Here is a 56,840-nt window from a genome sequence, read left to right as displayed (position 1 = left end):
GGTCCGGTCCGTCGCGCGGCCGGCCGGGTCGCTCACAGCCCCTCCGCCCGGTCCTCGCCGAGCGCGGTGAGCCGGTCGCGCAGCCGGGACGCCTCCGCGGGGCGCAGCCCCGGCACGCGGGCGTCGCTGGCCGCCGCGGCCGTGTGCAACTGGACGGTGGCCAGGTTGAACGCCCGCTCCAGCGGTCCGGCGCTGACGTCCACGAACTGCATCCGCGAGTACGGCACGATGGAGAGCCGCCGCACCAGCAGGCCGTGCCGGACCAGCAGGTCGTCCTCCCGCTCGGCGTACCCCCAGGCCCGTACGGCGCGGACGATGGTCACGACCCGCAGGGCGCCCAGCAGCAGCACCGCGCCGCCCGCCGCGCCGAACGGCCAGGCCCCGCTGAGCGCCCAGCCGACGCCCAGCCCGAGCAGGACGACGACCAGCACCGTCGCGAGCCGGAGCAGCTCCACCCAGATCAGGTCGGGTGAGATCGGCTGCCAGCGGACGGTGTCCGGCCACGGCTCCAGGGGGCCCGCCGGAGGGCGGGGCGGTGCCGGCGGCGGGCCGGCGAATCCGTCACCGCTCACCGGGGGAATCCGTTGTGCGCGCTCACCCTTCGAGCGTAGGCGATCCGACCACCGGTACGACCTCCCGCAGGAACCCGCGGGCGTCCAGAAAGTCGCCGAGGGAGGAGCGGTGCTCGGCGCAGGCCAGCCAGGTCTTGCGCCGGTCGGTGTCGTGCAGCCGGGGGTTGTTCCACCGCAGCGCCCACCGGGCGGGGGCACGACAGCCGCGGGACGAGCAGATCAGCGGCTCGTCGGCGGGAAGGGGCTCGCTCATCCCGCCCAGTCTAGGGCGGCGGGAGGGCCGAAGATTGAGCGCCGGGCGGCCACGGGGGGAGCCGCCCGGCGACGGGGTGAATCGTACACACGCCGGGGCCGTCCGTGTCCACCCGTGAACGGCGATTCCGCGACGTGGGACGGCGTGGGCAGGCCGGCGATCCGGCGACTCGGGACGGCGCGGCGATAATCGGGTTCTCCCCACCTCGGCACTCAGCCGGGCATGCGAGTCTTGATACGCACCACGCCGCACGACAACCGATCATGCTGTGGAGGACCGGTGGCCCAGCCGACCACGCCCGACGCCCCGACGCCCAACGGGACGGGCCCGCAGACACCCGCGCCGGTGACCACGCCGGCCGAGGACGCGACCCTGCTGGAGCGGGCGCTGTTCGAGATCAAGCGGGTGATCGTCGGGCAGGACCGGATGGTGGAGCGGATGTTCGTCGCGCTGCTCGCCCGGGGCCACTGCCTGCTGGAGGGTGTCCCGGGGGTGGCCAAGACGCTCGCCGTGGAGACGCTCGCCAGGGTCGTCGGCGGCTCCTTCGCCCGGGTGCAGTTCACCCCGGACCTGGTGCCGGCCGACATCATGGGCACCCGCATCTACCGGCAGTCGAGCGAGAAGTTCGACGTCGAGCTGGGCCCGGTCTTCGTCAACTTCCTGCTCGCCGACGAGATCAACCGGGCGCCGGCCAAGGTGCAGTCGGCGCTGCTGGAGGTGATGAGCGAGCGGCAGGTCTCGATCGGCGGCGAGACGCACCGGGTGCCCAACCCGTTCCTGGTGATGGCGACGCAGAACCCGATCGAGCAGGAGGGGGTCTATCCGCTGCCCGAGGCGCAGCGGGACCGCTTCCTGATGAAGATCCTCGTCGGCTACCCGACCGACGCCGAGGAGCGGGAGATCGTCTACCGGATGGGGGTCGCCCCGCCGGAGCCGGCGCCGGTGTTCACCACCGCCGACCTGGTCGCCCTCCAGCACAAGGCGGACCAGGTCTTCGTGCACAACGCCCTGGTCGACTACGCGGTCCGGCTGGTGCTGGCCACGCGCGCCCCGGCGGAGCACGGGATGCCGGACGTCGCCCAGCTCATCCAGTACGGCGCCAGCCCGCGCGCCTCGCTCGGCCTGGTCCGGGCGACCCGCGCGCTGGCGCTGCTGCGGGGCCGGGACTACGCCCTGCCGCAGGACGTGCAGGACATCGCGCCGGACATCCTGCGTCACCGGCTGGTGCTCAGCTACGACGCGCTCGCCGACGACGTGCCCGCCGACCACGTCGTGCACCGGGTGATGTCCACCATCCCGCTGCCCTCGGTCGCGCCCCGTCAGCAGGCCACACCGACGCCGACCGCCGCGCCGCCGGGCGCCGGTTGGCCCGGGCAGCGGCCGTGACCTCACCCGTCCGGCGGCCCGCCGACACCCCCTCGGACCGCACCGAAGCCGTCCTGTCGCGGCTGCAACTGCTGGTCACCCGCAAACTCGACGGCCTGCTCCAGGGCGACTACGCCGGTCTGCTGCCGGGCCCGGGCAGTGAGGCGGGGGAGTCCCGCGAGTACCGCCCCGGCGACGACGTACGCCGGATGGACTGGCCGGTCACCGCCCGCACGACGATGCCGCACGTGCGGCGTACGGTGGCCGACCGCGAACTGGAGACGTGGCTGGCGGTGGACCTCTCGGCCAGCCTGGACTTCGGCACCGGCCGGTGGCTCAAGCGCGACGTCGTGGTGGCGGCCGCGGCGGCGCTGACCCACCTGACCGTGCGCGGCGGCAACCGGATCGGCGCCGTGATCGGCAGCGGTGGCGGCACGAGCGCCCCGGCGCGCCGGTGGCGGAGCGCGCCGCCGGTACCCGGTCCGGACGTGTTCACCCGGGTGCCCGCCCGCTCCGGCCGCAAGGAGGCCCAGGCGTTGCTGCGGGCGATCGCCGGCACCGAGATCCGTCCGGGGCGCAGCGACCTGGGCACGCTGGTCGACATGCTCAACCGGCCGCCCCGGCGGCGCGGGGTGGCGGTGGTCATCTCCGACTTCCTCGCCCCGACCGACCGCTGGGCCCGGCCGCTGCGCAAGCTGCGCGTACGGCACGACCTGCTGGCGATCGAGGTGGTCGACCCCCGGGAGCTGGAGCTGCCCGACGTCGGGGTGCTGCCGGTGGTCGACCCGGAGACCGGCGGGCTGCACGAGGTGCAGACCGCCGACCCGCTGCTGCGGCACCGCTACGCCGAGGCGGCGACCGCCCAGCGGGCGGAGATCTCCGCCGCGCTGCGCGGCGCGGGCGCGGCCCACCTGCGGCTGCGTACGGACCGAGACTGGCTGCTCGACATGGTGCGCTTCGTGGCCGCGCAGCGGCACGCCCGCACCAGGGGGACGACACGATGATTCGTTTTCTGCAACCGTGGTGGCTGCTCGCCGTGCTGCCGGTGCTGGCCCTGGCCGCGCTCTACGTCTGGCGGCAGCGCAACCGCCGGGCGTACGCGATGCGGTTCACCAACGTGGACCTGCTGCGCACCCTGGCGCCGAAGGGGCTGGGCTGGCGTCGGCACGTGCCGGCGACCGCGTTCCTGCTCTGCCTGCTGGTGCTGGCGACCGCGTTGGCCCGGCCGGCGGTCGACACCCGGGAGCCGCTGGAGCGGGCCACCGTGATGCTGGCCATCGACGTGTCGCTGTCCATGCAGGCCGACGACGTGGCGCCGAACCGGCTGGAGGCGGCGCAGGAGGCGGCCAAGCAGTTCGTCGGCGAGCTGCCGGAGAGCTACAACCTGGGGCTGGTCTCGTTCGCCAAGGCGGCGAACGTGCTGGTGCCGCCGACCAAGGACCGGGAGGCGGTGACCAGCGCGATCGACGGGCTGGTGCTGGCCGAGGCGACGGCGACCGGGGAGGCGGTCTTCACCTGCCTGGAGGCGATCCGGTCGGTGCCGGCCGACGGCGCGGCGGAGATCCCGCCGGCCCGCATCGTGCTGCTCTCCGACGGCTACCGCACCTCGGGGCGGTCGGTGGAGGAGGCGGCCTCGGCGGCGCAGGCGGCCAACGTGCCGGTCTCCACGATCGCCTTCGGCACCGACTCGGGGCAGGTGGACATCGGCGGGCAGTTGCAGCGGGTGCCGGTGGACCGGCTGGCCCTGGCCGACCTGGCCGAGGCCACGGAGGGCTACTTCTACGAGGCGGCCTCGGTCAGCGAGTTGAAGCAGGTCTACCAGGACATGGGCAGCTCGATCGGGTTCCGGACGGAGCCCCGCGAGGTCACCCAGTGGTACGCGGGCGTGGCCCTGCTGCTGGCGCTGTGCGCCGGCGCGCTCAGCCTGCTGTGGTCCTCCCGCATGCTCTGACACCCGGGACGCCGGCGGCGGGCGGTCGACGCCCGCCGCCGGCGCGAACGACGACTCTGCCGGTGGCCACGCCGCACGCCGAGGACGACGGGCGGCACCGGGTGGTCGCGCCGGCACCGACGAGGACGACGGGCGGCGGGTGGCCGGTGCCGACCGCCGGGGCGGACGACCCCGGCCGGCGGCGGGTGTCAGTGGCCGGCGAGGACGAAGATGACGGCCACCCAGACGGCGGCGAGGGTGAAGCCCAGCGGGGCGACGTAGCGGCTCATGGACGGCTCCGGGTGGCGACTGGACGGTCCGCGAGCGGGGAGCGGACCACAGGGGTGGATCAGGACGCGCACACAGAAGTCGTGACCGGGGGCGGCTCCCGGCGGGCGGCACGGCGCGGTCACCCGGCGTGGGGCCGGAGACCGGGCGGGCGCGGGGAGCGAAGCTGGGTCAGCTCACCTGCTGAGTCGTGGCTCAGCGGGGCTGACGGACGGCCCGGCCACGACTCGGAGGATCGCTATCTCGCACAGCGATCACCTCCTGCGGTCGGCGGGGCCCGGAACGCGGGCCGCGATCGGCCCGCAAACGCGGATGATCGTACACCCGCCGGCGTCCGCTGCCGCACTCGGCCCATCGGCTCCGGTCGACCGCCCGTCCGGCTCGGGCCGCCGCCGTCGCCGCCCTCACGCGGGGGCGGCGACTGTCTGCCGGCGGTCCGCCCACAGGGCTCCACCGCGCGGACCCGCTCCCGGCGGCACCCGGCTGGCGCACGAGCGCGACCCGCTCGACGACGGCGAGCGGCGCGACGCGGCCGGGGACGGGCGATCCGTGCGTCGTGACCCGGCCTGACGTGCCCGCCGTTAGCGCTTACCTGCCGGTAACGCCTAGGCTCCGACCGACCGGGAGATCACTGAACAGAGGGGGGACCCGTGGCCCGTACCGTCCTGGTGACCGGCGGCAACCGGGGGATCGGCCTGGCGATCGCGCAGGCCTTCGCCAAGCAGGGCGACCGGGTGGCGGTGACCCACCGCAGCGGCGACGCCCCCGAGGGGCTGTTCGGGGTGCGCTGCGACGTCACCGACTCCGACTCGGTCGACGCGGCCTTCACCGCCATCGAGGCCGAGCTGGGGCCGGTCGAGGTGCTGGTCGCCAACGCCGGCATCACCGACGACACGCTGCTGATGCGCATGTCGGAGGAGCAGTTCACCCGCGTGCTGGACACCAACCTGACCGGCGCGTTCCGGTGCGCCAAGCGCGCCTCGACCAAGATGCTCCGCGCGAAGTGGGGCCGGATGATCTTCATCTCCTCGGTGGTCGGCCTCTACGGCGGCCCCGGCCAGGTCAACTACGCGGCGAGCAAGGCCGGACTGGTCGGCGTGGCCCGCTCCATCACCCGCGAGCTGGGCAGCCGCAACATCACCGCCAACGTGGTCGCGCCCGGCTACGTCGAGACCGACATGACCGCCGCGCTGCCCGAGGACCGCAAGACCGAGTACCGCAAGGTCATCCCCGCCGGCCGCTTCGCGCAGCCGGACGAGGTCGCGGGCGCGGTCACCTGGCTGGCCGGGGACGCCGCGGGCTACATCTCCGGCGCCGTCATCCCCGTCGACGGCGGCCTCGGCATGGGTCACTGACAGCGGTCACTGAAGAACTACGGAGGAATCCCTGTATGTCCGGACTGCTCGCCGGTAAGCGGCTGCTCGTCACCGGCGTCATCACCGACGCCTCGATCGCCTTCTCGGTGGCGAAGCTCGCCCAGGAGAACGGGGCGCAGGTCGTGCTCACCGGCTACGGCCGGCTGTCCCTGGTCGAGCGGATCGCCAAGCGGCTGCCCGAGCCGGCGCCGGTGATCGAGTTGGACGTGGCCAACGCCGAGCACCTCGCGGGGCTCGCCGACCGGGTGCGCGAGCACGTCGACGGGCTGGACGGGGTGGTGCACTCGATCGGCTTCGCCCCGCAGAGCTGCCTCGGCGGCGGCTTCCTCGACGCGCCCTGGGAGGACGTGGCGACCGCGCTGCAGGTCTCCACGTACTCGTACAAGTCGCTGGCCATGGCGGCGCTGCCGCTGATGTCCGCCGGCGGCGCGGTGGTCGGCCTGACCTTCGACGCGACCAAGGCGTGGCCCGTCTACGACTGGATGGGCGTGGCCAAGGCCGGGCTGGAGTCGGCCTCCCGCTACCTGGCGCTGCACCTGGGCAAGCAGGGCATCCGCAGCAACCTGGTCGCCGCCGGGCCGCTGCGCACCATCGCCGCCAAGTCGATCCCGGGCTTCGAGCAGTTCGAGGACGCCTGGACCGAGCGTGCGCCGCTGGGCTGGAGCCTCACCGACCAGGAGCCGGCCGCCCGGGCCTGCCTGGCGCTGCTGTCCGACTGGTTCCCGGCCACCACCGGCGAGATCGTCCACGTCGACGGCGGCTACCACGCCATCGGCGCCTGAGGCGTCAGGAGGCCCCTGCCGTCACCTCCGGTGAGGCAGAGGCCTCCTGACCGGGCAGGCGAGGGGCCCTTGCCCGGCGGGGACCGCCGACCGGGAAGAATGGCCCCCATGGCGTACGACGCGGTGGTCCTGGTGTCCTTCGGCGGGCCGGAGCGGCCCGAGGACGTGATGCCGTTCCTGCAGAACGTGACCCGGGGGCGGGGCGTGCCGCCGGAACGGCTGGCGGAGGTCGCCGAGCACTACCAGCACTTCGGCGGCGTCTCCCCGATCAACCAGCAGTGCCGCGAGCTGCTCGCGGCGATCCGGGAGGACTTCGCCGCCCACGGCCTCGACCTGCCCGTCTACTGGGGCAACCGGAACTGGGATCCGATGCTCGCCGACACCGTGGCGCGGATGCGCGACGACGGCGTCCGGCACGCCCTGGCGTTCGTCACCAGCGCCCTCGGCGGCTACTCCTCCTGCCGCCAGTACCAGGACGACATCGCCGCCGCCCGGGCGGCGGTCGGCCCGGACGCCCCGCTGATCGACAAGATCCGTCAGTTCTGGGACCATCCCGGGTTCGTCGAGCCGCACGTCGACGCGGTACGGGCGGCGCTGGCGCAGCTCGACCCGGCGAAGCGGGACAGCACCCGGCTGGTGTTCACCGCCCACTCGATCCCGAACTCGATGGCCGCCACCGCCGGCCCCCACGGCGGCCGGTACGAGGCGCAGCTCGCCGAGGTGGCCCGGCTGGTGCACGTGGCGGCCGCCCCGGACCTGCCCTGGGACCTGGTCTGGCAGAGCCGTTCCGGCCCGCCGCACGTGCCGTGGCTGGAGCCGGACGTGAACGACCACCTCGGCACGCTGGCCGAGGCCGGCACCACCGGCGTGGTGGTCAGTCCGATCGGGTTCGTCTCCGACCACCTGGAGGTGGTGTGGGACCTCGACACCGAGGCGCGCCAGACGGCCAGGCAGCTCGGCCTGGACTTCGTCCGGGCCGCCACCCCGGGCACGGACCCGCGGTTCGTGGCGATGGTCCGCGAGCTGGTCCGGGAGCGGACCGAGCCGGACGGGGTGACCCTGCGCCGCCGACTCGGTGACCTGCCGATGTGGGACACCTGCCCGACGGTGTGCTGCGTCCCCGCCCGCCGTCCCGTCGCCCCGATCCCGGGGCGGCCCGGCTCCTGACCGCCGCCCCCGGCCTCGGCGGCCCGACTCGTGACGGCCGCCGACCACCCTGGAATCCCGACTCCTGACCGCCGCGCCGGCTCCGCCGGCGGCCCCGACACCCCTGGAACGAGTCAAGATGCAGGACCGCAAGCCGGTGGAGAGCTGGCTGACCGACATGGACGGCGTGCTGGTGCACGAGGGCCAGCCCGTGCCCGGCGCGCCGGAGTTCGTCTCCCGGCTGCGCGCCTCGGGCAAGCCGTTCCTGGTGCTCACGAACAACTCGATCTACACGCCGCGGGACCTGCAGGCCCGGCTGAGCCGGATGGGCCTCGACGTGCCGGAGCACGCCATCTGGTCGTCCGCGCTGGCCACCGCCCAGTTCCTGGCCGACCAGCGACCGGACGGCACCGCGTACGTGATCGGGGAGGCCGGGCTGACCACGGCGCTGCACGCGGTGGGCTACGTGCTGACCGACTACGCGCCGGACTACGTGGTGCTGGGGGAGACCCGCACCTACAGCTTCGAGGCGATCACCAAGGCCGTCCGGCTGATCAACGACGGGGCCCGGTTCATCTGCACGAACCCCGACGTGACCGGGCCGTCGGTGGAGGGCGCGCTGCCGGCCGCCGGTTCGGTCGCCGCGATGATCTCGAAGGCGACGGGGGTGGAGCCGTACTTCGTCGGCAAGCCCAACCCGATGATGATGCGCTCGGCGCTGAACACGATCAACGCGCACTCCGAGACGACCGCCATGATCGGCGACCGGATGGACACCGACATCCTCTGCGGGCTGGAGGCCGGCCTGGAGACGATCCTGGTGCTGACCGGGATCAGCAGCCGCGCCGAGGCGGAGCGCTACCCGTACCGCCCGTCGCGGATCGTCAACTCGGTGGCCGACCTGGTCGACGAGGTCTGACGCGCGGCCGCCGCGCGCCCGAGGCCGGCCACCCGCCCGCAGCGGTACGCCCGCCCGCAGCGGTACGCCCGCCCGGCGTCAGGGGCGCAGCGGGGCGTTGCAGGCGGCCACCAGGGCCTGCCGGCAGGCGGTGGTCAGCGGGCGCAGCGCGGCGTCGCGCTGCTGGGCCTCGTAGTTGTTGATCGCGCCGCCCGGCGCGGCGTGCCCGGCCAGGGCGAGCACCCGGTCGAGCACGGCGGCCCGGGCGAAGAGCCGCCGGGCCCGCGGGTCGAACCCGGGCGGCAGGTCGGTGGCGCCGTTGGGCCGGCGCAGTTCCTCCAGTGCCCCGGCCAGCTCGGGTCGCCACTGGGCGACGTCCAGCCGGGTCAGCGCGGCGGTGGTGTGGTGCAGGGCCGCCGCCAGCTCCGCCTCGGCCTCGGCCGCGCCGGGCAGCGCGAGCGACGCGGCCGGGGCGTCGGCCGGCAGCGGGTAGACCCGCCAGAGCACCGTCTCGAAGGTGTCGCCGGAGCCGGACGTGTGCGTGCGCACGCGCGGGATCAGGCCGAGGCTGCCCGCGACGACCGCCTCGCCGGCCAGCAGCGCCGCGCCGGCGAAGTCGCCCGGGCCGGGCAGCCCGCGCGGATCGCCCGGTGCGGGCAGCACCAGGCGGATCTCGTCCGGCGAGAGCTTCGCCAGGGTGGGCAGCGCCTGCGGCAGCGGGACGTCGGTCCAGGTGCCGGGCGCGTCCGCGACCAGGTGCTCCTCGTCGCCGGCGATGGCCTCGGCGACCTCGTCGAAGGGCACCAGCCCGGCGCGCCACGCGCGCACCCAGGCAACGAACCGGCTGGACCGGCGCGGCGCGAGAGTGGCCGCGCCCGCTGCGGGGGTGGACATGCCGAAAGGGTACGTGGTCATCGCCGCCCCTGTCTCGACTGCCGCTCCGCCCGTCCATTGCCTGTCGATCAAGCGGTGGTGTGGGCGGAACGCCGAACCGCGCGGCGTGTGCGGGCGCCGCGACGGCACGATCGGCGTGCCGGGGGCGTCGCGGCGTGTCGGGTGCGGACGCGGGGGCGGGCGATTAGCGTGATCTCCATGGGGCGGCGGTATGCGGACGACGTGCTGGCGGGGGACTGGCGGCGACGGAAAGTCACCCCCGAGGTGGACGCCGAACCGGACCTCGTGGTCGAGGACGCCGACTCCGGCTTCTGCGGCGCGGTGGTCGGCTTCGAGGCCGGCGCGGTGGTGCTGGAGGACCGGCACGGCCGGCGGCGCAACTTCCCGCTGCTGCCGGCGGCGTTCCTGCTCGACGGGGAGCCGGTGACGCTGCGCTGGCCGACCCGCGCCCCCGTCCCGGCGGCCCGCCGGCGCACCGCCTCCGGCTCGATCGCCGTGGACGGGGTCCGCGCCCAGGTCGCCAAGGCCAGCCGGATCTGGGTGGAGGGCGTCCACGACGCGGCCCTGGTCGAGCGGATCTGGGGCGACGACCTGCGGATCGAGGGTGTGGTGGTGGAGCCGCTGGACGGCATCGACGCCCTCGACGCCGAGGTGCGCGCGTTCGCCCCCGGCCCGGGTCGCCGCCTCGGTGTGCTGGTCGACCACCTGGTCCCCGGCTCCAAGGAGAGCCGGATCGTGGCGAAGGTGACCTCCCCGCACGTGCTGGTCACCGGCCACCCGTACGTCGACGTGTGGCAGGCGGTCAAGCCGGCGGCGCTGGGCATCCGGGCGTGGCCCGTGGTGCCGCCGGGGCAGCCGTGGAAGGAGGGGGTCTGCGCCGCGCTCGGGGTCGCCGAGCCGGCCGACATGTGGCGGCACATCCTGTCCCGGGTGGACAGCTTCGCCGACGTGGAGACCCCGCTGATCAACGCGATGGAACGCCTGATCGACTTCGTCACCGAGCCCGCCTGAGCGTGGTTGCGGCCGGGGCTGTGGTCAGGGCTCCTGGTCGGGGGTGCGGGTGAAGACGAAGGTGGCGATGTCCAGCGCCACCGCCCGCCCCGCCTCGTCGCGCAGCACGGCGAGGATTTCGCCGTTCTCCGGGCCGGAGCGGCCCCGCCAGCGGTCCGGTCCCTCCGGGGCGAAACAGCTGATCCGCTCCCCGCGCACGTGCGCCACCAGGCCGCCCGTGGCGGCGTCCCAGGTCAGGTCGACGGGCACCCCCATCCACCACCAGCGGCCGGCGAGCTCGGCGGTCCCGGCGGGCGGGGCGGCGGCATTCGGCCGCCAGGGCCGCGGCAGCGCCGGCTCGGCGTCCAGCACGGCGGTGAGGATCCGCTGCGCGAGCCCGCCGATCCCGCCGGTGCGGAAGCCGTACGAGTTGGCGAAGCCGATCACGGCCGTGCGGGACGGGCGGTGCACGGTCAGGGCGGCCACGTAGCCGGGCATCGAGCCGCCGTGCCCCACGTACACCCGCTCGCCCTCCCGGTAGAGCTCCAGCCCCAGGCCGTGCCCGCCGGTCCACGAGTCGAGGTCGCTGATCACCACGGGGGCGCACATCTCGGTCAGCGTCTCCGCCGCCAGCACCTCGGGCGCCGGGTCGGCCAGGAAGGCCGCCCACCGGGCCAGGTCCTCGGCGGTCGACCAGAGCTGCCCGGCCGGGGCCATCGCCCCCGTGTCGGTACGCGGCTCCTCCCGCAGCGTGTCGTGCCACGGGTGCACCACGTAGCCGCGGGCGAACGGCTCCGTCGCCGCGTACGTCGTCCGGCGCATGCCGAGCGGCGCCAGGACACGCTGGCGGAGCAGTTCGGCCCACGGCGTGCCGGTGATCCGCTCCAGCACCCCGCCGAGCAGCCCGTACGCCAGGTTGGAGTAGTGGTAGAACCGGTGCGCGGGGTAGGCGATCTTCGCGGCGGTGACCCCGGCCACCAGGGTCTCCAGGTCGACGCCCTCGGCGCGTTCCCACCACGGCCCCTCCGGCTCGCGCTGCAGGCCGCTGGCGTGGCCGAGCAACTGCCGCAGCGTGAGCGTGCCGACGGCGGTGCCGGGCAGGTGCTTCTCCAGCGGGTCGTCCAGGGCCAGCCGGCCGGCGTCGCGCTCCTGCATGACCAGGGTCGCGGTCATGGTCTTGCTGATCGACCCGATCCGGTACTGCAGGTCGCCGTCCGGGCGCGGGTGCTCGCCGGCGGTGGCGAGGTGCGCCAGCGCGCCGTCGCGTACCACGCCGATCACCAGGGACGGCGTCCGGCCGGCGGACTGCGCCTCGGCGACGAGAGTGTCGACGTGGCGGGCGGTGTCGGGCAGCAGGGACACGGACGCTCCTCCCTCCGGGCCCGGTGGGGCGGGCCGCTGGCGTGCCGCCGAGCTTACTGATCTTCGGGGGTGGGCCGCGCGTGCATTGTCGTGTCACGATCGTGTGGTGGACGCCGTGCTGTGGATCGTGCTGGGTGTGGTGCTGGCGGTCGCCGAGATCTTCACGACGACGCTCTTCCTGATCATGTTCGCGGCCGGGGCCTTCGCCGCCGCCGGGGCCGCGGCGCTCGGCGCGCCGGTGGGCGTGCAGGCGATCGTCTTCGCCGGGGTGTCGGCGCTGACGGTGCTGGGCGTACGCCCGACGCTGCGCAGGCACCGGCGCTCCGCCCTGGAGAGCGGCGAGCAGCCCTTCGGCGTGGAGGCGATCGAGGGCAGCACGGCGCTGGTGCTGGAGCGGATCGACGCCGGGCAGGGCATGGTCAAGATCGACGGCGAGCTGTGGCAGGCCCGGTCCTACGACGCCAGCCAGGTCTTCGCCCCCGGTGAGCGGGTGCAGGTGATCCAGGTCCGGGGCGCCACCGCCCTGGTCTGGCGGGACGACGTTTCCCCCTCCGACGAGCTACCCGAAGCGAAAAGGTGAGTACATGGAACTCGTGATCCCGGTCCTGTTGATGGCCGTGGCGCTGATCGGGGTGGTCACCCTGGCCAAGGCGGTGCGGATCGTGCCGCAGCAGCGCCAGGACGTGGTCGAGCGGCTGGGTCGGTACAAGCGCACCCTGAACCCGGGTCTGAACCTCCTGGTCCCGTTCATCGACGCGGTCCGCACCAAGGTCGACATGCGCGAGCAGGTGGTCAGCTTCCCGCCGCAGCCGGTGATCACCTCCGACAACCTGGTGGTCTCGATCGACACGGTGCTCTACTTCAAGGTCGTCGACTCGGTCCGCGCCACGTACGAGATCTCGAACTTCCTCCAGGCCATCGAGCAGCTCACCGTCACGACGCTGCGCAACGTCATCGGCTCGCTGGACCTGGAGCGGGCGCTGACCAGCCGCGAGGAGATCAACCGGCACCTCTCCGGCGTGCTGGACGAGACCACCGGCCGGTGGGGCATCAAGGTCACCCGGGTGGAGATCAAGGCCATCGAGCCGCCGCCGAGCATCCGGGACTCGATGGAGAAGCAGATGCGCGCCGAGCGGGACCGCCGGGCGGCGATCCTGAACGCCGAGGGGCACAAGCAGTCGCAGATCCTCACGGCCGAGGGCGAGAAGCAGGCCGCGGTGCTGCGCGCCGACGGTGACCGGCAGGCGCGGATCCTCCAGGCCGAGGGCCAGGCCAAGGCCATCCGGACGGTGTTCGACGCGATCCACCAGGCCAACCCGAGCCAGAAGGTGCTCGCCTACCAGTACCTCCAGGCCCTGCCGCAGATCGCCAACGGCACCGCGAACAAGGTCTGGATCGTGCCGGCCGAGCTGACCAAGGCCCTCGAGGGGATGGGCGGCGCGCTCGGCGGGCTGAGCCGGATGGTCGGCGACGAGCCGGCGCCGGAGGCGGCCGGCAGCGCGAGCGAGGTGGAGCGCGAGGCGGCCGAGGCGGCGCAGGCCGCGGCGGCCGCCGCCCAGCAGATCCACGACGAGGTACGCGTCGCCGAGGCACAGGCCACCGGCGGCAAGCCGCAGGGGCTGCCGGCGCCGGAGCCGGTCTCGCCGGCGAGCCTGCTGAACGACCCGGCCGACCAGCGCGAACGGGGCTGAGCGGCGCGGGCCGACGAGCCCGGAGAAATGTGAGAAGTGCTCATGGGGCGCTCCGGCGCCTGCCACCATCGGTTCTAGGACGGGTGGTGACCAGGCATCGGGGCGCCCCGGCGCGTCCCGCACCGCTCGCGGACGAGCGAGGTGACGCATGAAGGATCCGGCGAAGCGGGTGTGGTCCTCGGCCCCGGTCCCGGGCGCGCACGACCCCACCGGGCCGCTCGGCAGCCGGCGTACCGGCGGGGGGTTCGGGGTGCTGCCGTTCGTCGGGGAGCCGACGCCGGCCGGGCCGGCCACCAACGCCAGCTGGGCCTGGTCGCTGCGCCGGTTCGCCCGGGCCGCGGTGTGGCTGCTCCCCGCGTACGCCGTGCTCTACGGCGTCGTGGCGATGGCCAGCGACGGCGGGGTGGGCAACGACCCGTACCCGGCCGACGGCCGGCCGCTCTACCTGGTGGGCTGGGTGGCGTCGGTCTGGCTCGGGCTGCTCGCCCTGCTGGCGTTGACCGGGCTGCTGGCCGCGACGCGCAGCCGCCGGGTCGCCGTCGCCGGCCTGCTGGTGTCCATCGCCGGCACGGTGCTCATGCTGCCCTTCGCGGGCCTGGCGGAGCAGACCCCGGTCTTCGGCACCACCGCCCGCGGGCTCGTGCTCGTCGGCGCCACCTGCTACACCCTGGGCTGGCTGCTGACCGGCTGGTCGGTGGCCCGGTCCGGGGCGTTCAGCATCGGCGACGGCACGATGCTGATGATCGCCGCCCCGCTGCTGGGCCTCGGCGGCGCGTTGATCGGCTCGTTGCAGACCTTCGGTGCGATCTTCGTGCTGATCGCCGGCATCGGCATCGGCTACCGATCCGGGCGCCTGGTGCCCCGGGACATCGCGCGCGACGCCGCCAGCGCCAGCCTCGCCACCGCCGCGCCGACCGGCCCGGGCCCGAACGGCCCGCTGGCCACCGGCTGAGCCCCTCGCCGGCCGCCCAGGCCGTCCCGGCGCGGCTCCGGCCGGCGGGACGCATGGGGCGGCGGGGGACGCCGGGGCCGCTGGGATGGGAACTCCCTGGCAGCGGGCGGTGAAGTTGCTGACAGGAGGCCCGCGGGGCTGGTCGGTTGGCGGCTTTCACGGCAATCCTGGGGACCATGGCCCCACCCCGCTCGCCGCTGTCGCGGCTGTTCACCGTGCTGCTCGCCGGCGTGCTCGCCGGCCTCGTCCTGGCGGTCGCCGCGCTGCCGGGCAACCTGCTGCTCGGGTTGGGCGCCAAGGCGGCCCTGGGTTCGTACGCCGCGCTGCCCGAGGCGCTGCGCACCCCGGCCACACCACAACGCTCCTACCTCTACGCCAACGACGGCAAGACACTCATCACCACGTTCTACGACGTCAACCGCACCGACGTCGCGCTGGACGAGATCGCCCCGGTGATGCGGCAGGCGATCGTCGCGGCCGAGGACCGGCGGTTCTACGACCACAGCGGCGCCGACCTGCGCGGCCTGCTCCGGGCGCTGGTGGCGAACGTGTCCGGCGGCGGCACCGCCCAGGGCGGCTCGACGCTGACCATGCAGTACGTCCGCAACGTGCTCAAGACCGACCCGGGCCGCACGGCCGAGGAGCGCGCCGCGGCCACCGAGCAGACCATCGGACGCAAGATCCAGGAGATCCGGTACGCCACGGCGCTGGAGCAGCGCCTGAGCAAGGACGAGATCCTCAACCGCTACCTGAACATCGCGTACTTCGGCTCCGGGGCGTACGGCATCGCGGCGGCCAGCCAGCGCTACTTCGCCAAGGCCCCGGCGGACCTGACCCTCGGCGAGGCGGCCCTGCTCGCCGGACTGGTGCAGTCGCCGGAGGCGTACAGCCCGATCGACGGCGACGCGGACGCCGCGCTGGAGCGCCGCGGCTACGTGCTGGACGCGATGGTCGAGACCGGCGCGATCACCGCCGACCAGGCGGCACGGACCAAGGCCGAGAAGCTGACGCTCAAGCCCACCGCGCAGCCCAACGGCTGCACCGCCGTCGCCGAGGGCCACGACGACTGGGGCTTCTTCTGCGACTACCTGCGGCAGTGGTGGCTCGCCCAGCCGGCGTTCGGCGAGAGCGTCGAGGAGCGCGAGCAGGCGCTGCGCCGGGGCGGCTACACCGTGGTGACCTCGCTGGACCCGCAGATCCAGGCCACCGCGCAGAAGCAGGCCACCAGTGTCTACGGGTACGGCAACAAGCGCGCCCTGCCCATCGCCGCCGTCGAGCCGGGCACCGGCCGGGTCCTCGCCATGGCGGTCAACCGGCACTACAGCCTCGACGCGAACCCGGACGGGCAGCCCAACCACCCGAACACCGTCAACCCCCTGATCTCCGGCGGCGACAGCGTCGACGGATACCAGGCCGGCTCGACGTTCAAGCTGTTCACCATGCTCGCCGCGCTGGAGGCCGGCAAGCCCCTCGCGACCGGCTTCGACGCGCCCAGCCGGCTGCCCACCCGGTACGCGGCCGAGGGCGAGGGGAGCTGCGAGGGCCGGTGGTGCCCGGCCAACGCCAACCCCGAGTGGATGGACGGGTACCGCATGATGTGGGACGGCTTCGGCCGCTCGGTGAACACGTACTTCGTCTGGCTGGCCGAGCAGGTCGGGCAGGAGAAGGTGGTGGAGATGGCGCAGCGCCTCGGCATCACCTTCCGGGCCGACGCCGACGCCGCCTTCGCCGAGGAGGACGCCGCCAACTGGGGCTCGTTCACCCTCGGCGTGGCCGCCACCACGCCGCTCGACCTGGCCAACGCGTACGCCACCGTGGCCGCCGAGGGGACGTACTGCACGCCGCTGCCGGTGGTCTCGGTGACCGCCCCCGACGGCGAGCGGGTGCCGGTCGGCAACCCGTCCTGCCGCCGGGTGCTCGACGCCGACGTGGCCCGGGCCGCCACCGACGCGGCGCGCTGCCCGGTGGGCCAGCAGTCCGCGTTCGGGCAGTGCAACGGCGGCACGGCCACCTCGGTGAACCGGATCCTCGACGGCCGCCCGGTCGCCGGCAAGACCGGAAGCTCGGAGCGGAACGCGACGGAGACCTTCGTCGGCTTCACCCCGCAGGTGGCGGTCGCCGGCATCGCCGCCAACCCGGACGACCCGACCGACTCGGTGGGCGCCGCGGTGCAGGCCAAGGTGATCGACGCGGTCGCCCGGGTCATCGTCACCGCCGTCGACGGGCAGCCGGAGAAGGCCTTCGCGGCCCCCAGCCGCGAGCTGGTCGGCGACCCGCGCCGCCCGGTGGAGCGCCGCCCGGCCGAGGAACGGCGGCCCACCGACGAGCGGCGGCCCTCCGACGAGCAGCGCCTCTCCGACCTGCGGCGCTGGCTCCAGGGTCGCGGCTGACCGTTCCTAGAGACTGAGCATGGGTTGCACAGGCTCAGTCGCGTGCCCCGGACGGTGTTGGGCGCGCTGGTCTCCCGCGTTCGCTCCGCGTCCGGCGCCATCGGATCGTGTCCGTGGTCCGGGAATGTGGGGGCGGGTTCCCTCACGTCCTCGGGTGCCTGGTCCGGTCTGGGCGGTCCGATGCCCGCGATGATCGCTCTGGTCGTTGCGGGGCGGTGTCGTCCGTCGCCGGATCGGGTGTCCGAGGGCGCGTCGTCCTATCGCGACGCTGGCGGCGTCGTGACGGGTGGGTTTGCGGTTGGTGCTGGTCAGGGGGCGCTGCCAGTGCTGGGCGCCCCATTTGGAGGTGTAGGCGGGATCGACAGCGACGATGGTGATGCCGAACTCGGCTGCCATGCTGACGAGTCGGGACCGTAGCTTGGCCACGGGCATGCCGGAGATGAGGTTGCGGAACCGTTTGCGGCGGCCGTGTTTCTCCCGCGTTTTCTGCGCTGTGAAGTCGAGGTCTTCGATCGCGATGTTCAGCCCGTGCCGCTTGGCCCAGTGCAGAAGCCGGATCAGGGCGTGTCGCACCTGTGCGTCACGATGGTCCGCGTTACCTGACAGGTCGTAGGTGAAGCGGCGCGGCTCACCCACGGGATTGCCGTGCTCGTCGAGTCGCCAGGCGGCGAGGTGGTCGGCGTTGGTGTCCACGCCGATGATCCCGTTCACCCTGGCGGCGGTCAGTGGCATGGTCCGGGCCGTAGGGATCGTCCACGAGGCGGTCAGGTACCAGCGGCGCCGGTCCACGTCTTCGTGGATGCGGTACGCCACCGCCCGGTTGGCGGTGATGCGGTCGCGCCAGGTATCGCCACGGTGTGGGAATGACACCTTCGCGGCGAGCACGTACCGGCCGTGCTTCGCGTTGGCCAGGTGTGCCAGCGGGGCGGGGAGTTTGATGGAGACCTCGCCGCCGGGGGTGACGCGGATCGTCTCGTTGCCGTACCGCTTGCCTGACTCGCCGTCGGCCTGGAGGAACCGCCGTTCGGCCTGCCATCGCTGCCGCCATTCGGTGTCGGTGAGCTGCGCGGCGTCGAGGTGGTGACGGTTGCGTAGCAGCCGCTTCCCGCCCCGGACGACCCGGACCCGGCCCGTGGCGCGGTCGTCGCGCTCACGCTCGAGCCGGTCCTGGAGCACATGCAGGCGCCGGGACTTGGTGAACCATTCCTGTGCGCTGCGGTAACCGCCCGGTGCCCGTTTGCTGCCCTTCTCGCCGAGCGGCAGCGACAGTCGGTGCGCGATCGTCTTGATACCGGCTTCGAGACCTTGGATGTGGGCGAGCTGGGCGCGGCGCGACAGCGCCCACTGGTCGTGCGTGGCTTTCGTGATCGCCCCGGCCCAGCGGGAGGACGACTCAGCCGTCAGGGCACGTTTCCGCTCGGCCCAGGCGTCGGTGTCGTGGTCGAGGCCGGTCCCGCATCGGGCCTTGAGATCCTTCCCGGCAAGCGTGCCGAGATGGCCGCCGACCAGCCGCAGAACCTTCTCATCCTCGCCGGTGAGGCCCTTGAGCCGGTCGCGAATCGCGACACCGGACGGACCGGACGCGACGAACGGCGCATCGATCGGGCGCAGATCAGCCATGCTGCGCGGCCTCCAACGCCTTGCGCGCCCGATCACGAGCCGACCGGCGGCCGTACAGGCGAGCGCAGAACGAGGTCAACACCTCCACCATGTCCCGCACCAGATCGTCGGCAACCTCGCCGTCATCCAGGACGACCAGCCGGCGACCATGCGCGGACAAAGCAGCCTCCACCAGCTCCACATTCATCCGCCCAAGGCGGTCCTTGTGCTCCACCACCACCGTGGTCACGTCCGGATCGGCGAGGAGGCGACGGGCCTTACTGCGGCTGCCGTTCATCCCGGAGCCGACCTCCGCCTCCACACGCACGATGCGGTGACCGGCCTTCACAGCCCACGTCGACAACCGGGCGACCTGGCGCTCCAGGTCAGACCTCTGATCAGGGGAGGACACACGGGCATACAAGCCCAACCCACCGACAGCTTCCGCAGTGGAGTTGGCCTCGACGTTCACCAGAATCGTGCGCGGCCCGACACGCTGAGCAGGCACGGGAAGCGTCCCGTTACGAAACCAGCGATACGCCGTGTGAGGACTAATCCCCTGCGCACGCGCCCACTCAGTCAGATTCACGCGAAGACCATAACATCACTGGTGTAACCTCATGCACGCTTATGCACACTCACCCGAAAGTAGTTCCGACCCCTGTCGAACTGCCCCACCCATAGGACCACCCCGGCGGGCGCACGGCTTCGGCGCGTCGGCCGGCTCCGATGACGCTTCGCCGTTGCCTTCTGCCCCATGTGTGGGGGCAGATCGACAGGGCCACGACCGGGACGTCGGCCGGCCATGATGTCGATGACCGAGCCGGTCCTGGTGCCGCCCACGAGTCGCCCACCAGTCGACCGGGGACGGGGCGGTCAGTCTGCCTCGACGGGGTCAGTCGGAGCGGGCGACGGTCGTCCGCACCGCCGGGTCGAGGACCGTGCGCACCACCCGGTCGACGGCGGCGCGGACCTCGGCCGGCCCGCCGTCCGCGTCGACGACGGTGAAGGTGCCGAACTCCGGCAGCTCCCGGTAGCCGGCGTCCAGGGCGCGCAGATAGGGCAGCTCCTCGGTGTCGATGCCCCGGGCCAGCACCCGCTGCTGCGCCCGCTCGGGCGAGACCGCCAGGAAGCAGACCAGGCTCGGCGGCGGAAAGATCCCGTACGCCAGGCGGACCAGCCGCCCGCCCCGGTCGCGGCGGACCCGCATCACCACGTACTGGCACCAGGACCACCGGTCCATCACCGCCGTCCGGCCCGTCAGCCGGGACACCAGCACCGCCCGGGCGATCGCGAGCCAGCGTACGGTCGCCTCCAGCGCCGCATAGCCGGTGCGGCCGAACAGGTGCGGGCCGTCCCGGCGGCCCAGGGCGCGAGCGAGCCGGTTCCACAGCGGCCGGCCGCCGGCGTTCTCGAAGTAGGTGGCCGGCACTCCCGCCGCGCGGAGCCGGCCGGCCAGCGCCTTCGCCTGAGTGGTCTTCCCGGCCCCGTCGATGCCGACCAGGGCGATGATCATCGGGCGCACGAGCGGCACGTTAGCGGCGGCGGGCAACCCGACGAAAGAATCCTGGAAAAATTCGGCCGGAGCTGTCGGATCCGGCGACGCCGCTCCGACCACCTGGCGAGAACGCCCACGACGGGCGCCCGACGCCAGGAGGAACAGCCATGCGGAAGATCGTCTACGGGGTGCACCAGTCGCTCGACGGGTTCATCGAAGGGCCGAACGGCGAGTTCGACTGGCCGGAGATGGGTCCGGAGCTGTCCGCGTACTCGCTGGAGCAGTGCGACCGGTCCGGCGCCTTCCTCTACGGCCGCAAGGTCTGGGAGTTCATGGCCGCCTATTGGCCGCAGGCGGAATCGATCTCCGACCACCCGCACGACCTCGCCTTCGTGCCCATCTGGCAGCGGACGCCGAAGGTGGTGGTCTCGCGCACGCTCACCGAGGCCGACCACGGCGTCCAGGTGGTCGGCGGCGGCGACCTCGGCAAGGAGGTCACCGCGCTCAAGGAGCAGCCGGGCGGCGACCTGCTGCTCAACGGCGGTGCCGACGCCGCCGCCGCGCTGACCGAACTCGGCCTGATCGACGAGTACCAGATCTTCGTGCACCCGGTGGTGCTCGGCGGCGGCAAGCCGGTCTTCTCGGTCACCGAGCGGCTGAACCTCCGTCTCGTGGAGTCGCGGACCTTCGACGGCCGGTCCGTGCTGCTGCGGTACCACCGGGCCGGCTGACGCCGGCCTGCTGCTCCTTCCGTCGGTCGTCGTCGGCGCGTCCGGCAGAATCGTGCGGTGCCCATCCACCAGATCACCGACCCCGACGACGAGCGGATCGCCGACTACCGCGCGCTGACCGACGTCGAGCTGCGCACCCGCTGGGAGCCACCTCACGGCCTGTTCATCGCCGAGGGTGAGCTGGTGCTGCGCCGGGCGCTGCGGGCCGGCTACCCGGCGCGGTCGTACCTGGTGGACGCCAAGCGGGTCGACCAGATCGCCGACCTGGACATCGGCGACGCCCCCGTCTACGCGGCCACCCCGGACGTGCTGCAACGGGCCACCGGCTTCCACGTGCACCGGGGGGTGCTGGCGTCGTTCCGGCGCAAGCCCCTGCCGGCCGCCGCCGAGGTGCTCGCCGCCGCCCGCCGGGTGGTGATCCTCGAGGACGTGAACAACCACACCAACCTGGGGGCCATTTTCCGGGCGGTCGCCGCGCTCGGTGTGGATGCCGTGCTGCTCTCCCCGACCTGCGCCGATCCGCTCTACCGGCGCAGCGTCCGGGTCAGCATGGGGGAGGTCTTCGCGATCCCGTACGCGAAGCTGGAACCCTGGCCCGACGCGCTCGCCGACGTCCGCGCGGCCGGCTTCACGGTGCTGGCGATGACCCCCGCGCCGGACGCGGTGCCGATCCAGCGGCTCGACGCGGCGCAGCGGGCCCGCTCGGCCCTGCTGCTCGGTGCCGAGGGGGCGGGGCTGACCCGGGCGGCGATGGACGCCAGCGACGCGCGGGTGGTGATCCCGATGCGCCGCGGCGTGGACTCGCTCAACGTCGCCGCCGCCACCGCCGTGGCCTGCTGGGAGCTGGGCCGCGACGACCCGTGGTGAGGGCGGCGAGCCGCCCCGTCACCTGCCCCGGGCGGACTGTCGAGAATCGGGGTCACGGACGGTAGCGTGTCGCCCGTGTTCCCTACCGTCCGTGAGGTCCTCGCGCTGGACCCCGTCCGCCACGGCGCTCCGCGCCTGGTCGCCGGGGACGCCGGCCTGGACCGCCCGGTGCGCTGGGTGCACGTGGCGGAGGTGCCCGACATCGCCACCCTGCTCGGCGGCGGCGAGCTGGTGCTCACCACCGGCATCGGGCTGCCCGCCGACGACGCCGGGCTGCGCGCCTTCGTCGGCGACCTGGCCGACGTGGGGGTCTCCGGCCTGGTCGTCGAGCTGGGCCGCCGGTACGTCAGCGGGGTGCCCCGGGTGATGGCGGCCGTCGCGGAGCGGCGCGGGCTGCCGCTGGTGGAGCTGCGGCGGGCCACCCCGTTCGTGCGGATCACGGAGGCGGTGCACGCGCTGATCGTCGACGCCCAGCTCACCGAGCTGCGGGCGACCGAGGAGATCCACCAGCGCTTCACCGAGCTGTCGGTGGAGGGCGCCGGCCCCGGTGAGGTGGTCCGGCAGGCCGCCGAACTGTCCGGCTGTCCTGTGGTGCTGGAGAACCTCTCCCGGCAGGTGCTCGCGTACGACTCGGCGGGGGAGAGCGCCGAGCTGCTGCTGGACGGCTGGGAGCAGCACTCCCGCCGGATCCGGCCGGCGGGGCGGACCGCGTACGACGCGGACAGTGGCTGGCTGGTGACCACCGTCGGCGCTCGGGGGCACGACTGGGGGCGGCTGCTGCTGCGGTGGCCGGGCGGGGGCGACCTGGCCGCCGGCCGGCGGGTGCTCGACCCGGCGGCCGAGGTCGGGGTGGGCGTCGCCGGTGCCCCGCCGGCCGGACCGCCCACCCGGCTGACCATCCTGGTCGAACGCGCCGCCTCGACGCTGGCGTTGGGCCGGCTGATCCGGCGCGACGCCGAGGGACTGGAACGGCAGATCCACCGGACGCTGCTCACCGCCCTGCTCGACCACTCCCGCCCGGTCGACGAGGTGGCCCTGCGGGCCCGGGCGCTCGGCGTGGTGCTGGAGCGGCGGCACCTCGTCGGCGTGGTGGTCCGGCACCGGGCCGACGACCCGGCGGGGGAGGGCGGCCCGGCCGGCGAGGCCGGACACCCGGGCGACCCGGGCGCGGGCGACCCGGAGTCGGGTCCGGCGCGGCTGCGCGACCTCGCCGAGGCCGTCGGCCAGGCGCTGCACGAGGCGAGGCTGACCGGGCTGACCAGCGCCGTCGACGACCATGCCGTCGGCGTGCTGCTCGCCCTGCCCGACCCGGCCGCCGAGGAGCGGGCGCTGGCCGCGTTCGCCGCCGCGCTGCGCCGGGGCCGCTTCGACGCCGCTGCGCCGGCCGACCGGGTCGGTGTCGCCGCCTCCGGACGCCTCGACGGCCCGCCCCGGGAGGTCCCGGGCAACGGCGCGGCCCGGCCGTCGTCGGGCGGCGCGGTGCTGATCGCGGCCGGCTCCGGGGTGGGTAGCCTGCGGGAGGCGCGCCGGTCGCTGATCGAGGCCCGGCAGGTCGCCGACGCCGCCCGGCGGGACCGGCGGGACCTGCCGATCTTCCGGTTGCCGCACGTCGGGTTGGCCGGGCTGCTGCACCTGCTGCGCGACGAGCCCCGGGTGCAGACCTTCGTCGAGCGGGAACTGGGCGCGCTGCTGACGTACGACGCGCAGCACCCCCGGGAGCACCTGCTCGGCACCCTGCGGGCGTATCTGGAGCAGGGCCGGAACAAGTCGGCGGCGGCCGCCGCGGCGCATCTGTCCCGGCCGGCGTTCTACGAGCGGCTGGCCCGGATCGGCCGCGTGCTCGACGTCGACCTCGACTCGGTCGAGGCCTGCCTCTCCCTCCACGTCGCCCTGCTGGCCCTGGACGCCATCCGCACCCCCTGACGGTCGTCGCCGACCACGCCGTTGATCATGAGGTTGTTGCACCCCGCTCGGTTGTCGCGGCAACAACTTCATGATCAACGGGGCGTGGCCCGGGGGAGGGCGGGGGCTGGGGAGGGCGGGGTCAGGTGAGGGCGGTGAGGGCCTTGGCGTACGGCGGGGGGACGTGGTTCGGGCCGCCCGGGGTGAAGACGTCGGAGTTGGCGGCGGCCGACCAGGCCGTGGCCGGGACCGCGTCGACGAGGGCGCGGACGACCGGGGCGTCGCGCCACTCGTCCTGCTCGGCGAGCAGGCTCAACGCCACCACCGACTCCTCCACCTCGCCGACGCACTCGAACGGCTTGTGCCCGTCCACGCCCAGCAGCTCCCGGTAGCCGGGCACCTGCGCGGGGTCGGCGAGCAGGTCGCCGCCGAAGATGTGGGTGATCCGCTCGCGCGACATGAACGGCGCCATGGCCAGGAAGACGAACCGGCACTTCGGGCAGTCGCGGCACCAGCGCTCGCTGGCGTCGCGCAGCTTGAACGCGGCGTTGCAACTGGTCACCACGTCGTCGTAGCGGTCGATCTCGGCGAACAGCCGGGCGATGTGCAGCTCGGACAGCGAGCGCAGCAGCGAGAAGTACGGCTCGGTCAGCCCGGCGTGCTCGGCCAGCGCCGCCCGCAGCAGCCCTTCGGCCTCCACGCCCTTGGACCACTGGTGGTTGATCTCGTGGCCGTTCCAGACCAGGTTCGGGTCCGAGGCCGACCGCTCGTTGGACATCACCACGGGGCCCAGCCCGTGCAGCACCGCGGTGGCGACCGCGATCAGCGAGTTGATCGCGGTGACCGGGATGTGGCCGTTGAGCGCCCCGGCGGCGTTCAGCTCGAACAGCACCGGGTCGATGCGCCGCCGGGCGGCGAGCGGGGTGAGCCCGGACGCCTCGTTCACCGAGACGATCACGTGGTTGGGGTTGACCGAGAACGGCACCGGGTCGAACCCGGCCCGACGCAGCGCCTCCAGGCTGACGATCGAGTCCTTTCCGCCGCCCACCGCCGAGAGCGGACGCCGGTCGGAGTCGTCGTACACCCGGGCCGGGGAGACCGTGCCGGCCGGCACCTCCGGGCGCAGCTCCAGCACGTGCGGCAGCTGGTTGCGGTACGCGTACTCCGCGAGGCCCTTGGTGTAGATGGCGGTGACCAGCTCGGCGGCGGCCGCGCCCAGCGGCGCCGGCAGCACCACGCGGGGCGGCGCGGCGGCCTTGTAGTAGCTGACCCCGGCGACCACGTGCAGCAGCTCCAGGACCCGGCCGAGGGCCGCCACGGTCTCGTCCGACGGCGGTGCGTCGGGCAGCGGAAGGGTGATCACCTCGGTGAACCGCTGCTCGCCGTCGGGGCCGGTGAGGGCGTAGTCGAACAGGACCTCCCCGGTGGAGAGATCGATCGAGTAGGACGGGAAGGTGAAGGCGTCCATCCGCCGGAGCTGCTCGTTGGGCACACGCCATACTAGGCCCTGGTTCGTCCGGCCGTGTCCGGCTGCGCCGGACCCGCCCCTGCCCCGCCCGCCGACACCCCCTGAGGAGAGCCCGTGCGCCTGTCTGACCTGCGCGGACGTACCGTCGCCGTCTGGGGCGCCGGTCGGGAGGGCCGGGCCGCCGTGACCGCGATCGCCGCGCACGGCCCGGCCGACCTGGTCGCCGTCGACGACAGCGCCAACTTCCTCAGTCTGCCCTGGGAGGGGGCGCTGGCCGAGGCGGCGCCGCTGGTCACCGGCGAGGACGGCTTCGCCCGGCTGGCCGCCGCCGAGGTGGTGGTCCGTTCGCCCGGCGTGCCGCAGACCCACCCGTGGCTGGTGGAGCTGCGTCGGCGTGGCGTGACCGTCACCCAGGGCACGGCCCTGTGGATGGCCGACCACGCCGAGCGTACGGTCGGCGTCACCGGCAGCAAGGGCAAGAGCACCACCTCCAGCCTGATCAGCCACCTGCTCGCCGCCGTGGACCGGCCGAACGTCTTCGGCGGGAACATCGGTGTGCCGACGCTGGACCTGCCGGAGGCGGAGCTGTACGTGCTGGAGCTCTCCAGCTACCAGTGCAGCGACCTGACCGACTCGCCGCGGGTGGCGGTCGTCACCGCTCTCTTCCCCGAGCACCTCGACGCGCACGGCGGCGAGGCCGAGTACTACCGGGACAAGCTCAACCTCCTCGCGCACGGGCCCCGCACCGTGGTGGTCAACGGCGCCGACCCGCGACTGGCCCTCGAACTGGGCGACCGGGCGGCCGTGCGCGCCGGTCTGCCCGACACCGCCCACGTGGCCGGCGGCTCCGACGGCACGCCCTGGTTCCACCTCGGCGACCGGCCGCTGTTCCCGCGTGCGGTGCTGCCGCTGGTCGGCCGGCACAACGAGGGCAACCTCTGCGTCGCCCTCGCGGTGCTCGACGCGCTCGGCGTCGACGTGGTGGCCCGCAAGGACGCCCTGGCGGTGGCGGTGGCGGGGTTCCAGGGGCTGGCCCACCGGCTCACCGAGATCGTCGACCCGTCCGGCCTCACCTTCGTCGACGACACCCTCGCCACCAGCCCGTACGCGGCGATGCACGCGATCGACGCGTACGAGGGGCGGCCGTTGACGGTGATCGTCGGCGGCACCGACCGGGGGCTGGACTACACGCCGCTGCGCGAGCACCTCGCGGAGCGCGAGATCACCGTGATCGGCATTCCGGACAGCGGCGCCCGGATCGTCGAGGCGCTCGCCGGGCTGCCGAAGGTACGCGCCGAGGTGGTCGACGACCTCGTGGACGCGGTCCGGCTGGCCCGCGGGCTGACCCCGGCCGACGGGGTGGTGCTGCTCTCCCCGGCCGCGCCCAGCTACGGGCGGTTCCGCAACTTCGAGCACCGCTCCGAGGTCTTCGCCCAGGCCGTCCGGGACACCGCCGCCGGCTGACCGCCGAGGCGCGGAGCGCACGTCCCGGCACCCGGCGCCTGGTATTCCCGGCACCCGGCGCCCGGCACCCGGCGGCCGGCGGCTGGTCAGGTCGCGACGAGGGCGGCGTGCAGGGCGCGCATCGACCGGATCGCCGAGCGGATCTCCTGGAGGTAGCGGCCCGGGGTGAGGGTGGGCTCGGGCAACCCGGCCAGGTCGGGCAGGGCCGGGTCGACGCCGACGGTCTCGATCCCGCAGCCGTACGGCACGGCGAGGGTGCGCAGCGCGTCGCAGTGCTGGAACGGCACGTAGATCGGCGCGGTCACCATGAGCACCGGGTCGCCGGTGCGCAGGTGGACGTGCTCCGCCCAGAACCGCTGGGTGTCGGCGGTGTGCGCCCGCCGCCGCGCGGGATCGCTGGACGGGGCGGCGAGCACCCGGACCGGCGGCCCGCCGGCGGGCCGGTAGGTCCGCGACGACCAGGAGTGGTGCGGATGGCCGCCGTCGTGACCGTCCTCCTCGGCCGGGGCGGCCATCCCGAACTCGCGTCGCACCGCCGCGTCCAGGGCCTCCACCTCGGTGTCGCAGGGCGGGACGCCGGCCGCCGCCAGCCCCGCGCGCTCCACCTCGGACAGGGGGCGGAAGCTGCCGAGCACGGCCACCTCGCCGGCGACCCGGGTGCCGGCGCGCAGCAGGTGCGCCGCGTACGCGACCCGGCGCTGGCAGGCGTTCGACAGCCCGCCCAGCACCACCAGGTGGGCGTACTCGGACCGGGCCGGCGGCACCGGGTGGACCAGGCCGAGCGCGGCGGCGGCGCCGAGCACCAGGCCGGCGGTGGCCGGGTCGAAGGCGGGTTCCCGGGCGTCGGGGCGCTCCCGGCCGCCCCGGAAGTCCCAGTGCCGGGCGGAGAACTCGTCGAGGCCGGCCAGCACGGCCGCCAGGTCCCCGCGAGGCCAGTCGCCGCCGAAGTGCCCGACCAGGGCGCGTAGCGGCGCCGAGTCCACCCAGGCCCGTACGCCGGCCGTGATCTCCCCGGCGCCGGTGCCCGCCGCACCGGTGGGCAGCGCCACCTCCCCGATCCGCACCGCCGGATCGTACCGGCGGCCGGGTGTCGGAGCCGGTAAGGACGGCGCGTCATCGTGGACCCGGCTCACGAGGTGCGGAATGAGTCGTGTCAGCCCGCATCGGCCACCGAAAACCGGGCGCTGCTCCGTCCCGGCCCCGGAAACCGCAGCACCGGGGTTGACGCGCTGTCAGGCGGGGACCGCCGCTGCGCTACACAGTGACAGTTGTCCCTGCCGCCCGGTGATGAGAGCGTGCGGGTTACCGCCAACGCCGCTGAGAGGGTGCGACGATGACCGCCGACGATCTGCTGGCCCGGCACCGGGCCGTGCTCCCGTCCTGGATGCCGCTCTACTACGACGAGCCGATCGAGCTGGTCTCCGGCTCGGGCCGCCGGGTCACCGACGCCCGGGGACGCACCTACCTGGACTTCTTCGGCGGCGTGCTCACCTCGATGGTCGGTTACGACATCCCGGAGATCCGGGAGGCGGTCGAGCGGCAGATCCGCACCGGCATCGTGCACAGCTCCACGCTCTACCTCATCCGGCAGCAGGTCGAGCTGGCCGAGAAGGTCGCGCGGCTCTCCGGCATCCCGGACGCGCGGGTGTTCTTCGCCAACTCCGGCACCGAGGCGAACGAGGCGGCGCTGCTGTTCGCCACCAACCACCGCCGCTCGGCGCAGATCCTCGCGGTGCGCAACAGCTACCACGGCCGGTCGTACGCGACGATGGGCGTGACCGGCAACCGCGGCTGGTCGGCCAGCGCGCTCAACCCGCTCCAGGTGGCCTGGCTGCACTCGGGGGAGCGGCTGCGCGGCCTGCTCGCCCGGCTCGACGAGACGCAGCGTGTCGACGCGGCGGTGGAGGACCTGCGCGAGGTGCTCGCCACCCAGACCGCCGGTGACGTGGCCTGCCTGATCGCCGAGCCGATCCAGGGCGTCGGCGGCTTCGTGCACCCGCCGGACGGGCTCTTCGCCGCCTGGAAGAAGGTGCTCGACGAGCACGGCATCTTGTTCGTCTCCGACGAGGTGCAGACCGGTTGGGGGCGCACCGGCGAGCACTTCTGGGGCTACCAGGCGCACGGCGTCACCCCGGACCTGCTCACCTTCGCCAAGGGCATCGGCAACGGCTTCGCCCTGGCCGGCGTCGTCGGCCGGGCCGAGGTGCTGGAGTCCGTGCCGGCGATCAGCTTCTGCACGTTCGGCGGGAACCCCGTCTCCACCGCCGCCGGCAACGCGGTGCTGGACTACCTGCTCGACCACGATCTGCAGGCCAACGCGGCCCGCACCGGCGCGATCCTCGCCGACGGCCTGCGCGCCGCCGTGGGCGGTCTCGACTGCGTCGCCGAGGTACGCGGCAAGGGGCTGATGCTCGGCGTCGAGTTCGTCCGTCCGGGCACCGCGGAGCCGGACCCGGCGCTGACCGTCCGCGTCCTCGAGGCGTGCCGGGCGGGCGGGCTGCTGGTCGGCAAGGGCGGCCTGTACGGCAACGTGCTGCGGATGGGTCCGCCGCTGACGCTGACCGAGGACGAGGCCCGCGAGGGCCTGGCCGTCATGGTCGACGCCATCCGCTCCTGCGCGGCGGCGGCGGTGGCGGCGTGACCGCGGTGACCGGCGGGCCCGGCTTGGACAGGGCGACCACCACGGACCTGGCCACGGTGTCGCACTTCGTCGACGGCAAGCGGTTCGGCGGCACGTCGGCCCGGCACGGGGACGTCTTCGACCCGGCCACGGGCCGGCGTACCGGTCAGGTGGCGCTGGCCTCGGCGGCGGACGTCGCGGTCGCGGTGGAGGCCGCCGAGCGCGCGGCCCGGGCCTGGCGGGACGCGTCGCTGGCCCGGCGGACGGCGGTGCTCTTCGCCTTCCGCGAGCTGGTCAACGCCCGCCGCGACCGGCTGGCGGAGGTGATCACCGCCGAGCACGGCAAGGTGCTCGCGGACGCCGCCGGCGAGGTGCAGCGCGGCCTGGAGGTGATCGAGTACGCCTGCGGCATCCCCTCGGCGCTGCGCGGCGGGTTCAGCGAGAACGTCTCCACCGAGGTCGACTCGTACAGCCTGCGCCAGCCACTCGGCGTGGTCGCCGTGATCTCCCCGTTCAACTTCCCCGTCATGGTGCCGCTGTGGTTCGTGCCGGTGGCCGTGGCCTGCGGCAACGCGGTGGTGCTCAAGCCGAGCGAGAAGGACCCGGGCGCGGCGCTGCTGCTGGCCGAGTGGTTCGCCGAGGCCGGCCTGCCCGACGGGGTGCTGAACGTGGTCAACGGGGACGCCGAGGCCGTCGACGCGCTGCTGGACCACCCGGGCGTGAAGGCGGTGTCGTTCGTCGGGTCCACCCCGGTCGCCCGGTACGTCCACCAGCGCGGCAGCGCCGCCGGCAAGCGGGTGCAGGCCCTCGGCGGCGCGAAGAACCACATGGTGGTGCTGCCGGACGCCGACCTGGACCTGGCCGCCGACGCGGCGGTCAACGCCGGGTTCGGCTCGGCGGGGGAGCGGTGCATGGCGATTTCGGCGCTGGTCGTGGTGGAGCCGGTCGGCGACGCCCTGGTCGCCCGGATCGCCGAGCGGATGGCCCGGGTGCGCACCGGCGACGGCCGGCGCGGCTGCGACATGGGCCCCCTGGTCACCGCCGCGCACGCCGAGAAGGTCCGCTCGTACGTCGCTGCCGGGGTGGCCGCCGGCGCGGTGCCGGTGGTGGACGGCCGCGACGTCGAGCCCGACGGCGACGCCGACGGGTTCTGGCTGGGCCCGACGCTGTTCGACCGGGTCACCCCGGACATGTCGATCTACACCGACGAGATCTTCGGCCCGGTGCTCAGCGTCGTGCGGGTCGGCTCGTACGACGAGGCGGTGGACCTGGTCAACGCCAACCCGTACGGCAACGGCACGGCGATCTTCACCAACGACGGCGGCGCGGCGCGGCGCTACCAGCACGAGGTGGAGGTCGGCATGGTCGGCATCAACGTGCCGATCCCGGTGCCGATGGCGTACTACTCCTTCGGCGGCTGGAAGTCCTCGCTCTTCGGCGACCTGCACGCGCACGGCGAGGACGGGGTGCGGTTCTTCACCCGGGGAAAGGTGGTGACCAGCCGCTGGCTGGACCCGCGCCACGGCGGGGTCAACCTCGGCTTCCCCACCCAGACCTGAGCAGCCGCAGGGCGCCGGCCCCGGCCAGGTACGCCGCCAGCGCCGAGGCCGGCACCCCCAGCGACTCGGGGGCCGACTTCGGTGTCTCGGCGTTGACGACCAGGGCGTACACCACGGCGGCGAAACCGGCGGCGGTGACCGCGGCGCGGGCGGTGCCCCGCCACCCCGGACCGGCCGGCTGACCGGCGTCGTGCGGCCGGCCGGTCGCCTCGGGGCCCTGGGCGGGCGCCCCGCCGCCGTCGGCCCGACGGCGGTCCCGGGCACGGCCGGTCGGGCCGGTGCGGGCCTCGACGGGGCCGAAGACGGCGACCAGGGCGGCCAGCACCACGGCCAGCATCAGCACCCAGGGCACCCGCCAGGCCAGCCAGGCGGCCGAGCCCACGGGCGGGGTCGGCAGCTCCCCGGCCGCGTACAGCGCGCCGACCAGCAGGATCGCGGCCGTCAGGTGCCAGAGGAAGACGGTGAGCACGACCGCGTTCACCGCGATCACCGCCTGCCAGGGACGCGAGCGGCGCAGCCAGCGTTCCGCCGGGTCGCGCAGCAGCAGGATCAGCCCGAGCTGGGCCGTGGTCAGGGTCAGCAGCGCGAGGCTGGGCGGCGCGGCGTTGTCCAGCCGCTCGCCGGGCACGTTGAGCATGGCGACCGGGTACGGCCCGACGGTCAGCAGCACCGTCGCGGCCAGCCCGCCCAGCAGCGCCGTCGCGCCGGCCCGCCGCGACAGCGGCAGCCGGTGGGTCCGGACGCCGCGCCGCGTGGGCGCGTCGGGGCGGGCGGGCGCGTCGGGGCCTCCGGGCGGCTCGGCGCGGGCGTCGCGCCAGGCGAAGCCGAGCTGGTGGACGGCCAGCCACCCGAAGAGGTAGTTCGGCAGCGCCAGCTCGGCCGGCCCCAGCGCGCGCCCCAGGTCGCCCGCCGCGACCAGCGCGGCCAGCGCGAGCGGGACGAGCAGGCCGAAGCGCCGGTGCAGGGCGTACATCGCCGGGGTCAGCGGCACCACCACGAGGTAGGCCGCGAGGAACCACAGCGGGATGGTGGCGAACCACGCGACGGTACGCACCAGCGTCGCCTCGACGCCGGCCAGCGACGCGACGGCGGAGCCGGCGGCGATCACCAGCAGCAGCGCGGTCGTGGGGCGCAGCAGCCGCGCGCCGCGGTCCAGCAGCCAGGAGACGGCGTCGCCGCCGGCCGCCCGGCGGGCCGTCAGCGAGGCGGCGTTGGCGTAGCCGCCGACCAGGAAGAACACCGGCATCACCTGGGCCACCCAGGTCAGCGGGTACGCCCAGGGCAGGTCCGGCAGCGCCGAGCGGGCCGTCGGTCGGCCGGTAGGGTCCTCACCGATGGCGGCGAGCGACCAGTGGCCGAGCACGACCATGACGATCGCGAGTGCCCGGAGCAGGTCGACGTAGCGTTCCCGACCAGCCGGCGTGCGTGCGGCGAGTTGCCGCAGACGGCGCATGGCCCCGAGGGTATGTCAGCCGCGAACCGAACGGTGGTGATAACGGTTCGGTGTGCGGTCTTGAAGTCCGCCGGTTACTGCCGTAGAAATTCTTCAGCAACAACTAACAAACTGAAGACAACTTCCCCCTGTGCCTCGTGCGGCGGCCGCCTTCCCCCATCCGGCGCCCGCCCGGACCCGATCCGAGGAGAGACCATGAACAGGCGTGACATCCTGCGGCGCACCGCCGCCGCCGGCCTGCTGGCCACCCCTGCCGCCGGCCTGCTCGCCGGCTGCGCCACCGGCGGTGGCGACGACAAGGGCGACGCCGGCACCTACAAGGGCACCAAGAGCGAGCAGAACCCGCTCGGGGTCAAGGAGGACGCGCCCCTCGAGGTGGTGATCTTCAACGGCGGCTTCGGCGAGGAGTACGCGAAGGCCCACGAGGCCATGTACACCGAGAAGTACCCGAAGGCGAAGATCAACCACTCGGCGACGCAGGAGATCGGCAAGACGCTCCAGCCGCGCTTCGTCGACGGCACCCCGCCCGACGTGGTCAACAACTCCGGCAAGGACCAGATCGACTTCAACGGCCTGGTCTCCCAGAACGCCATCGCCGACCTGGGCGAGCTGCTCGCCGCCCCGAGCCTCGACGTCCCGGGCAAGACGGTCAAGGACACGCTGCTGCCGGGCGCCGTCGAGGTCGGCTCGTACGACGGCAAGTTCATGGTGATGAACTACACCTACACCGCGTACGGCATCTGGCACTCCACCAAGCTCTTCGCCGACCGGGGCTGGGAGTACGCCAAGACCTGGGACGAGCACATCGCGCTGTGCAAGAAGATCAAGGCGGCCGGCATCGCGCCGTGGACGTACGCGGGCAAGCACCCCCGTTACATGAGCTGGCCGGTGATCGCCACGGCCATCAAGTTCGGCGGGTCGTCCGTCGCCACGGCGATCGACAACCTGGAGCCCAACGCGTGGAAGTCCGACGCGATGAAGGCCGCGGCGGACGCGTGGCACCAGATCGTCAAGGACGGTTACATCCTTGCCGGCTCGCCGGGCCTCGACCACGTGCAGTCGCAGACGGCGTGGTGCCAGGGCAAGGCCGCCTTCATCTCCTGCGGCTCCTGGCTGGAGAGCGAGCAGAAGAAGGTCACCCCCGAGGGCTTCAACATGACGATCCAGCCGACGCCCAGCCTGGGCAGCGGCGACAAGCTGCCGTTCGAGGCGATCCGCGGCACCGCCGGCGAGCCGTTCATGGTTCCGGCCAAGGCGAAGAACCTCGCCGGCGGCCTGGAGTACTTCCGGGTCATGCTGTCGAAGAAGGGCGCCCAGGACTTCACCAGGAAGGTCTCCAGCCTGACCGTGGTGGCCGGGTCGACCGAAGGCATCGAGCTGCCGTTCGGCCTCAGCACCGTGAGCAAGGCGCTGGAGGCCTCCGGCAGCAACGGCTTCAACTGGGTCTACAACAACTTCTACCGCAAGCTGGAGCGTGAGCTCGTCGACGCCGCGTGCGGCGAGTTCTTCAGCGGTCGGATCGGCCCGGCCGAGTTCCTCGACCTGTGCCAGAAGGGCGCCGACTCGATCGCCCAGGACAGCTCGATCAAGAAGTACAAGCGGGCCGCGTGACATCCGGCCGGTGGGGGCGGGTCCGTCCCCACCGGCCCACGGCTGTGGGAGTAGGTCCTTTCTCGTGAAACATGGCAAGTACCCGCTGATCGTCACGTTCCTGGTGCCGCCGCTGCTGCTCTATGGCATCTTCGTGCTCTCGCCGTACCTGCAGGCCTTCCAGATCTCGACCACCGACTGGCTCGGCTACTCGCCCGAGGCCAACTCCGTCGGCCTGGCCAACTTCGAGAGGCTGCTGGACGACGATCGGGTGTGGAGTGCCCTCAAGAACAACGCGTGGCTGCTCTTGGTGGTGCCGGTGGTGACCATCGTGCTCGGCCTCTTCTTCGCCACGATGCTCAGCATGGGCGGTCGCAAGGGCCGGGCGGGGGTGACCGGCGTACGCGGCACGTCCGTGTACCGGATGGTCTACTTCTTTCCGCAGGTGCTCTCCGTGGTCATCATCGCCCTGCTGTGGAAAGAGGTCTACCACCCCAACAGCGGCCTGCTCAACGGTGCCCTCGGTGCCGTCGGCCTACCCACGCCGGCCTGGCTGGGTGATCCCCGGTTCGCCTTCTGGTGCGCGATGGCGGTGATGATCTGGAGCAACGTCGGCTTCTACGTGGTGCTCTTCGGCGCGGCGATGTCGGCGATTCCGCGCGACATCTACGAGGCGGTGATGCTCGACGGGGCGTCGCGGTGGACCACCCTGCGCAAGATCACCATTCCGCTGCTCTGGGACACCGTGCAGGTCGCCTGGATCTACCTCGCGATCGCGGCCCTGGACGGGTTCATCCTGATCCAGCAGATGACCAACGGCGGCCCCAACTTCTCCTCCGACGTCATCGGCCTGCGGATGTACGAAACCGCGTTCGGTAGCGAGAGCAAATTCGGTTATGCCTCGGCGATCGGCGTGGTGCTGTTGTTCCTGACCCTCTCGGTGGCGGTGCTGGCGCTGCGGGCCGCCCGGCGTGATCGGATCGAGTACTCGTGACAACCCTCGACAGGACCGCCTCCGACGGCACGGCCGTGGCGGACCGGCCGGCGCCGCAGGACCGCAAGCTTCGCCGCGATCTCGGCGTCGCCAACATCTTCTCGCACTGGTTCCTGCTGCTCTGGGGCGCGGTGACCGCGCTGCCGCTGCTCTGGATGTTCCTCAGCTCGTTCAAGAGCGACGGGGAGATCCTCTCCGACCCGTGGGGGCTGCCCGGCGCGCTGCGGTTCGAGAACTGGGCGCGGGCCTGGACCGAGGCGCACATCGGCCAGTACTTCCTGAACAGCGCGATCGTGGTGACCGGATCGCTCACCCTGACCATGCTGATGGGCGCCACCGCGGCATACGTCTTCGCCCGTTACGAGTTCTGGGGCCGGCAGTTCCTCTACTACCTGTTCGTCGGCGGGATGATGTTCCCCGTCTTCCTGGCTCTCGTGCCGCTGTTCTTCGTGGTGCGCAACGCCGGTCTCTTCGGCACCTGGACCGGGCTGATGCTGGTGTACGCCGCCTACTCGTTGCCGTTCACCGTCTTCTTCCTCACCGCCTTCTTCCGGACCCTGCCGACGGCGGTCGCGGAAGCGGCGCTCATCGACGGGTGCGGCCACTTCCGGCTCTTCTTCCGGGTGATGCTGCCAATGGCGCGACCGGGTCTGATCAGCATCGCGATCTTCAACTTCCTCAGCCACTGGAACCAGTTCATCCTGCCCCAGGTGCTGATGCAGGGCGACGACTCCAAGTGGGTGCTTGCCCAGGGGCTCGCCGCACTGGCGGTCAGCCAGGGCTACCAGGGTGACTACAGCGGTCTCTTCGCGGGCCTGACCATCGCCACGCTGCCGGTGCTGGTCGTCTACATCCTCTTCCAGCGGCAGATCCAGTCGGGCCTGACCGCCGGCCAGCTCAAGTAGCCGCGTCCGTTACTTTTCGCGGCCCGGTCGATCGCGCAGACAACCTCACCCGCCCGAACCGGCCGGAGGGCACCGGCGCCGTGGCTCGCTCCAGCGTCATATCGCCTGCCGCAGGGCGAGGGGCGGTCTCGGCGCCGAGAGTGTGCCGCGGTCGTACGTTTTCGACTGATCGCTCAATCGCCGTCCGACCCGGCTACCACCACCCGGACGTTGCCGGATGGCCAGAAGCCTGACGGCGGTGTCGACGTAGTCGGACTGCACCGCGGTGAGTCTCTTCTTGTAGTCGGCGATGACGGGCGCGGGGGTGGCGCCGACGTGGGCTGCCGGGAACGGTGCCATCTGCGGCGGCGGATCTGGATGGCTTGGGCGGCGTTCGGAAGTCGATGCCGGTGGAGATCGTCGGGATCTTCAGGCTGCGGATTTCGCGGCGGCGTTGCGCGAGGTGGGTGACGTGCTCACGCTGGCAGTGCGAGGCGTCGGCGGTGATCACCGTGTCGCGCGGGTCGCTGATCTGGTCGAGCAGCGGCGCATCCAAGTGCCACAAGTCAGATACCGTCACGACTTTCTGGGGCCCCTATAGGGGGATCTGCATCCTTCGTTCGATGACACACTCTCGCGAAGGGCAGTCACGGGTCGGCCGGCGATTGTCACGAGACTTCACGGTCGCCTCCGGCTGCTCCGATGAGAACAGGCAGGTGCAGTGGCTTGCTGAAGACCTTCAGGTCGCACGGCAGAGCGCTGCCGATCCACGCACGGGAGGTGAACATGAAGAAGGAAGCGCAGCCCATCACCAAGGCTGACCTCGACGCCCTGAAGCAGGCTGTCGGCAAGGTCGCGCCGAAGGCCGCGACCGCCAAGGCGCGGAATTGGGCGTTCACTTACACCCGCTAGTGCCAGGGCGGTGGGCGGCGTCCGACGTCGCCCACCGCCGTTGGTCACGTGCCCCCACCGCACCCATTGAAGGAGGCGACATGAAGATCGGTTTCCTTGGACACAACGGCTTCGCTCTCGGGGCCGAGGATTCACCGGTCCTCGTGGATCCGATCTTGTACCGCCGTTATGGCGAGGAGTATACCTCGAGCCCTGTCGAGATCTATCCGCCAAGACTGATAGACATCGACCGGATGCCACAGCCTGCTGCCGTGATCCTCAGTCACGAGCACTCCGACCACTTCCACCTGCCCTCCCTGAACAAGCTCGACAAGTCCACGCCCATCATCGTCGGGCCCACCATGATCGACACCGTCGTCGAATGCACCGAGTCGCTCGGCCTGACTGTCACCCGGTTACCGTTCGGCGAGCCGACCAGGTTCGGATCGGTCATTGTCACCCTTTTCCCGCCGGGCCCGGATACGGTGCTCTGGGAGAGCCGCGTATCGCAGGTTTACGTGCTCGATGCGTCCGAGCCGGACCGGGGTGGCGTCTTCCTGGGAATCGACGCCAGCACCTCCACCGAATTCATCGACGCCGTTTCCTCTGGAAGGCTGCCAGCCCCCCGCGTGGTGGCCATGAGTAACAATGCGCAAGTGACCCCGCCCGGCGTGTTCGGGTCACTGGACTGCTACCGGCCCGCTGGGCAGACCGCCGTCCGCTACCGTGGTCAGGGCTTCCCCGGTCTGGACATCCTCGGGGAAATCGTCGTGTCCGCGGTCGAGCAGTCGGAGATCTTCCGCGGGGCACACATCCTGCTGTGCGGTGGCGGGTTCCTGAAGGACTACGAGCAGATGGGCCCGTTCCCATTCTCGGAGCAGCAGGAGATGGCGCGTCTGGCCAAGCAGTTGGTGCGGCACATGGACGTGATGGGCCCCGTTCCGGGCGACGTCGTCGAAGTGCGTGAGCACGGCATCGACAAGGTCGGGGAGCTGTCGTGGCTCGGCGTCGACCATGAACGCTTCACCCAGCTGATCCATCGGCGGGAGAGCTTCCTGGCCAGGCGGGACAGCATCGCCATGCGCTGCATCGAGAACGCTGATGAAGAATCCGAGAACGCGGCGTTGGCTTGCATCGGCCGCGAGCTGACGTATCTGAGTCGCGTCCTGCTGCTCAGCGACTTCGGCCGGCGGATGGCCGTTTCGCCGTCGGCATGCCCGTTCGTCCTCAAGCTCAAGTATCTGACCCGTCCGGACCGTAGTTTCCGCTTCGATCTGGCCGCCGGGGCGTTCGAGGAGGCAGCAGATCTGCCGCTCGACGATTCTGTCGCCGCGTACCCCAATGGGATTTTCATCCACGCTGTTGACTTCGCCGCAGTGCTCCGTGGCGACCTGCAGTACTGGGATGTCGTCGGCATCGCGATGCGTACGTGGTTCGACGGAGACGCGCTGTCTTCGCCGGTGGCGCTGTTCTACGACGCTCTCGGCGAGCAGGTACGCCCGGACCTGTCGTGCCGGGTCTACCAGCAGCAGCTTGAGTACCTTGAGAAGGAGAACGCCTGATGCCCCCCGCATCCCTGACGTTTCTGGGCCACCAGTCGTGGCTGGTGGAGATCGGGGATACCCGTGTCCTCGTCGATCCGGTGCTGACGGACTCGTTCGGCCACTCAGACAGGCTGCGTTTCGAGATCCATCCTGCACGCCAGGTGGCGGTGGAGAAGATGCCGTCGCTGGACGCCGTGCTGGTCACCAACGAGCATCTGGACCACTTCCACCTCAACTCGCTGGACCTGCTGCCGCCGGCTACCCGCATTCTGATGCCGCGGATGATGCCGAAGGTGTGCGTTCGCGTCTTGGAGGAGACGGGCCGCCAGGTCGAGTTGGTCGAGCTCGGTGCGGTACAGAGGATCGGCGCGGTCGACGTGGTATTCGTTCCAGGCGGCCCGGACGCGCCGATGTGGGAAAACCGTGTCGCCAGCGTCTTCGTGCGGCATGCGGAGGAGAAGGTCGGCGGAGTCTTCATCCAGTCCGACACGTCGATCGCGGCTCCCTCGCTGGACGGCGGGTGCGATCCGGATATCGTCGTGGCCACCCACAACGGGCAGGTACCGCCGGCGGGTCATCTCGGCGCGTTCGACAACATGCTGCCGGTCGGCAGTGCCGAGTTCGCTGAGGTTACCGGCCTTCGCCTGCTGCACGGGGTGCTGTCCGACGTCGTGGCGAACTTTCCCTCGGTGCGTTACGTCACCTTCAGCGGTGGCGGTTATGTGCAGGTTCCCGCCAAGCACGGCGAGTTTTTGTGGGGGAACTTCGAGCAGTTGGCCGATATCGCCAGCCGGCTCTCGCTGACTACCCGGGTGCTGGGAATGAGTCCTGGCCAGACGGTGGTGGTCGGTGACGGGACGGATGTGCGCTACTGCCAGGCGGAATGGATCAATCCGGCCGAGCCGTCGCGTCCCGTTGCCCCCAGCGACAAGGAGGCTGTTGCCGAGCCGGACCTGTCCGAGCCGCTGCTGCCCCTGTTCGACGAACAGCTTACGGATGAGGACTGGGCCCTCGTCGAGTCGGAACTTCAGCTCATGGCTCCGCTGCTGATGCAGGCGAAACTGGGGCGGCATCTGATCACCCAGAACACCTACCTCGACAATCCGGTCGGCCCGCACAGGTTCGCTGTTCACCTGCGCGGCTTCGATGCCGCCGGTGAGGAGGACGACGGCTCACGAGTTTTCGTGTTGAACTTCAACAACGGCCGCTTCGAGGAACAGCCGTTGAGCTTCCGTGACTGCCTGTTCTCTGTGCCGTCCGGCATCGACGTAAACGCTGTGGACTTCGTCGCTGTACTCCGGGGCAGGATCCACATATGGGAACTTGCGGTCAGTCGCATGCGCCAGTGGTACCTGTGCGAGAAGATGGACAGCCCCGTGGGCTTCCTGTACGGCTATTACAGCGAGCAGGTGCAGCCGGAACTGGCCGCCGAGCTCTACCGCAATGTGCGGGCCCTTGCGTGGCGATAGTCGTAGTCGGTCCACCTGCCGCAGGCAAGTCGACGGTCGCTGGCGTCCTGGCCGCCCGCCGGGGCCTGGAAGTCGCCTGCTTCGACGAGGACCCGTTGCACTGGTACGGAAAGTTCGGATACACCGAGCAGGCCGCCGATGACGCGTATGTCACCGGTGGGCTTTCCGCTTGGCATGCCTATACCGCCTGCTTCGAGGTGCGCGCGCTAGCTGACGCGGTCACGGCCACTGACGGGGTCGTCGATACGGGCGGGGGCGTCGCCCTCCAGCGCGGTGGGTCGACCGAGGAACGTATGCTGCGTAGCGCCCTCGACCAGGCGGACCTCGCCATCCTGGTCTGTCCTCATTTCAGGGATCCGGAACAGGCGGCAGACGTTCTGGCGCAACGTCTTCTGTCCCGCGAACCGGGCGGCATGCCGGGTGACTGGCACCAGCCAGACGGTGTCGCGCTGCTCCAAGGTCTGATCCGGGCTTCGCTGGCGCTGGAGGAGAGCGTGGACCTGCTGATTGACACGGCCAACGGCGAAATTCATGAGCGGCGTCGGCTACGGCTCGAGACTGTCGAGGTAACTTGATGTTCAACGCGTCTCTTCTTACGCCGCTGCGGGTGCCGAAGTTTCGGCGGGTCTGGATCGGTCAGCTCACCAACGTGGTGGGCGATGCCCTGTACACCGTGGCGGTCGCGCTGTTCCTGCTGCCGCGCGAGGATGCCGCGCGCGCGGTGGGTCTGGTACTCGGGATGACGGCCCTGGGGGGCGTCGTCTCGCTGTTGATCGGCGGTGCCTTGGCGGACCGTCACCGCCGCTCGCGAATGATCATTGTTTCCGACCTGATTCGGGCCGGCGCCGTTCTGGGCATCATCCTCGTCGGCAATGACGCGCCGCTGGTGGTGCTTGGCGTACTGGCCGCAGTGCTCGGTATCGGCAGCGGTTTCTACCGTCCCGCGTACGGGGCGATCCTGCCATCGCTGGTACCAGGGGAGATGTTGGCGAGCGCCAACGGCCTGCGGTCCCTGGTGAACCGCTTGGGTGCCGTCGTCGGCGCCGCGCTCGGCGGGGCTGTGGCGGCGGCGTTCAGCCCGACTTGGGCGCTCGGTATCAACGTCGTCACCTTTCTTGTCAGTATCGTCACACTGCTCCGTCTGGATGAGCAAGCTCCCAGTCCGGAAAGCAAAGGATCATCGCTCGCTGTCGATATCAAGGACGGTTTCGCCTACGTCATCCGACTACCGTGGATGGCCGGTGTGATGCTGCAGGGCATGGTGCATATGGCGTTCGTGGCGGCACCCGTCGCGGTGATGCTGCCCATTCTGACCGGGCCCGAGGGTTGGTTCGGCTACATCACGGCGGCGCAGGGCGCCGGGGCTTTCCTGGGCGCGATGCTGGCATCGTCGATCCGTACGCGTTCGCCGGGCTGGGTGGCAATCTTCTTTCTGCTGCTTCAGCTTCCGCAGACCGTTCTGCTGGCGGTGGACGGGCATCCGGCGATGATCCTCGTCGCCTCCGCGTTGACCGGTCTCGGACTGTCCACGTTCGCGGTGCTGTGGACCACCGCTCTGCAGCGGACTGTCCCGCGTGGGCGGCTCGGGCGGGTGTTCTCCATCGATCAGCTGACCGTCTTGGGTCTGATGCCCGTGGGATACCTCCTTGCCGGCTGGCTTCTGAAGGGGCTGGGTCCCGCCACCCTTGGGTGGGTGACGACGGTCGTCCTGGTGGTCTCGACCGTGATGGTGCTCCCGCTGCCAGGGCTTCGCCGGCTGGGTCTGGAGGAACGGGTGCCCGACCTGGCGGTCGAGAGTGTGGGGCGTTGAGTGAAAGTTGAGCGGTGCCCGGAAGCCGTTCTCTCTTCGGCCTGGGTGGCCCCAGCCCACCCAGATGCCCCCGCTCACCGCGTCCTGACAACATCTTCGGTATCGACGGCGCCCTGTCCGGGCCGGACGAGCTGTGGCCGGAGGTGCAGGAGATGCGGGAGCTGAGGGAACTCCATGAGTGAACGCGCTCACGTCGCGGCGACATGGAGGGCGGTCGACGTCGACCCACCCGCGGCGCCACCCAGGGAGCACCTCGCGCGACATCACGGGCAAACCCGCAGCGACCCGTGGCAGTGGATGGAAGACCTGTTCACCCCCGAGGTCTTCGCTGTCGTCCAGGCCAACAACGCCTACACGGCAGCGGTTCTGGAGCCGCTGGGAAGCGCCGCCGCGGACGCTGAGACGCAGATCAGGTCCTGGACACCGCAGGGCACACGCTCGGTGTCCGTCATGAAAGGGCGTTGGTCCTACTACAGCCGTGCGGTCGAAGGATCCGCAGCGGTGCTCCGCTGCCGCTGCCTGATCGACCTCGACTCCGGTGAGGCCGTGCCACAGACCGAACAGATCGTGCTCGACGAGGCCGCGCTGTCAGCCGGGCAGTCGCATTTCGCGCTCGGTGTCTACGATGTCTCGCCGGACGACCGGTTCCTCGCGTACGCCGTCGACCTTGTCGGCGACGAACGGTTCTGCCTGCGTTTCCGAGATGTCGCCGCCGGCTCCGAGCTGCCCGTCCAGGTCGACGGGGTCACGTACGGCGGCGCCTGGGATGCCGCCGGTGAGCACTACTTCCACCTCGTCACAGACGCTACCGGCCGGGCGTTTCAGGTATGGCGCCTCACGCTGGCGACGGGCGAACGGACCCTGGTGTACGAGGAGGCGGACGAGTCGTCGTGGCTGACCGTCGACCTGACACGTAGTGAACGGTACGTCTTCATCGAGTCGGACAGCCACGCCGGCAACCAGATCTTCGCGATCGACGCGCTGGCACCAGAGTCCGAACCGTTCCTCCTGGGGCCAGCACGGCGTGCCGGTGTGCACCTTCAGGCCGACCACCGAGAGGGACAGTTTTGGATCCTGGCCAACTCCGGTGACGAGACCTCCCGGCTGTGGCACTGCCCGGCCACGGCCACGGCAGAGCTGACCGAGGTGGTGTTCGGCGACGCGCGGGAGACGAAGCTGCTGACCGTCGACGCGTTTGCGGGGCACGTGGTCCTGCAGACGTACTCGCCGGGCCACCGGGGGTTACGGGTCATCGGCGCCGAGAACGTCGTGACCGATCTGGCGCTACCCGACGGAACAACGTGGGTGAGCCTTAACGGCAATCCGGACCACCACTCGCGGCGAGTGAGATTCACCGCCTCCTCGGTCGTCTGCCCGCCGATCACAGCGGCGTACGACCTGCACAGCCGCAGCACCGACATCTTGGACAGGGTGGTACTTCCCGGTTGGGATCCGGTCAGGTATGAACAACTCGATCTGGTGGCCCGCAGTCGTGACGGGACAGCGGTTCCGTTGACCGTGCTGCGGCAACGCCGCAGCACTGGTGCACCACCGCCACCGGGGGCGGTGCTTGAGGTTTACGGTGCCTACGGGGCCGTCTTACCACTGGACTTCGATCCCGCACGTCTGCCGTTCCTCGCCAGCGGCGGGATCTATGCGTTCGCTCACGTTCGCGGTGGCGGAGAGGGGCCACCTGGTTGGCACGAGGCTGGTCGTGGCGAGCACAAGGCGATGAGCGTGAACGACTATTTGGCCTGCGCCGAGGCACTCGTCCGAACCTGTGACCTACCCGCGGGGCGCGTCGTCGCCAGCGCCGCGTCCGCCGGTGCTCTCGTCGCGGCTGCTGCTCTCAACACCTCGCCGGAATCCTTTGCCGGGCTGGTGCTCGACGTTCCGTTCCTCGACCCACTCGGCACCCTGCTCGATCCCGAGGCGGCTCTCACCACTGTCGACTGGGCGGAGTGGGGTAATCCACTGGCCGACGCGCACGCCTACGCCGCCGTCAGCGCCTACGCGCCGTACGACAACATCTCTACCCGCACGTACCCGCCGGTGCTGGTGTTTGCCGCGCTGAACGACAGCAGGGTCGGGGCGCACGAAGCGCTCAAGTACGTGTCCCGCCTGCGCGATCAGGCCTACGGTGGGCCGTTCCTGCTGTCGACAGACCTGTCAGCCGGCCACTGCGGCAGCACCGACCGCGACGCACGTAAGCGAAAGGCCGCACTCATCTGCGCCTGGGTACTGAAGGCACTCGCCCGGTGCCGTGACGTCCCATCCTGAAAGGACCTGCCCATGCCGAGACAACCTCTTCCACCTCCCGATCGCCTGCTCGCGGGCATGCACGGCGAGATGGACCACCGAGGGTTCCTCGTCACACATGTGGTCTTCCGGGACGAGGCCGGAGCGCCCGTACTCAAACTCGTGGACACCGAGAAGGCCGTGCGCTGCATGCTGGAGCGGCGGTGTCAGTCATGTGGGCTCGACATCGCCCGTGACGACCTGATCGTCTTCGTTGGATACAGCGCGGATGCGACCTTCAAGGAACCGCCCCTGCACCTCGACTGCGGTGTCTACTCGCTCGGCATGTGCCCGGCCCTCATCACCCGTCATCGCCGCGATCAGCTGCTCGTCGTGGTGTGCCGGGACTACGAGTTCCTACCGAGGAGCGAAGGCAAACCGCCCCGATGCCAGCCGCTGCCCGCGACCGACGAACACGGCCGCGAGGTGCCCCCCGTCGAGTACACCGTCGAGGAACTTCACCGGATGCTCACCGAACGAGCGTCGGGCCGGCACGAGTGATCATCCGATCGGCATCACCGAGCTGGTGAGCAGGTCGGCCACCTCCGCCGGCAGCTCCAAGTCGACGCTGTCGAGCTGGGCCCGCATCTGGCTGGCGTCACGCGCGCCGAGAAGCACACCGGCCACCCCCGGGCGGTCACGAGCCCAGGCCAGCGCCACCTCGGCGCAGCTGCGGCCCAGTGCCCCCGCGACGAGGTCGAGTATCTCGATCGCCGCCGGCACCTCGGGAGCAGACAGAAAGGGCGCAATGAACGGGAAGTATCTGGGATCGGTGCCTCTGGTACCGGGCGGCACACCCCGCTGATACTTCCCCGTCAGAACCCCGCTTGCCAGTGGCGACCACGCCAGCACCCCCGCACCGTACTCACGGGCACGGTCCATGACGGCTTCGGCCGCCCGAACCAGCAGCGAGTACTGAAGCTGCACCCCGCTGATCGGCGTGCCGATCCGCTCCGCGACCGCGAATGCCTCGTCGACCTGGCTGGGCGTGTAGTTACACACTCCCACCGCCCTGGCGCGACCCGAATCACGTGCGACACGTAGCGCCTCGACGCTTGCCAGCAGCGGTGTGGCGTCGCTCCAGGCGTGCAGCTGCCACAGGTCGACGTAGTCCGTACCGAGACGCCGCAGCGACGCGTCGAGTTGGGCCAGCAGGGCCTCGGGAGTGGTGTCCACGCCGTTCGCGGTCACGCCAGCCTTGGTGCTGACGACGACGGCGTCACGTGGCACCAACGTGAGCAACCGGCCGAGGATGCGCTCGGCGTTACCGTCCGCATAGACCGCTGCGGTATCCACGAGCGTGCCCCCCGCGTCGAGGAAGCACCACAACTGCTCCCGTGCGGCGTCCTCGTTGGTCTCGTGGCCCCACGTCCAGGTGCCCAGTCCGTAGCCGGAAACGGCCAATTCGCCAAGGGGCCTCAGTTGCATCCTCTGCCACTCAACCCGACACACCGCAGCGGCGGCGCAGGTCAGCGGGGAGCGCATCGATTACCCCGCTGCTCAGCAGATCGGACCGAAACCGCTGTGCGAGGTCGTCATTGACGGCCGTCCGTTGCCGCACCAGTGGAGATGTCACCACGGACTGTCGGGGAAGGCCGAGGTACTGAAGGACACCGTTGACCGAGCCAGCCAGATCGTCATCCAACTCCTCATAACTGAGGGTGTAGGGTGCCGTGTCGCGCTCGGCGAAGAACGGACTCCACCCGTGCTCGATGGCCGCCAACGCCTGCAGGATGTCCAGGAGAACGGCAAAGTCGTAAGCTGGGGTCCCTGCCACGGCGTCGCGATATTCGTCGTCGTCGGGGTCGCTTGCCTCGGCCCAGCGCACGAACACCTTGGTCACCGAGGCGAGATAGCTGGACACCGTCTGGAGGACAAGGTCGTCCCGGTAGAGGCGAATGAACCGAACATCCTGTCGGCCTTCGAGGACGGCGAGTGGATCGATGCCGAGATTGTCACGCGACCACTCGACCTGATTCCAGTGCAGCTTGAGGGCGAGCACCCCGTCGCTGTTCGCCTCGGCGTGTACTCTGCGTAGATACGCTGACGGGTTGGTCAGCCGCGGCTCGTTCATCGTGGACTGCGGTGCTCGCAGATTCCAGGCGCCGGCCAGGTGGTGGATACGTGCGCGACCAAACCACTCCCGCGGCGAACCGGCGCCCGGAACACGCCCCAAGGCCTCGCAGAGGTAGGTGCTGCCGACGCGCGGAGTAGCGCAGACAACGTAGGTCAGCGACACGGGCGCCCTACTTGATCGCGATGATGCTCGCGGAGATCCCCATGCCGAAGCCGACCTCGACGATGCGGGTTCGCTGGAGGCTCGCGTGCAGCAGCTCTGCCATCCGTGCCATGGGCGGGGTCTCCCACCGCTCCATCACCTTGTAGTGGTCGTCGACGACGAGTTGACCGGCTTCAAGGCGCGAGAGCAGGCGATGCCAGCCTGAATCGGGCTTCACGGCGGCCAGGTTAGCACCATCGCGTTGTCGCCTGGGGCGCCGAGGCCAGCGTCCCGGGCAAGGTCGATGGGTAGTGCCGAACAATTCCGGCCCAGGTTCCACAGATCGGGTGGTCGGCTAACGGACGCCTCGCAATTGGGTGTAGGCGCAGGGTCGTTGCATGGTTACGTAGCTGCTGGTCACGGTGGTTATGAGGGCGTGGGCGGCGGTTGGCATGTCGGGTGGCTTTCGGCGATGTCTCGCCGTTGCGCATCGAGATCATCGATCCAGTCGGCGATCGCGGCGAACGTGGCCGCCGTGGTCATCACCGCGCACACCGCGATCGCGAGCACACTCGTGAAGGGATACCGGACACCACGTGGGTCGGGCATCCGTGCCATGGCCACCAAGGGCCCGTACGTCTCACCTGATGTAGTCGACCGGTCGGGGGAGTGGGTTCGACCGCTGGGCTCAGCGCGTCGGGACGAGCAGGGCGTGCAGGGCCTGCGGGTCCGTCACCTCGGGCAGGTCGCGGGCGGCGAGCCATGCCGCCGCGGCCGCGCCGTCGCCGGCCGAGCACAGCACCGCGTCCGGCCACCGCCGGGCGACCTCGGCCCGGACCGCGGCGGCCAGCGGGGTGTCGCCGGTCAGCAGCCCGCCGCCGAGCACGATCGGCGAGGCGTCGCCGGCCGGGCGGATCCGGGCGGTGCTCTCCGCCAGGTGGGCGGCGGCCTCGTCGATCAGCCCGCGGGCGACCGGCTCGCCGTCGACGGCGGCGGCGACCACCAGGGGCGCGAGCCGGGCCAGCTCCACCGGGGGCCGTCGGGTCACCGCCTGGACCAGCGCGTCGCCGGTGTCCCGGGGTCGGGGCGCCACCTCGGCGGAGCCGAGCAGTTCGGTGAGCACCGCCGTCGCCAGCCGCCCCGGGGCCTGGCCCCGGTCCAGGTCGGACAGCAGCCGGCGGACCGCCTCCCGGCCCAGCCAGAAGCCGGAACCGGCGTCGCCGAGCAGCCAGCCGTGACCGTCGGCGACCCGGTCCAGCCGCAGTTCGTGGACCTGTGCGGCGATCGCGCCGGTGCCGGCGATGACCACGGTGCCCTCGGGGCTCGCGGTGCCCGAGGCGTACGCGACCAGGGCGTCGCCGTGCACGTCGTACGGGCAGCGCAGGCCGGCGTCGCGCCAGGCCCGGTCGAAGGCGTCCCGGCCGGTGGGGTCGGCGAGCAGCCGGCCGGCCCCGGCCAGGCCGATGGTGCCGGCCCGGACCCGGGTGGGGTCGACGTCGGCGAGCGCCTCCCGTAGGGCGGCCAGGAGTTCGCCGGCGGCCCGCTCGGCGCCGTGGCTGGTGGGGTTGCCACCGCCGGCCCGGCCGGTGCCGAGCCGGCGCCCGTCCAGGCTCAGGGCGGCCGCCCGGGTGGACGTACCTCCGACGTCGAGACCGACCACGACGGTGTCGGACATCGGCACCCACCTCCTTGATCAACGCCGCGTTCATGCTGGTCGGCCTGGCGGCGGAGGGCAAGAGCCGGGGCCTGTGGCGGGCTGTGCGCCAGGTAACAGTTTGAAAACTTCGCCCACGGCCTTGACATAGAGGGGCCTTCAGTAAGAACTTTTACCACTAACGGTAAACAATCTTTTCGGAAAGGCGTCCCATGGTTGATCACGAGGTGGACATCTCCGCGGGGACCGCGGTGGTCGACGCCGACGCGGTCGACCGGCGGGCCGCGCTCGGGGTCCCCTCCGACGGTGTGCTGGCGCGGGTCCGGGCCGGCGCGGGCGAGCTGACCGGGGCGCTGCGCCGGGTCGCCGAGCACGTGCTCAGCGACCCGGAGGCGGCCGCCCGGGCGACCATCGTCGAGCTGGCCGAGCGCAGCGGCACCTCCCCGGCCACGATCACCCGGTTCTGCCGGGCGATGGGCTTCGACGGCTACGCCGACCTGCGGCTGGGCATCGCCGCCGAGACCGGGCGGGCCCGCTCGGCGGGCTGGACCGTCGACATCGGACGCGAGATCCAGCCGAGTGACCCGCTCTCCCGGGTGCTCGACCAGATCATGGCCGCCGACACCCGCGCCATGCACGACACCGCCGCGCTGCTCGACCTCGCCGAGGTCGAACGCGCCGCCGTCGCCATCGCCGGGGCGTCCCGGGTGAACATCTTCGGCGCCAGCGGAAGCGCCCTCGTCGGCGAGGAGATGCAGTTCAGCCTGCACCGCATCGGCGTGGCGGCCTGGGCCTGGAACGACGTGCACGAGGGCCTCGCCAGCGCAGCCCTGCTGCGCCAGGGCGACGTGGCACTCGGCATCTCGCACACCGGCCAGACCCGGGAGACCATCGAGATGCTCGCCGAGGCCGGCAGCCGGGGCGCGACCACCGTGGCGCTGACCGGCTTCCCGCGCTCGCCACTGGCCGAGCTGGCCGACATCGTGCTGCTCACCGCCAGCCAGGCCACCACCTTCCGCCCCGACGCGCTCTCGGCCCGGCACCCGCAGCTGGTCGTGCTCGACCTGCTCTACATCGCCGTCGCCCAGCGCACCCACGACCGCGCCCACGCGGCCTTCCGGCGCACCGCCCAGGCCGTCGACGGGCACAAGGCCGCCAAGGGGGCCACCGCATGATCAGCGCCCAGGGGTACGCCGAGGCGGTCCGTCCGGTGCTCGACCGGCTGGTCGACACCAGCGCAGCCGGGATCGGCGCCGCCGCCGACCTGATCACCACCAGCCTGCGCGCCGGCGGGGTGCTCCAGGCGTTCGGCGCCGGCCACTCCGAGGCGTTCGCCGGGGAACTGGTCGCCCGGGCGGGTGGACTCGTGCCCACCAACCGGCTCGCCATCCACGACCTCGTGCTCCACGGCGACGCCCCGCGCGACGTGCTCGCCGATCCGAAGCTGGAGCGTGACCCCGCCATCGCCCACCAGCTCTACGCGCTGGCGGCCCCGCAGCCGCAGGACGTGTTCGTGGTGGCGTCCCAGTCCGGCATCAACGGCTCGGTGGTCGAGCTGGCGGCGCTGGTCACCGACCGCGGCCACCCGCTGATCGCGGTCACCTCGGTCGAGCACACCGCCCGGGTCGCCCCACGGCACCCGTCAGGCCGGCGGCTCGCCGATCTCGCCGACGTCGTGCTGGACAACGGCGCGCCGTACGGCGACGCACTGCTGCCGCTCGAGGGCGGCGGCGCGGTCTGTGCGGTCTCCTCGGTCACCGCGGCGCTGCTGGCGCAGCTGCTGACCGCCGAGGTCGTACGACGGTTCCACCAGGCCGGTGAGGTACCCCCTATCTACCTCTCCGCCAACGTCCCCGGTGGGGACGAGCACAACCACGCCCTCGAGTCGCGGTACGCCGGACGTCTCCGGCGGACCGCCTGACCCGAACACCACCAAGGAGAGACGACGATGTCGATTACCCCCGACAACCCGGCCGACCTGAGCCGCCGGACCGTGCTGCGCCGGGCCGCCGCGGTCGGCCTGCTTGCCACCCCGGCGGCCGGCCTGCTGAGCGCCTGCGCGACCAGCGGTGGCGACGAGAAGAACGAGCCGGTCGCCGGCGGCACCAAGAGCGCCACCAACCCGCTCGGCGTCCCCGAGGACGCCCCGATCGAGGTGGTCATCTTCAACGGCGGCTACGGCGAGAAGTACGCCACCGACGTGCACCAGCCGCTCTACAAGAAGGCGTTCCCGAAGGCCGAGGTCAAGCACCAGTCGACCCAGGCCGTGTCCACGGTGCTCCAGCCGAGGTTCGCCTCGGGCAACCCGCCGGAGTTCGTGAACAACTCCGGCGAGAAGCTGATGGACTTCGGCGCCCTGGTCGCCGACGGCCAGCTCCAGGACCTCACCGAGCTGTGGGACGCCCCGTCGGTCGACGACCCCAGCAAGAAGGTCCGCGACACGGTGGTGCCGGGCACCGTCGAGGCCGGGTCGTTCAACGGCAAGCCGTACGTCCTGTACTACGTCTCCACCGTCTTCGGCATCTGGTACTCCGGCAAGCTGTTCAAGGACAACGGCTGGGCCCCGGCGAAGAACTGGGGCGAGTTCACCGCGCTGCTCGACCAGATCAAGGCCAAGGGCATCACGCCGTACGGCTACGCCGGCGCGAACGCGGCCTACTACCAGTGGAACGTGATCCTCACCCACGCGGCGAAGATCGGCGGCACGGACGTGCTGAAGAACATCGACAACCTGGAGGACGGCGCCTGGCAGCAGGACGCGGTCAAGCAGGCCGCCGAGGCGTGGGCCGAGATCGGCGCCAAGTACGTCGACAAGAGCTTCGAGGGGCTCAAGCACACCGACGTGCAGCTGCGGCAGAACCAGTACAAGCTGGCGCTCTACCCCAGCGGCGACTGGCTGGAGGGCGAGCAGAAGAAGGACACCCCGAACGGCTTCGAGTACCAGCTGATGCCGGTGCCGAGCCTGTCCGCCTCCGACAAGCTGCCGGCGACGGCGCTGCGGGCGACCGCAGGTGAGGGCTACTTCGTCTCGGCCAGGAGCAAGAACCCCAAGGGCGGCCTGGAGTACATGCGCCAGATGCTCTCGGTGGCCGGCGCGAAGGGCTTCACCGAGGTGGTCAAGGCCCCGACGGTGGTGACCGCCGGCTCGGAGGGCTACGCCTTCCCGCCGGGTGTGGCCAGCTCGCAGGCCGCGCTCAAGGCCGCCGGCCAGGACGTGTTCAACCTGTACTTCGACGGCTGGTACAAGGAGCTCGACACGGAGGCGCGCACGGCCACCAACGAGCTGATGTTCGGCCGGATCAAGGCCGACGCCTTCGTGGAGCGGATCCAGAAGCGCGCCGACGCGATCAAGAAGGACAGCTCCGTCACCAAGTTCAAGCGCTGATCGAACGGAGCGTAGGGGTCATGCGGCACGGCAAGTATCCGTTCGTGATCGGGTTCCTTTTCATCCCGGTCACGCTGTACGTGGTCTTCGTCATCGCGCCGTACGCGCAGGCGTTCCAGATCTCGATGACCAACTGGCGGGGCCTCTCCGCCCCGCAGTGGGTGGGCTTCGACAACTTCCGGAGGTTGTTCGACGACGACAACTTCTGGAAGGCGGTCCAGCACCACGGCGTACTGCTGCTTGCCCTGCCGCTGATCACCATCGCCATCGCGCTGTTCTTCTCGTTCCTGCTCAACGTGGGCGGCAAGAGCAGCGGCGGGCAGCGCCAGGGGGTCTGGGGGTCGAAGTTCTACCGGGTGGTGTTCTTCTTCCCCCAGGTCCTGGCGGTGGCCATCATCGCGGTGCTGTTCCAGACGGTCTACCGGCCCAACGAGTCCGGCCTGATCAACGGCGTGCTGATGAAGCTCGGCTTCGACCCGGTGCTCTTCCTGGTCCGGCCGAACCTGGCCCTCTGGTCGATCCTCGCGGTGCTGGTCTGGCAGGCGGTCGGCTTCTACGTGGTGCTCTTCTCGGCGGGCATGGCCTCCATCCCCGGCGAGATCTACGAGGCCGCCGAGATCGACGGGGCGAGCCGGGTGACGCTCTTCTTCCGGGTCACCCTGCCGCTGCTCTGGGACACCCTCCAGGTCGCCTGGGTCTACCTGGGCATCGCCGCGTTCGACGCGTTCGCCATCGTCTCCGTGCTCTCGGTGGACGGCGGCGGCCCGGACGGCGCGACCACCGTGCTGGCCATGGAGATCTACCGAAACGCCTTCGTCTACTCGAAGTACGGCTACGCCTCGGCCATGGGCGTGGCGCTGTTCTTCCTCACCATCACGTTCGCGGCGTTGACGCTGCGGCTGACCAAGCGGGAAAGCGTGGAGTACTGATGAACCCGCAGACGACGCTGCCGCCGACACCGGCGGCGCTACCGCCGAAGACCGTCAAGCCGGGCGCCGCGGGTGGGCGCGGGCGCGGGGGCCGACGCTCGGAGGCCCGCCTGTTCGCCGGCCTCGGGCACGTGGCGCTCGCGGTCTGGGCGGTGATCGTGATCGTGCCGATCCTCTGGACCTTCCTCGCCTCGTTCAAGAACACCACGGAGATCTTCAGCAGCCCGTGGACGCTCCCGGCGGAGCTGCGGTTCGAGAACTACGCCCGGGCGTGGAACAAGGCGAACGTCGGCCGCTACTTCCTCAACAGCGTGATCGTGGTGACGTGCAGCACCGTCGGCACCATGCTGTTCGGCTCGATGGCCGCGTACGTGCTGGCGCGCTACAAGTTCTGGGGCAACCGGGCGATCTACTACCTGTTCGTCTCGGGGCTGGCCTTCCCGGTCTTCCTGGCCCTGGTGCCGCTCTTCTTCGTGGTGAAGAACCTGGGGCTGCTGGACACCCACACCGGGCTGGTGCTGGTCTACATCGCCTACTCGCTGCCGTTCACGGTCTTCTTCCTGGCCGCGTTCTTCAAGACGCTGCCGGCGTCGGTCGCCGAGGCGGGGATGATCGACGGCTGCTCGCACACCCGGCTGTTCTTCCAGGTGATGCTGCCGATGGCCAAGCCGGGCCTGATCAGCGTGGGGATCTTCAACATCATCGGCCAGTGGGCGCAGTACCAGTTGCCGCTCGTGCTGCTCTCCAACGCCAAGGACAAGTGGGTGCTCACCCAGGGCATCGCGGACATCTCGGTCAACGCCGGATACGAGGCCGACTGGTCCGGCCTTTTCGCCGCCCTGACCATCGCCATCCTCCCCATGATCGTCGTCTACGCGATCTTCCAGCGGCAGATCCAGTCCGGCCTCACCTCCGGCGCCGTGAAGTGACCTGACCCGGGCGGTCGACGCGGCGCCCGCCGACGTCGACCGCCCGGCCCCGACGGGGCCGACGTCAGGGATGCCAGGAGCGCCAAAGAGCGGCGTACGGGCCGCCGGCGCGGATCAGCTCGTCGTGGCTGCCGAGCTCGGTGATCCGGCCGCCCTCCAGCACCGCCACCCGGTCGGCGTCGTGCGCGGTGTTGAGCCGGTGCGCGATGGCGATCACGGTCCGCCCGGTGAGCAGGGCGGCCAGGGCCTGCTCGGTGCGCCGCGCCGTGGTCGGGTCGAGGGCGGCGGTGGCCTCGTCGAGGATCAGCGTGTGCGGGTCGGCGAGCACCAGCCGGGCCAGCGCGAGCTGCTGGGCCTCGGCCGCGCCGAGCGGGTACGCGCCGTCGCCGAGGCGGGTGTCGAGGCCGTCGGGCAGCCGGGTGCACCAGTCGGCGCCGACGGTGGCCAGCACCGCGCGCATCCGCTCGTCGGTGGCCTCCGGGGCGGCGAAGGCGAGATTGTCGCGCAGCGTACCGATGAAGACGTGGTGCTCCTGGGTGACCAGTGCGACGCGTCGCCGCCGCTCGGCCGGGTCCAGGTCGGTGACAGGGCAGCCGCCGACGGTGACCTGCCCTTCCCGGGGCGGGTCGATGCCGGCGAGCAGCCGGGCCAGGGTGGACTTTCCGGCCCCCGACGGCCCCACGACCGCCAGCCGCTCGCCGGGGCGCACCGCCAGGTCGATGCCGTGCAGCACGTCGGGCCCCTCCGCGTACCCGAACCGGGCGCCGCGCACGACCAGCCGTTCGTCGGCCGGCGCGGCGGCCCGGCCGGGCGGCTCCGGTGGCACCTCGCCGACGCCGAGCACCCGGGCGAACGAGGCGAAGCCGCGCTGCGCCTGCTCCGTCCACTGCAGGATCCGGTCCAGCGGGTCGATCGCCTGTTGCAGGTAGAGCGCCGCGGCGACCACCGCGCCGAGCGACACCTCGCCCCGGGTGAGCAGGACGCCACCGGCCAGCAGCACCGCCGCGACGGGCAGCGGGTAGCTGGCCTCGATCGTGGGAAAGAAGACGGAACGCAGCGCGAGGGTGGCCCGCCGCGCCGACCACACCCGGGCGATGCGCGCGTCGCCGTGCCCGACCCGCTCGTCGGCGAGGCGGAACGCCTCGACCGTACGGGCGCCCTCGGCGGTGCTGGTCAGCGTCTCGGTCAGCTCGGCGGCGGCCGCCCCCTCGGCCAGGTAGGCGGGGCTGGCCCGCCGCAGGTACCAGCGGGTCACCGCCACGATCGTCGGCAGCCCGGCCAGCGCGGCCACCCCGAGCACCGGGTGCAGCAGGAAGACCGCCCCGAACAGCAGCGCCAGCTGCACCGAGGCGATGACGATGGTGGGCACCACGTCCCGGACCGTGATGCCGACGGTGGCCACGTCGACGGAGCTGCGGGTGGCCAGCTCCCCGGACCCGGCCCGTTCGACGACGGCGACGGGGAGGTTCAGCGTCCGGTCGACGAACTCCTCGCGCAGCCGGGCCACGGCCCGCTCGCCGAAGCGGTGACCGGCGTACTGCGCGAAGCGCGACAGCAGCGTCTGCACCAGCACGCAGGCCACGATCGCCAGGGCGAGCCGGTCGACGGTGCCGACGCCCGTCCCGGCCGAGACCCGGTCGACGACGGCGCCGAGCAGCCACGGCGGGGCGAGCCCCGCGACCGTGGCCGCGACGTGCAGCGCCAGCACGGCTGCGACGGCGCGCCGGTCCCGGCTGATCAGCTCCCGCGTCGCCCGGCGTACGGCGGCCCGGTCGGCCACCGGCAGCCCGTTCACCGCGGCACCGGCTCGGCGTCGGCGTCGTCGCGCGCCACCAGCCGCCGGTAGCCCGGGTCCGCCTCCAGCAGGTCGGCGTGTCCGCCGGCGCCGACGACCCGCCCCGCGTCCAGGTGTGCGACCCGGTCGGCCCGCGCGAGCAGCAGCGGCGAGGTGGTGAACACGACGGTGGTACGGCCGGCCCGGGCCTCCCGCAGCCGCGCGGCGATGCGGGCCTCGGTGTGCGCGTCCACCGCCGAGGTCGGCTCGACGAGGATCAGCACCTCCGGGTCGGCGAGCAGGGCCCGGGCCAGCCGCACCCGTTGCCGCTGCCCGCCGGAGAGGGAACGGGCCCGGGTGTCCAGCGGGGTGTCGAGCCCGCGCGGCAGCGCGTCGACCACGTCCTCGGCCGACGCGGCGTGCAGGGCGGCGCCGATCCGCTCGTCGTCGGCGTGCGGGCGGGCCCCGCGCAGCGTCTCCCGCAGCGTCCCGGCGAACAGGTACGCGTCGTGGTCGGCGAGCAGGATACGGGCCCGCACCTCGTCGAGTCCGACACCGGTCAGCGGTGCCCCGCCCCAGGTCACGTCGCCGACGACGTACCGGCCGAGCCGGTCGGCCAGCGCGACGGCGTCGGCCGGGTCGGTGGCGGCGACCGCGGTGAACCGGCCGGCGGGCACGGTCAACCCGCTCGCCGGGTCGTGCAGGTCGGCGGGGCCGTCCGGGGCGGCGGCCCGCGTCGGCCGTCGGGCGTCGGGAACCGGTGCCGCGCCCGGAGAGGACGGCAGGGGGCGCGGGCCGCCGACACCGTCCGGCGTCACGGCGAGCAGGGCGATGATCCGACGGGCGGCGACCCGGCCCCGGATCAGCAGGTGGCTGCCCTCGAGCAGGAACCAGACCGGCACGATGAGCGTGGCGACGTAGCCGTAGACGGCGACCAGCTCCCCGACGCTGATCTCGCCGGTCACCGCCATCCGGGCCGCCAGCCACACCACCGCGGCGAGGAACAGCCCAGGGACGGCGACCGTGGCCGCGTCGATCCAGCTGTTCACCGCCCCCACCCGGTAGCCCTCGGCGAGCAGGTCCCGGGACCGGGCGGCGTACCGGCGGGCGAACAGGCCCCGGCCGCCCACCCCGGCGAGCACCCGCAGCCCGGCCACGATGTCGCCGGAGCGGGCGGTCAGCTCGCCCTGCTGCTGCCGGTAGGTCGACTCCACCCGGTCCAGCCGGCGCAGCAGGGGCGCGACGACCAGGCCGACCGCCGGCACGCCCACCAGCACGCAAAGCGCGAGCAGGGGTGAGATCGACCAGAGCACGACGGCGACGACCGCGTACGCGACCACCGCACCGACGCCGGGTCCCGTGATCGTCAGCACCTGCGCCGCCCGGTCGACGTCAGCGCCGCCGACCGTGGCCACCTCGCCCGCCGCGCTGCGGCGGGGCAGCACCGCGCCGACCCGGGACAGGTGGCGCAGCACCACGGCGGCCGACCTGGCTTTCGCGTCCTCCCGGATGAAGGTCATCGTGCGGTGCCGCATGATGCCCAGGTAGGCCAGCGCCACGCCGGCGACGACGATCGCCGCCACCCACAGGGCCAGGGCCCGGGTGTCGCCGGGACGCAGCCCGTCGTCCACGGCCCGGGAGATCAGGTAGGGCCGGACCGACAGCCCGGTCATCCAGGCCGTGCCGAGCAGGGCGCCGCGCAGCACCCGCCACGGCTGGCAGCGGGTCAGCCACCACAGGTACCGCAACGGCCCCCTCGTATCCGGAATCCCGGGGTCGGGATGGGGGATCTGCGGTGGCACCCGCCCACGCTACCGGAATGCGGGCCAGTGCTCCGCCCTTCAGGGCGGGGGTGAAGGCCCGCGCTGGGAGGGCCGTCAGGCCCGAGCAGTGCCTTAGGCCGGATGGTTCTGCTGCTCGATGTACTGCTTCACGACACTCAGCGGTGCCCCTGCGACGGAGCCCGCGAAGTACGAGCCGGACCAGAGTTTGTTGGCCCGGTAGTAGTGGCGTACGAGGTCGGGGAACTCCTGCCGCAGGCGGCGCGACGACACGCCTTTGAGGCTGTTGACCAGCCGGGCCACGGCCACTTTGGGCGGGTAGTTGACCAGCAGATGCACGTGGTTGTTCTCGCCGTTGAACTCGACCAGCTCGGCCTCGAAGTCGCGGCACACGTCTCGCATGATCTGTTCCATCCGGGACAGGTGCCGGTCGCCGAACACCTTGTGCCGGAACTTCGTCACGAAGACCAAGTGAACATGCATCGCAAAAATACAGTGTCTACCAGTGCGGATGCCTTCAGGTTCTGCCATAAACCAATATGGTGCGGTGCTTTTCGTGCAGCTCCGTTACCAGTTCCGCGTCTATCCGACGCCGGGCCAGCAGATTGAGCTGGCTCGGGCGTTCGGGTGTGCGCGGGTG

Annotated in this window: 53 protein-coding genes; 34 read left to right on the top strand and 19 right to left on the bottom strand. The window is 71.9% G+C overall.

The features are described 5' to 3' along the window. Positions 1-32: 32 nt before the first annotated feature. Together ABT006_RS28625 and ABT006_RS28620 are read right to left on the bottom strand one after the other, a co-directional pair. A complete protein-coding gene (locus ABT006_RS28625) occupies positions 33-572 on the bottom strand; it encodes a PH domain-containing protein (RefSeq protein WP_350711411.1) in 540 nt (179 codons plus the stop codon). 22 nt (positions 573-594) lie between these two features. Further along, positions 595-825 (bottom strand): hypothetical protein, encoded by a 231-nt coding sequence (locus ABT006_RS28620; protein ID WP_350711409.1) that lies wholly within the window; start codon positions 823-825, stop codon positions 595-597. Between the two features lie 279 nt (positions 826-1,104). Between ABT006_RS28620 and ABT006_RS28615 the strand changes: the two genes are divergently transcribed. Genes ABT006_RS28615 through ABT006_RS28605 form a run of 3 tightly spaced genes read left to right on the top strand, consistent with a single transcriptional unit; the run spans position 1,105 to position 4,141 of the window. Continuing rightward, positions 1,105-2,211, top strand: coding sequence for an AAA family ATPase (locus ABT006_RS28615; RefSeq protein ID WP_350684013.1), 1,107 nt, complete (start codon positions 1,105-1,107; stop codon positions 2,209-2,211). Further along, a complete protein-coding gene (locus ABT006_RS28610) occupies positions 2,190-3,194 on the top strand; it encodes a DUF58 domain-containing protein (protein WP_350711407.1) in 1,005 nt (334 codons plus the stop codon). The genes ABT006_RS28615 and ABT006_RS28610 overlap by 22 nt, the downstream gene beginning before the upstream one ends. After that, positions 3,191-4,141 carry a VWA domain-containing protein gene (locus tag ABT006_RS28605; RefSeq protein WP_350711405.1) on the top strand — a complete coding sequence of 317 codons (951 nt, stop codon included), beginning with the start codon at positions 3,191-3,193 and terminating at the stop codon, positions 4,139-4,141. The genes ABT006_RS28610 and ABT006_RS28605 overlap by 4 nt, the downstream gene beginning before the upstream one ends. A 188-nt stretch (positions 4,142-4,329) precedes the next feature. Here the strand turns inward: ABT006_RS28605 and ABT006_RS28600 are convergent, their stop codons facing one another. Beyond that, complete coding sequence (locus tag ABT006_RS28600) at positions 4,330-4,482, bottom strand: hypothetical protein (RefSeq protein WP_350711404.1); 153 nt, start codon at positions 4,480-4,482, stop codon at positions 4,330-4,332. 576 nt (positions 4,483-5,058) lie between these two features. On the opposite strand from ABT006_RS28600, the gene fabG reads away from it, so the two are divergent. From fabG to ABT006_RS28580, 4 genes are all read left to right on the top strand, one after another. Beyond that, positions 5,059-5,763 (top strand): 3-oxoacyl-ACP reductase FabG, encoded by a 705-nt coding sequence (gene fabG / locus ABT006_RS28595; RefSeq protein WP_350711402.1) that lies wholly within the window; start codon positions 5,059-5,061, stop codon positions 5,761-5,763. A 35-nt stretch (positions 5,764-5,798) separates the two neighbouring features. Then, positions 5,799-6,566, top strand: a complete 768-nt coding sequence (fabI, locus tag ABT006_RS28590) for an enoyl-ACP reductase FabI (RefSeq protein ID WP_350711400.1) — start codon at positions 5,799-5,801, stop codon at positions 6,564-6,566. Positions 6,567-6,674: 108 nt separating this feature from the next. Continuing rightward, the gene (locus ABT006_RS28585; RefSeq protein WP_350711398.1) at positions 6,675-7,733 is read left to right on the top strand and encodes a ferrochelatase; all 1,059 of its coding nucleotides are present in this window, start codon (positions 6,675-6,677) and stop codon (positions 7,731-7,733) included. A gap of 118 nt (positions 7,734-7,851) precedes the next feature. Beyond that, complete coding sequence (locus tag ABT006_RS28580) at positions 7,852-8,631, top strand: HAD-IIA family hydrolase (protein WP_350711397.1); 780 nt, start codon at positions 7,852-7,854, stop codon at positions 8,629-8,631. Between the two features lie 78 nt (positions 8,632-8,709). Here the strand turns inward: ABT006_RS28580 and ABT006_RS28575 are convergent, their stop codons facing one another. Beyond that, positions 8,710-9,504: an Rv1486c family protein gene (locus ABT006_RS28575; protein ID WP_350711395.1), complete on the bottom strand. Its 795-nt coding sequence runs from the start codon at positions 9,502-9,504 to the stop codon at positions 8,710-8,712. A gap of 198 nt (positions 9,505-9,702) precedes the next feature. Between ABT006_RS28575 and ABT006_RS28570 the strand changes: the two genes are divergently transcribed. Beyond that, complete coding sequence (locus ABT006_RS28570) at positions 9,703-10,515, top strand: DUF3097 domain-containing protein (RefSeq protein WP_350711394.1); 813 nt, start codon at positions 9,703-9,705, stop codon at positions 10,513-10,515. A gap of 24 nt (positions 10,516-10,539) precedes the next feature. Here the strand turns inward: ABT006_RS28570 and ABT006_RS28565 are convergent, their stop codons facing one another. Beyond that, positions 10,540-11,856, bottom strand: coding sequence for a serine hydrolase domain-containing protein (locus ABT006_RS28565; protein ID WP_350711392.1), 1,317 nt, complete (start codon positions 11,854-11,856; stop codon positions 10,540-10,542). Positions 11,857-11,962: 106 nt separating this feature from the next. Here ABT006_RS28565 and ABT006_RS28560 point away from each other — a divergent pair, with 106 nt between their 5' ends. The 4 genes from ABT006_RS28560 to ABT006_RS28545 all read left to right on the top strand — a co-directional run bounded on the left by ABT006_RS28560 (position 11,963) and on the right by ABT006_RS28545 (position 16,889). Continuing rightward, positions 11,963-12,436 (top strand): NfeD family protein, encoded by a 474-nt coding sequence (locus ABT006_RS28560; protein ID WP_350711390.1) that lies wholly within the window; start codon positions 11,963-11,965, stop codon positions 12,434-12,436. Positions 12,437-12,440: 4 nt separating this feature from the next. Next, complete coding sequence (locus ABT006_RS28555; protein ID WP_350711388.1) at positions 12,441-13,547, top strand: SPFH domain-containing protein; 1,107 nt, start codon at positions 12,441-12,443, stop codon at positions 13,545-13,547. 148 nt (positions 13,548-13,695) lie between these two features. After that, positions 13,696-14,499, top strand: a complete 804-nt coding sequence (locus ABT006_RS28550; RefSeq protein WP_350711386.1) for a hypothetical protein — start codon at positions 13,696-13,698, stop codon at positions 14,497-14,499. Between the two features lie 176 nt (positions 14,500-14,675). Further along, complete coding sequence (locus tag ABT006_RS28545; protein ID WP_350711384.1) at positions 14,676-16,889, top strand: transglycosylase domain-containing protein; 2,214 nt, start codon at positions 14,676-14,678, stop codon at positions 16,887-16,889. A gap of 6 nt (positions 16,890-16,895) precedes the next feature. On the opposite strand, the gene ABT006_RS28540 is transcribed toward ABT006_RS28545, so the two are convergent. From ABT006_RS28540 to ABT006_RS28530, 3 genes are all read right to left on the bottom strand, one after another. Beyond that, entirely contained in the window at positions 16,896-18,509 is a 1,614-nt protein-coding gene (locus ABT006_RS28540; protein ID WP_350711383.1) for an IS200/IS605 family accessory protein TnpB-related protein, read from the bottom strand. Then, positions 18,502-19,077 (bottom strand): IS607 family transposase, encoded by a 576-nt coding sequence (locus ABT006_RS28535; protein ID WP_350711381.1) that lies wholly within the window; start codon positions 19,075-19,077, stop codon positions 18,502-18,504. The genes ABT006_RS28540 and ABT006_RS28535 overlap by 8 nt, the downstream gene beginning before the upstream one ends. A gap of 306 nt (positions 19,078-19,383) precedes the next feature. After that, complete coding sequence (locus ABT006_RS28530; protein WP_350711450.1) at positions 19,384-20,004, bottom strand: dTMP kinase; 621 nt, start codon at positions 20,002-20,004, stop codon at positions 19,384-19,386. Positions 20,005-20,153: 149 nt separating this feature from the next. Here ABT006_RS28530 and ABT006_RS28525 point away from each other — a divergent pair, with 149 nt between their 5' ends. From ABT006_RS28525 to ABT006_RS28515, 3 genes are all read left to right on the top strand, one after another. Then, a complete protein-coding gene (locus ABT006_RS28525; RefSeq protein WP_350711379.1) occupies positions 20,154-20,717 on the top strand; it encodes a dihydrofolate reductase family protein in 564 nt (187 codons plus the stop codon). 57 nt (positions 20,718-20,774) lie between these two features. Then, positions 20,775-21,584, top strand: coding sequence for a TrmH family RNA methyltransferase (locus ABT006_RS28520; RefSeq protein WP_350711377.1), 810 nt, complete (start codon positions 20,775-20,777; stop codon positions 21,582-21,584). Positions 21,585-21,659: 75 nt separating this feature from the next. Further along, the gene (locus ABT006_RS28515; RefSeq protein ID WP_502891035.1) at positions 21,660-23,507 is read left to right on the top strand and encodes a PucR family transcriptional regulator; all 1,848 of its coding nucleotides are present in this window, start codon (positions 21,660-21,662) and stop codon (positions 23,505-23,507) included. A gap of 121 nt (positions 23,508-23,628) precedes the next feature. Here the strand turns inward: ABT006_RS28515 and ABT006_RS28510 are convergent, their stop codons facing one another. Continuing rightward, positions 23,629-24,978, bottom strand: coding sequence for a MurL-like N-terminal domain-containing (locus ABT006_RS28510; protein WP_350711374.1), 1,350 nt, complete (start codon positions 24,976-24,978; stop codon positions 23,629-23,631). Between the two features lie 90 nt (positions 24,979-25,068). Between ABT006_RS28510 and murD the strand changes: the two genes are divergently transcribed. Further along, on the top strand, positions 25,069-26,418 hold the full coding sequence (gene murD / locus ABT006_RS28505; RefSeq protein ID WP_350711372.1) for a UDP-N-acetylmuramoyl-L-alanine--D-glutamate ligase: 1,350 nt from the start codon (positions 25,069-25,071) through the stop codon (positions 26,416-26,418). An 86-nt stretch (positions 26,419-26,504) separates the two neighbouring features. Here the strand turns inward: murD and ABT006_RS28500 are convergent, their stop codons facing one another. Beyond that, complete coding sequence (locus ABT006_RS28500) at positions 26,505-27,482, bottom strand: hypothetical protein (protein ID WP_350711370.1); 978 nt, start codon at positions 27,480-27,482, stop codon at positions 26,505-26,507. Between the two features lie 269 nt (positions 27,483-27,751). Here ABT006_RS28500 and ABT006_RS28495 point away from each other — a divergent pair, with 269 nt between their 5' ends. Together ABT006_RS28495 and ABT006_RS28490 are read left to right on the top strand one after the other, a co-directional pair. Next, positions 27,752-29,059, top strand: coding sequence for an aspartate aminotransferase family protein (locus ABT006_RS28495; protein WP_350711368.1), 1,308 nt, complete (start codon positions 27,752-27,754; stop codon positions 29,057-29,059). 47 nt (positions 29,060-29,106) lie between these two features. Continuing rightward, positions 29,107-30,597 (top strand): CoA-acylating methylmalonate-semialdehyde dehydrogenase, encoded by a 1,491-nt coding sequence (locus ABT006_RS28490; RefSeq protein ID WP_350711448.1) that lies wholly within the window; start codon positions 29,107-29,109, stop codon positions 30,595-30,597. On the opposite strand, the gene ABT006_RS28485 is transcribed toward ABT006_RS28490, so the two are convergent. After that, the gene (locus tag ABT006_RS28485) at positions 30,569-32,050 is read right to left on the bottom strand and encodes an acyltransferase family protein (protein ID WP_350711366.1); all 1,482 of its coding nucleotides are present in this window, start codon (positions 32,048-32,050) and stop codon (positions 30,569-30,571) included. The two genes, ABT006_RS28490 and ABT006_RS28485, sit on opposite strands and share 29 nt — an antisense overlap. 195 nt (positions 32,051-32,245) lie before the next feature. Here ABT006_RS28485 and ngcE (ABT006_RS28480) point away from each other — a divergent pair, with 195 nt between their 5' ends. From ngcE (ABT006_RS28480) to ABT006_RS28435, 10 genes are all read left to right on the top strand, one after another. Then, positions 32,246-33,661, top strand: a complete 1,416-nt coding sequence (gene ngcE / locus ABT006_RS28480) for an N-acetylglucosamine/diacetylchitobiose ABC transporter substrate-binding protein (RefSeq protein ID WP_350711364.1) — start codon at positions 32,246-32,248, stop codon at positions 33,659-33,661. A 64-nt stretch (positions 33,662-33,725) separates the two neighbouring features. After that, positions 33,726-34,634 (top strand): carbohydrate ABC transporter permease, encoded by a 909-nt coding sequence (locus ABT006_RS28475; RefSeq protein ID WP_350711362.1) that lies wholly within the window; start codon positions 33,726-33,728, stop codon positions 34,632-34,634. Beyond that, positions 34,631-35,539: a carbohydrate ABC transporter permease gene (locus ABT006_RS28470; RefSeq protein WP_350711360.1), complete on the top strand. Its 909-nt coding sequence runs from the start codon at positions 34,631-34,633 to the stop codon at positions 35,537-35,539. The genes ABT006_RS28475 and ABT006_RS28470 overlap by 4 nt, the downstream gene beginning before the upstream one ends. A gap of 705 nt (positions 35,540-36,244) precedes the next feature. Then, on the top strand, positions 36,245-36,430 hold the full coding sequence (locus ABT006_RS28465) for a hypothetical protein (RefSeq protein WP_350711359.1): 186 nt from the start codon (positions 36,245-36,247) through the stop codon (positions 36,428-36,430). 80 nt (positions 36,431-36,510) lie between these two features. Then, positions 36,511-37,971, top strand: coding sequence for an MBL fold metallo-hydrolase (locus ABT006_RS28460; protein WP_350711355.1), 1,461 nt, complete (start codon positions 36,511-36,513; stop codon positions 37,969-37,971). After that, positions 37,971-39,422 carry an MBL fold metallo-hydrolase gene (locus ABT006_RS28455; RefSeq protein WP_350711353.1) on the top strand — a complete coding sequence of 484 codons (1,452 nt, stop codon included), beginning with the start codon at positions 37,971-37,973 and terminating at the stop codon, positions 39,420-39,422. The genes ABT006_RS28460 and ABT006_RS28455 overlap by 1 nt, the downstream gene beginning before the upstream one ends. Continuing rightward, entirely contained in the window at positions 39,413-39,997 is a 585-nt protein-coding gene (locus ABT006_RS28450) for a hypothetical protein (RefSeq protein ID WP_350711351.1), read from the top strand. Before ABT006_RS28455 ends, ABT006_RS28450 begins: the two co-directional genes overlap by 10 nt. Further along, on the top strand, positions 39,997-41,232 hold the full coding sequence (locus ABT006_RS28445; RefSeq protein WP_350711349.1) for an MFS transporter: 1,236 nt from the start codon (positions 39,997-39,999) through the stop codon (positions 41,230-41,232). The genes ABT006_RS28450 and ABT006_RS28445 overlap by 1 nt, the downstream gene beginning before the upstream one ends. Before the next feature lie 174 nt (positions 41,233-41,406). Beyond that, positions 41,407-43,512, top strand: a complete 2,106-nt coding sequence (locus tag ABT006_RS28440) for a prolyl oligopeptidase family serine peptidase (protein ID WP_350711347.1) — start codon at positions 41,407-41,409, stop codon at positions 43,510-43,512. Positions 43,513-43,653: 141 nt separating this feature from the next. After that, entirely contained in the window at positions 43,654-44,031 is a 378-nt protein-coding gene (locus ABT006_RS28435) for a hypothetical protein (RefSeq protein WP_350711345.1), read from the top strand. On the opposite strand, the gene ABT006_RS28430 is transcribed toward ABT006_RS28435, so the two are convergent. From ABT006_RS28430 to ABT006_RS28410, 5 genes are all read right to left on the bottom strand, one after another. Then, positions 44,032-44,958 carry an aldo/keto reductase gene (locus ABT006_RS28430; protein ID WP_350711343.1) on the bottom strand — a complete coding sequence of 309 codons (927 nt, stop codon included), beginning with the start codon at positions 44,956-44,958 and terminating at the stop codon, positions 44,032-44,034. 10 nt (positions 44,959-44,968) lie between these two features. Next, a complete protein-coding gene (locus tag ABT006_RS28425; RefSeq protein ID WP_350711341.1) occupies positions 44,969-45,769 on the bottom strand; it encodes a Stf0 family sulfotransferase in 801 nt (266 codons plus the stop codon). A 7-nt stretch (positions 45,770-45,776) separates the two neighbouring features. Then, positions 45,777-45,986 carry a hypothetical protein gene (locus ABT006_RS28420; protein ID WP_350711339.1) on the bottom strand — a complete coding sequence of 70 codons (210 nt, stop codon included), beginning with the start codon at positions 45,984-45,986 and terminating at the stop codon, positions 45,777-45,779. A 188-nt stretch (positions 45,987-46,174) separates the two neighbouring features. After that, positions 46,175-46,357, bottom strand: coding sequence for a transposase family protein (locus ABT006_RS28415; RefSeq protein ID WP_350711446.1), 183 nt, complete (start codon positions 46,355-46,357; stop codon positions 46,175-46,177). A 79-nt stretch (positions 46,358-46,436) separates the two neighbouring features. Beyond that, complete coding sequence (locus ABT006_RS28410) at positions 46,437-47,423, bottom strand: N-acetylglucosamine kinase (RefSeq protein ID WP_350711338.1); 987 nt, start codon at positions 47,421-47,423, stop codon at positions 46,437-46,439. A gap of 191 nt (positions 47,424-47,614) precedes the next feature. On the opposite strand from ABT006_RS28410, the gene ABT006_RS28405 reads away from it, so the two are divergent. The 5 genes from ABT006_RS28405 to ABT006_RS28385 are packed head-to-tail and all read left to right on the top strand — an operon-like array spanning position 47,615 to position 52,645. After that, on the top strand, positions 47,615-48,577 hold the full coding sequence (locus ABT006_RS28405; RefSeq protein WP_350711336.1) for a MurR/RpiR family transcriptional regulator: 963 nt from the start codon (positions 47,615-47,617) through the stop codon (positions 48,575-48,577). Beyond that, on the top strand, positions 48,574-49,323 hold the full coding sequence (locus ABT006_RS28400; protein WP_350711334.1) for a sugar isomerase domain-containing protein: 750 nt from the start codon (positions 48,574-48,576) through the stop codon (positions 49,321-49,323). The genes ABT006_RS28405 and ABT006_RS28400 overlap by 4 nt, the downstream gene beginning before the upstream one ends. Positions 49,324-49,350: 27 nt before the next feature. Continuing rightward, positions 49,351-50,787, top strand: a complete 1,437-nt coding sequence (gene ngcE / locus ABT006_RS28395; protein WP_350711332.1) for an N-acetylglucosamine/diacetylchitobiose ABC transporter substrate-binding protein — start codon at positions 49,351-49,353, stop codon at positions 50,785-50,787. Between the two features lie 20 nt (positions 50,788-50,807). Continuing rightward, complete coding sequence (locus tag ABT006_RS28390) at positions 50,808-51,716, top strand: carbohydrate ABC transporter permease (RefSeq protein ID WP_350711330.1); 909 nt, start codon at positions 50,808-50,810, stop codon at positions 51,714-51,716. Further along, positions 51,716-52,645, top strand: a complete 930-nt coding sequence (locus ABT006_RS28385; RefSeq protein ID WP_350711328.1) for a carbohydrate ABC transporter permease — start codon at positions 51,716-51,718, stop codon at positions 52,643-52,645. The genes ABT006_RS28390 and ABT006_RS28385 overlap by 1 nt, the downstream gene beginning before the upstream one ends. 64 nt (positions 52,646-52,709) lie before the next feature. On the opposite strand, the gene ABT006_RS28380 is transcribed toward ABT006_RS28385, so the two are convergent. The 3 genes from ABT006_RS28380 to tnpA form a co-directional block, all read right to left on the bottom strand. Continuing rightward, positions 52,710-54,440, bottom strand: a complete 1,731-nt coding sequence (locus tag ABT006_RS28380) for an ABC transporter ATP-binding protein (protein ID WP_350711326.1) — start codon at positions 54,438-54,440, stop codon at positions 52,710-52,712. Further along, a complete protein-coding gene (locus ABT006_RS28375; protein ID WP_350711444.1) occupies positions 54,437-56,125 on the bottom strand; it encodes an ABC transporter ATP-binding protein in 1,689 nt (562 codons plus the stop codon). Before ABT006_RS28375 ends, ABT006_RS28380 begins: the two co-directional genes overlap by 4 nt. A gap of 189 nt (positions 56,126-56,314) precedes the next feature. Continuing rightward, the gene (tnpA, locus tag ABT006_RS28370) at positions 56,315-56,731 is read right to left on the bottom strand and encodes an IS200/IS605 family transposase (RefSeq protein ID WP_350711324.1); all 417 of its coding nucleotides are present in this window, start codon (positions 56,729-56,731) and stop codon (positions 56,315-56,317) included. Between tnpA and ABT006_RS28365 the strand changes: the two genes are divergently transcribed. Beyond that, on the top strand, positions 56,712-56,840 hold a 129-nt coding region (locus ABT006_RS28365), incomplete at its 3' end, for a helix-turn-helix domain-containing protein (protein ID WP_350711443.1). The two genes, tnpA and ABT006_RS28365, sit on opposite strands and share 20 nt — an antisense overlap.

Origin of the sequence: Micromonospora sp. NPDC002717 (genome assembly GCF_040295705.1) — a bacterium.
Taxonomy (GTDB): Bacteria; Actinomycetota; Actinomycetes; order Mycobacteriales; family Micromonosporaceae; genus Micromonospora.
This window is presented reverse-complemented; position numbering and strand designations above follow the sequence as displayed.

Coding starts and splice junctions, on each gene's coding strand:
- ABT006_RS28620 (WP_350711409.1), bottom strand. CDS start 825: ATGAGCGAGCCCCTTCCCGCCGACGAGCCGCTGATCTGCTCGTCCCGC.
- ABT006_RS28605 (WP_350711405.1), top strand. CDS start 3,191: ATGATTCGTTTTCTGCAACCGTGGTGGCTGCTCGCCGTGCTGCCGGTG.
- fabI (WP_350711400.1), top strand. CDS start 5,799: ATGTCCGGACTGCTCGCCGGTAAGCGGCTGCTCGTCACCGGCGTCATC.
- ABT006_RS28585 (WP_350711398.1), top strand. CDS start 6,675: ATGGCGTACGACGCGGTGGTCCTGGTGTCCTTCGGCGGGCCGGAGCGG.
- ABT006_RS28580 (WP_350711397.1), top strand. CDS start 7,852: ATGCAGGACCGCAAGCCGGTGGAGAGCTGGCTGACCGACATGGACGGC.
- ABT006_RS28575 (WP_350711395.1), bottom strand. CDS start 9,504: ATGTCCACCCCCGCAGCGGGCGCGGCCACTCTCGCGCCGCGCCGGTCC.
- ABT006_RS28570 (WP_350711394.1), top strand. CDS start 9,703: ATGGGGCGGCGGTATGCGGACGACGTGCTGGCGGGGGACTGGCGGCGA.
- ABT006_RS28555 (WP_350711388.1), top strand. CDS start 12,441: ATGGAACTCGTGATCCCGGTCCTGTTGATGGCCGTGGCGCTGATCGGG.
- ABT006_RS28550 (WP_350711386.1), top strand. CDS start 13,696: ATGAAGGATCCGGCGAAGCGGGTGTGGTCCTCGGCCCCGGTCCCGGGC.
- ABT006_RS28545 (WP_350711384.1), top strand. CDS start 14,676: ATGGCCCCACCCCGCTCGCCGCTGTCGCGGCTGTTCACCGTGCTGCTC.
- ABT006_RS28540 (WP_350711383.1), bottom strand. CDS start 18,509: ATGGCTGATCTGCGCCCGATCGATGCGCCGTTCGTCGCGTCCGGTCCG.
- ABT006_RS28530 (WP_350711450.1), bottom strand. CDS start 20,004: ATGATCATCGCCCTGGTCGGCATCGACGGGGCCGGGAAGACCACTCAG.
- ABT006_RS28525 (WP_350711379.1), top strand. CDS start 20,154: ATGCGGAAGATCGTCTACGGGGTGCACCAGTCGCTCGACGGGTTCATC.
- ABT006_RS28495 (WP_350711368.1), top strand. CDS start 27,752: ATGACCGCCGACGATCTGCTGGCCCGGCACCGGGCCGTGCTCCCGTCC.
- ABT006_RS28485 (WP_350711366.1), bottom strand. CDS start 32,050: ATGCGCCGTCTGCGGCAACTCGCCGCACGCACGCCGGCTGGTCGGGAA.
- ngcE (WP_350711364.1), top strand. CDS start 32,246: ATGAACAGGCGTGACATCCTGCGGCGCACCGCCGCCGCCGGCCTGCTG.
- ABT006_RS28460 (WP_350711355.1), top strand. CDS start 36,511: ATGAAGATCGGTTTCCTTGGACACAACGGCTTCGCTCTCGGGGCCGAG.
- ABT006_RS28455 (WP_350711353.1), top strand. CDS start 37,971: ATGCCCCCCGCATCCCTGACGTTTCTGGGCCACCAGTCGTGGCTGGTG.
- ABT006_RS28445 (WP_350711349.1), top strand. CDS start 39,997: ATGTTCAACGCGTCTCTTCTTACGCCGCTGCGGGTGCCGAAGTTTCGG.
- ABT006_RS28440 (WP_350711347.1), top strand. CDS start 41,407: ATGAGTGAACGCGCTCACGTCGCGGCGACATGGAGGGCGGTCGACGTC.
- ABT006_RS28430 (WP_350711343.1), bottom strand. CDS start 44,958: ATGCAACTGAGGCCCCTTGGCGAATTGGCCGTTTCCGGCTACGGACTG.
- ABT006_RS28415 (WP_350711446.1), bottom strand. CDS start 46,357: ATGCCCGACCCACGTGGTGTCCGGTATCCCTTCACGAGTGTGCTCGCG.
- ABT006_RS28410 (WP_350711338.1), bottom strand. CDS start 47,423: ATGTCCGACACCGTCGTGGTCGGTCTCGACGTCGGAGGTACGTCCACC.
- ABT006_RS28405 (WP_350711336.1), top strand. CDS start 47,615: ATGGTTGATCACGAGGTGGACATCTCCGCGGGGACCGCGGTGGTCGAC.
- ABT006_RS28400 (WP_350711334.1), top strand. CDS start 48,574: ATGATCAGCGCCCAGGGGTACGCCGAGGCGGTCCGTCCGGTGCTCGAC.
- ngcE (WP_350711332.1), top strand. CDS start 49,351: ATGTCGATTACCCCCGACAACCCGGCCGACCTGAGCCGCCGGACCGTG.
- ABT006_RS28390 (WP_350711330.1), top strand. CDS start 50,808: ATGCGGCACGGCAAGTATCCGTTCGTGATCGGGTTCCTTTTCATCCCG.
- ABT006_RS28385 (WP_350711328.1), top strand. CDS start 51,716: ATGAACCCGCAGACGACGCTGCCGCCGACACCGGCGGCGCTACCGCCG.
- tnpA (WP_350711324.1), bottom strand. CDS start 56,731: ATGGCAGAACCTGAAGGCATCCGCACTGGTAGACACTGTATTTTTGCG.